This window comes from Stenotrophomonas sp. 05L413 (genome assembly GCF_056397945.1).
In genome coordinates, this window is the sequence record NZ_JBFTOL010000001.1 from 341,064 (window position 1) to 398,734 (window position 57,671).

Here is a 57,671-nt window from a genome sequence, read left to right on the forward strand (position 1 = left end):
AACAGGCGCGTCGCGGCCTTATCGCCGAGGTCGGCGATACTCACCTGCATCGTTGTCAACGATGGGTGAACGAAACGTGCCAGCGGAATGTCATCGAAACCCGCCAAGGCGACATCGGCCGGCACCCGGACACCTGCCTGCGCGAACGCATACAGACACCCCAGCGCCATCATGTCGTTGGCGGCGAACACCGCATCGGGCAGCGTGCCGGCTGCCAGCAACTCCTGTCCGGCGCGATGGCCGGAAGCTTCGTCAAAGTCACCGGGCAACTCGATCCCTTCGGCAGCATCGCCGAAGGCCGCCAGCGCATCGCGGAAACCGCGCAGGCGCTCACGGGCGTCGTAGTTGAGGTCCGGACCGGAAATGAAGGCGATGCGCCGATGCCCGACGTCCAGCAGGTGACGGGTCATGGCCATCGCGCCGGCATGGTCATCGATGCTCAGCACCGGATGATCCTGCTCGGGCAGATACGTGTTGATCAGCACCGTGGGCAACGACTGCGGCAGGTTGTCGGTCAGGAAGCCGGGGCTCTCGGCATACGGCGAAAGCACCAGCAACCCATCGACACGACCGCGCATGGCCCGCAGGGCCGCGCCCTGCTGCTCCTGGTCACCGTGGTAACTGGACACAAGCAGATGCTGGCGACGCTCGCGGGCCACCCCATCGATGCCACGCATCAGTTCGGAGAAGAATTCGCCATAGAGATCGGGCAACACCACGCCAATGGTGTTGGTCCGTCGGCTGCTCAGGCTCCGGGCCGCTGCATGCGGGGTGTAGCGCAGTCGCGCTGCCACCTCCAGCACCAGCTTGCGCACGGGCTCGGCAACATTTTCATGGCCATTGAGTGCGCGCGAGACCGTGGCAACAGAGACACGGGCTTCACGGGCGACATCTTTGATAGTGATCGCTGCCTTGTTCACTTCGCCGCCCTCCACGGCTTAGAGATCTGGGCTTGGCGCGGAATGTAAGCGTTTTCAAACCCGAATGTAAACACTACGTTAGCCTCATGTCGTACGGCGGTAACCAAAAGCTGTCCATGTCGGCCCCTTTCGGGACTGGCCAGGACAAGGCGGGACAAGGGTTTCAGCGGTTTTTGACCGGTGTCTCGGCACGGATGGACAACGCGTGGATATCGGTCTCCATCATCGTTCCCAGGGCCGCATAGACGGCCCGATGGCGCGCCAGCGGGAGCTTTCCTTCGAAGGCTGCGCTGACCACGTGCACCTTGAAGTGCCCCCGGCCGTCACGCGCGCCCTCATGGCCGGCGTGGCGGTGGCTGTCATCCTTGACCTCCAGCAGTTCCGGATCCAGTGCCTGCTGCAGCGCCTGCCGGATGCGCTCGACCCGGTTCATGGCAGGACCTTGCGGAACGGACGCACCTGGACGCGCACGTAGACGCCCGCCTCTACATACGGATCGGCGGCGGCCCAGTCCTGGGCGTGGGTCAGCGAATCGAACGCGGCGATCACCACGCTGCCACTGAAGCCGGCCGGGCCGGGATCTTCGCTGTCGATGGCCGGGCACGGGCCGGCCAGCAGCAGCCGTCCTTCGTCCTGCAGGGCCTGCAGCCGGGCCAGATGGGCCGGGCGCGACGCCAGACGGGCGGCCAGCACATCGGTGCCGTCATAGCCTTCAATCACATACCACACGGGCAACTCCGAGGTCTTGTTGAATCAATCCCGGGCATTCTAGCGGGGCTGGCTGGACACTGGCGCGGCAACCCCGTAGTCTTATGTCCATTGCACGTGGCTGGATGCAGCGCCCCGTCGGCAACCGGCTCCACCGCCAGCCGACGACCGATCCACTGCCCCACACCAGCACACGTAGACGACCTCCCCGTAGTTCTGTCGCTGCCCATCGCGGCGCGCCTTGCTGTTTGAAGTGTGGAATCGCGCCGACCCAGGCGTGTCATGGCTTGCCATCCTGCCGCCCGGGACCGTTCCGGACGCTGGCATGGTGCGGCGACCGGTCCGTTGCAATACTGACGTCTATTTGATGACTGCCGAACTCGCGCCCGACGCGAACCCGCCAATCCGAGTGCCCGCCCCACAGCAGCAGGAAATGCCGCTGGCCGTGGTGCATGGACAGCCGGTCCTGCAGATTCCGCAGGACCTGTACATCCCGCCGGACGCGCTGGAAGTCATCCTGGATGCGTTCGAGGGTCCGCTGGACCTGCTGCTGTACCTGATCCGCCGGCAGAACCTGGACATCCTGGATATCCCGGTCGCCGAGATCACCCGCCAGTACGTCGAGTACATCAACGTCATGCAGGAGCTGCGCTTCGAACTGGCGGCCGAGTACCTGGTGATGGCGGCGATCCTGGCCGAAGTGAAGTCGCGGATGCTGTTGCCGCGGCCGCCCAGCATCGAGGGCGAGGAAGCCGATCCGCGCGCCGAGCTGGTGCGCCGGCTGCAGGAGTACGAACGTTTCAAGCAGGCCGCCGAGGACATCGACAGCCTGCCCCGCCAGGACCGCGACACCACCGTGGTCCACGCCTTCGTCCCTGACCGCGCGGCCGTCAAGCTGCCGCCGCCGGTGGATCTGAAGGAAATGCTGATGGCGCTGCACGACGTGCTCAAGCGCGCCGAGCTGTTCACCGGCCACGCGATCAAACGCGAGGCACTGAGCGTGCGCCAGCGGATGGGCGACGTGCTGGGTCGTCTGGAAGACGGCAGGTTCTACCGGTTTGAAACGCTGTTCACCGCCGAAGAAGGCAAGCTGGGGGTGCTGGTCACCTTCCTGGCCCTGCTGGAACTGGCCAAGGAACAGCTGCTGGACATCGTCCAGGAAGCTCCGCTGGCGCCGATCTACGTCAAGTCCCTGGCCGCCGGCAACACCAACGAACCGCTGCAGTTCAACAGCGAGTTCGACGACAACGACGCCGCCGCCAACGAATCCGACTGAGCACCCGACCCACGCATGGATCAACCGCTGATCAACCGTATTGTCGAAGGCGCCCTGCTGGCGGCCAGTGAGCCGTTGACGCTGGCGCAGCTGCAGGGCCTGTTCCCGGAAGAGGAACCGGCACCGCCGGGCAGCATCGAACGCGCGCTGGAACTGCTGCGCGAAGGCTGCCAGGACCGCGGCGTGGAGCTGGTCGAAGTGGCCTCCGGCTTCCGCTTCCAGGTCACCAGCGAAGTGCATGGCTACATCACCCGGCTGTGGACGGAGCGCAAGACCCGCTACACCCGTGCCACGCTGGAAACGCTGGCATTGATCGCCTACCGCCAGCCGATCACCCGCGGCGAGATCGAACAGGTCCGCGGTGTGGCGGTCAGCAGCAACATCATCCAGGCCCTGGAAGAGCGCGAATGGATCCGCGTGATCGGCCACCGCGACGTGCCCGGCAAACCGGCGCTGTTCGGGACCACCAAGGGCTTCCTGGATTATTTCGGGCTCAAGCGCCTGGACGAACTGCCGCCGCTGTCCGAGTTGCGCGACCTGGGCGAGCTGGAACCGCAGCTGCCGCTGGACAGCGAAGGCCAGCCGGCCGGTCGCCTGCCCGCCGGCGCGGCGACCCCGGAGGCCGAGCTGGAGACGGACGCGGCCAATGATGACGCCACTCCGGCACCGGCGGACCCGGCGGACCCAGTGGACCCTGCAGCGGCCCGGTTGGCAGCCCGCGTGGCGCTGGCCTCGGCGCGACTGGCGGAGCAACTGGCAGAACCGGACAATAGCGAGGCGCCCGATGCTGCAGACGCCACCGACACCCCATCCCATGCGCCGTTGTCGCTTGCCGACGACGACGCGGATACGACCGCCAGCGATGGCGAACCCGATACCGCGCCGGGAGAGCGCGCGGCGCCCCAGAACGAAACCGGAAACAACGCCGTCGCGAAGACGACCGTGGCTGTTGACGAAGCCGATCCCGAACCAGAGGCCGACGCATCCGTTGCCGGCCGGAGCCAAGTAAATGAGTGACACCCCCCGCAAGCCATCGTTGAACAAGCTTTCGCTCAAGCGCGAATCCGCCTCCGAACAGCCCAAGCTCGAAGAGCGCCTGCACAAAGTGCTGGCGCAGGCCGGCCTGGGTTCGCGCCGCGCGCTGGAACAGCGCATCGCCGATGGCCTGGTCAAGGTCAATGGCGAGGTCGCGCAGACCGGCCAGTCGATCAAGAGCGGCGACAAGGTCGAGCTGGACGGCCGTGGCTTCGTCGCCACCGCGCTGACTGAAACGTCCCGCGTGCTGGCCTACAACAAGCCGGAAGGCGAAGTGACCACGCGCGAAGACCCCGAAGGTCGCCCGACCGTGTTCGAAGCGCTGCCTGCCCTGAAGGGCGCGCGCTGGATTGCGATCGGCCGCCTGGACATCAACACCACCGGCCTGCTGCTGGCGACCACCGACGGTGAGCTGGCCAACGCGATGATGCACCCCTCCTACGAGGTCGAGCGCGAGTACGTGGTGCGCGTGCGCGCCCCGGAAGGCGAAGAGAAGGTGCCCGACAGCATCGTTGACCGCCTCGCCCGTGGCGTCGCGCTGGAAGACGGCCCGGCCAAGTTCGACGAGATCGAACGCATCGGCGGCACCGATTCGCACGACTGGTTCCGCGTGGTGGTCAAGGAAGGCCGCAACCGCGAAGTGCGCCGCCTGTGGGAATCCCAGGGCTGCCAGGTCAGCCGCCTCAAGCGCACGCGCTACGGCAAGGTCAGCCTGCCGCGCGAACTGCTGCGTGGCCAGTCGGTCGAACTGCCGGCCAAGCAGGTTGAAGCGCTGCGCGCCGAACTGAAGCTGGAAGAAGGTGCCCCGTCGGCACTGACCCTGCAGCCGGTGATCGGTCAGCGTCGTGCCGCCAAGACCACCGTGCGCGTTTCGCGCGACGGCGGCCGTGGCAACGCCTACGTCAACGGCCACAACTCGGCCGATGAAGGCCGCGAACTGCGTCGTTTCGACAACGTGCGCGAAGAGCGCGGCCGTGGCCGCGGCGGCAAGGGCGGCGGCTTCAAGGGTGGCCTGACGGTCAGCGGCGAAGCAGCGGCCAAGCAGTCGCAGCGCCCGTTCAAGGCTCGCCCGGACAAGGGCAACCGGGCACTTCCGGAAGGCAACCCGGCGGCGTTCCGCAGCTGGTACGTGCCGGACGGTGTCAGCACCGGGCCGAGCGGCCACCGCAATGCCGGCCCGGGCGCTGCCCGTGGTCCCGGCGCGCGTGGTCCGGGCGCCGGCGCAGGTGCCGGTGGCCAGGGCCGTCCGTATGGCAAGCCGAAGGGTCCGGGTGGCGCAGGCGGCCCGGGGCGCGGCAGCTACGGCGGCGGTGCTGAAGGTCGTGGCGGTTACGCCGGCGGTGGCGAAAGCCGTGGCGGCTACGGTGGCCAAGGCCGTCCGGCCGGTCCGGGTGGCGGTGGCAACCGCGGTGCCCAGGGTGGCCAGGGTCCTTCCCGCCATCCGTACGGTCATCCGGGCAATGCCCCGAGCTTCCCGTCCGATCACGCCAATCCGGGCGCCAGCCCGTACGGCAGCGCGCGTCCGGCGGGTAACCGCGGTCCGGGTGGTCCGGGTGGCAACCGTGGCCCGGGGGGTCCCGGCGCACGCGGCCCGGGTGGCGCCAGTGCGCGCGGCCCCGGCGGTCCCGGTGGCAACCGTGGCCCGGGTGGCCCCGGTGCTCGTGGTCCCGGCGGCCCGGGCGGTCGCCCCGGCGGCAACCGCGGCCCGGGTGGCGGCGGTCACCGTGGTGGCGGCCCGCGCGGCGGCTGATCAGTGACACAAAAAAACCCCGGCTTCGGCCGGGGTTTTTTGTTGGGTCGGCGCGGGCGGCGATCAACCCGGTTCGGCAGAGCCACCCCATGGGTGGCTGCGCTTCATGCCGGATAGGCCTTTCAGCCACGCATGGCGTGGCCCTACCCCCTCAACGGCGTTCGATGGTGAAGCGCCCCACCCCAATGCCCAGATCCCAGCCCTTGCCGGTCCCGGCCAGGGCCAGCGATACATCGCCCTTGGTCATCACCTGCGCATTGCTGGATTTGTCCGCGCCGGCGTGCGCTTCAACGGCCGCATAGGAACCGATCAGGTCGTTGACCGAGTAGGCACCGGAGAACTTGCCCTTGCCGTCGACGATCTTCGACTTGCCCACGGTGAGGCCGCCGCCCTTGGCGGTGATCTTGACCGGGATGCGGGTGCCGTTGTCGCACTGGATGGTGCCGGTGCCCGAGGCGGTCTTGTACAGCACCGACCAGCCGGCCAGGGTGTAGTGCAGCTCGCAATCAATGTTGCCGGCGGCCTGTGCGGCCGGGACGGCCGAGATGCCAGCCAGTGCGATCAATGCCAGGGAGAACTTCTTCATGCAGGTCCGCTCGTACTGAAGGGGTAACGAGCCGAATCTAGCAGCGCGCGCGTGTGGCGCGGATGATGCGTATCGCGCGCCTCCGGCATCCGTTCAGCCATCAACTGCGTTCCTGCAGGCTGAAGCTGTCCGCATCGAGCATCGCCGGGAAGCGCGCCCGGTGCGCGGCCAGTGCCGCCGCCGAGATCGTGGTGGTGACCACCTGCTCGCGCTCGCGTACTTCCACCTGCGGCTGGCCGAGGAAATCGATCACGGCACTGTCGCCGGCGTAATGCAGTTCGTTGCCGTCCACACCGATCCGGTTGACCGCCGCCACATAGCAGAGGTTCTCGATCGCGCGCGCGCGCAGCAGCGTCTTCCAGGCATAGGCGCGGGCCGACGGCCAGTTGGCCACGAAAATCTGCAGATCGAAATCCAGCTGGTCGGCACGCTCGACGTTGTAGCGGTTGCGGCAGAACACCGGGAAACGCAGGTCGTAGCAGACCTGCGGATTGATCCGCCAGCCTTTCCATTCCACGCACAGGCGCTCGCGGCCAGCGGCATAGCGTTCGTGCTCGCCGCCGTAACGGAACAGGTGGCGCTTGTCGTAGTACTCAAGCTCGCCCTCCGGCGTGGCCCACAGCAAGCGGTTGTAGACGCCCTCGCCCACCCGCAGCTGCACGCTGCCGGTGACCGCCGCGCCCAGCCGCACAGCCTGCTCGCGGATCCAGGCGACGGTGGGGCCGTCCATGCCCTCGGCCTTGTCGATGGCCTCGTTGGAGAAGCCACTGGTGAAGGTCTCCGGCAGGATCACCAGATCGGTCCGCCCGGCCAGCGGCGCCAGCAGCGCACCGTAATGCGCGCGATTGCCCGCCGGGTCGTGCCAGCGGGTGTCGCCCTGGATCAGGGAAATGCGCAGATCCTGCAGCCCGGTCACGGCACTCATCACAGGGCCCGCAGGCGTTCGATCGCCGCGTCCATCGTGGCGTCGTTCTTGGCAAAGCACAGGCGGACCAGGCGCTGGCCGGCCGGGGCGGTCTCATAGAACGGCGACAGCGGGATCGCCGCCACGCCCTTCTCGATGGTCAGCCATTTCACGAATTCGTGGTCTGGCAGATCGCTGACGGCCGAGTAATCCACCAGCTGGAAGTAGCCGCCCGGCACCGACAGGGGTGTCAGGCGCGTGGTCAGCAGCTGCTCGCGGAAGCGGTCGCGCTTGGCCTGGTAGAACGCGCCCAGCTCCAGATGGTGCTCGGGCTCGTCGCGGATCATCGCCGCGAAACCGTATTGGGCCGGGCCGAAGCTGGTGAAGGTGTTGTACTGGTGCACTTTGCGGAACTCGGCGGTCATCGCCGGCGGCGCGATGGCATAACCGATCTTCCAGCCGGTGCAGTGGTAGGTCTTGCCGAAGCTGGAAATGACGAACGCGCGCGCGCGCAGTTCCGGATGGCGCAGCGAGGATTCGTGGCGACGACCGTCGTAGATGATGTGCTCGTACACCTCATCGGAAATCAGATAGATATCGGTACCGCGCAGCACATCGGCCAGCGCCTGCATGTCCTCGGCGGTCAGCATCGCGCCGGACGGGTTGTGCGGCGTGTTGACCATCAGCAGGCGGGTGCGCGGGGTGATCGCGGCACGCACGCGGTCCCAGTCGACCGCGAAGGTCTGCGGGTCCAGCGGCACGTGCACGGCCCGCGCGCCGGCCAGGTCGATCGCCGGCTCGTAGCAGTCGTAGGCCGGATCAAGCACGATCACTTCCTCGCCGGGGCGGACCACGGCGTGGATGGCGTTGAAGATCGCCTCGGTGGCGCCACTGGTGACGGTGATCTCGGTATCCGGATCCACCTGGGCGCCGTACAGATCCAGCGACTTCTGCGCGATGGCCTGGCGCAGCGGCGCCACGCCGGTCATCGGCGGGTATTGATTCAGACCGCCCTGCATCGCGGCGATGGTTTCATCGATCAGCCGCTGCGGTGCGGAGAAATCCGGGAACCCCTGGCCAAGGTTGACCGCGCCGTGTTCGGCGGCGAGTTGGGACATCACGGTGAAGATGGTGGTGCCCACCTTGGGCAGCTTGGTTTGCGGTTGCATCGGCAGCAGGGAAAGAACCGGGGGAACTCCCAGTGTACGCAAATCATCCAGCCCGTTCCCCCGATACAATGGCCGCCCATTCCGGTGCAAAGATCCCGCCCCTTGAACGCCCCTCCGTTGCTGGCCGCGCATGGCCTTGGCTTCAGTCGCAACGACGAACCCGTCTTCGGCCCGCTGGATCTGCACGTGGATGCCGGCGAAGCCCTGCTGGTGCAGGGCGACAACGGCGCCGGCAAGACCACCCTGCTGCGGGTGCTGGCCGGCCTGCTGCGCGCCGGCAGCGGCCAGGTGGAGATCGATGGCAAGCGCGCCGGGCACAAGGAGCGCGCCAACTACGTGGCCTACCTGAGCCACCTGCCCGCGCTGAAGCCGGACCTGGACACGCTGGAGAACCTGCATTTCCTGTGCGGGCTGCACGGCCGCCGCGCCCGCCAGATGCCCGGCAACGCGCTGGCGATCGTCGGCCTGGCCGGCTATGAGGACACCTTGGTGCGGCAGCTGTCGGCCGGGCAGAAGCGCCGCCTGGCACTGGCCCGCATCTGGCTCTCGCCCGCGCCGCTATGGCTGCTTGACGAGCCGTACGCCAATCTCGATCTGGACGGCATCAACCTGGTGAACCGCATGATTTCCGCGCACCTGCGCAGCGGCGGTGCCGCCCTGGTCACCACCCACGGCGCGTATGCCGCGCCACCGGTGCGTACGCGCCTGCTGACCCTGGGAGCGGCGGCATGATCGCCCCGGGTACCGAACCGGGTCTGTGGCAGACCGCACGGGCGCTGGTCGGCCGCGACATGCGCCTGCTCTGGCGCCGCCGCGGCGATGCGTTGCAGCCGTTGCTGTTCGCGTTGCTGGTGGTGGTGCTGTTCGCATTGGCACTGGGCCGCGACCCCGAGGCGATGGCACGCGTCGCCGCCGCCGTGATGTGGCTGGCGGTGCTGCTGGCCGGCCAACTGGCCCTGGATTCACTGTTCCGCAGCGACGCCGAAGATGGCTCGCTGGAGCAATGGCTGCTGGCCCCGGTGCCGCTGGCCTGGCTGGTGCTGGTGCGGGTGCTGGTGCACTGGCTCACCACCGCCCTGCCGCTGATCGTGATGTCGCCGCTGCTGGCGGAAATGCTGCATCTGCCGCATGACCAGCTGCCGATGTTGCTGGCATCGTTGCTGCTGGGAACGCCCTTGCTGAGCCTGATCGGCGGGGTGGTCGCCGCGCTGACGGTCGGCATCCGGCGCTCTGGTATTCTCGTGGCGCTGCTGGCCCTGCCGCTGTATGTGCCGGTGCTGGTGTTCGGCGCGGGCAGTGTGGCGGCGGTCGCCCGCGGCCAGGACCCGATCGGCGCGCTGCTGATGCTGGGCGCCGGGCTGGTGGTGGCGCTCGTGCTGGCCCCGCTGGCGACGGCCGCGGCGATCCGCATCTCGCTGAGTTGAGCGGTATGGCGTACTGTCGGTGGCGTGCGCTGCGTTGTGAGCGTCACCTGCCTCCGCGTCATCCGTTACCGAGCCACTCCACGTCCGTTCCATCGTCGCCCTTCGTTGGATAGCCACTGCCGCATGCACCCGATCGTCCGCTGGTTCCACCAACTCGGTTCGCCGCCCACCTTCGACCGCTTTGCCGCGCGCTGGTCGCGGGTGTTCTACCTGGCGGCGGTGCCGGTGCTGCTGGTCGGCATCTGGCAGGCGCTGGCCGTGGTGCCGGCCGATTCCAAGCAGCTGGACAGCTTCCGCATTCTCTACATCCACGTGCCGAGCGCGTGGATGAGCCTGTTCGTGTTCGCGCTGATGGCGCTGTACGCGGCGATCGCGCTGATCTGGCGGATCAAGACCTGCGAAATCCTGGCAATGGCCTGTGCCCCGCTCGGCGCTGGCTTCACCCTGATCACCCTGCTCACCGGCAGCATCTGGGGCAAGCCGACCTGGGGCACCTGGTGGGACTGGGACCCGCGCATGACCACCGAGCTGATCCTGCTGTTCCTGTACCTGGGCGTGATCGGCCTGTACCACGCCATCGAGGACCGCCGCAGCGCCGCGCGCGCAGCGGGCCTGCTGGCCATCGTCGGGGTGAGCCTGCTGCCGGTGATCCGCTATTCCGTGGAATGGTGGGGCAGCCTGCACCAGGGCCAGACCATCCGCCTGTTCGGCGCGTCCACGCTGGATGCCAGCATGGCGCTGCCACTGTGGCTGATGGTGATCGGCACCAAGCTGTGGTTCGCCGGCTCGCTGCTGGCCAAGGCCCGCGCCGACAACCTGCTGCGCGAGGCCGGCAAGGCCTGGGTCGCCGCTGGCACCCGTGCCCCGCTGGAGGACAGCCGCCCGTGACCCATCTGCCTTATGTGATCGCCGCCTACGCGGTGTTCGTGCTGGTACTCGGCAGCGATGCCATCGGCTCCTGGCTGCGCCTGCGCTGGGCGCGCCGCCTGGCCGCGCGCCGCCAGCAGCGCCAGCAGGCCCGCACTGCAGCAGGCAGCGCACCGCCGCTGGCGCCGGAGCTGACCCGATGAATCCGGTCCGGCGTCGTCGCCTGCTCTGGGTGATGCTGCTGGTGCTCGCCTCCGGCCTGGCGACCGCGCTGGTCGCGATGGCCCTGCAGCGCAATATCGCCTACCTCTATACCCCCTCCGAAGTGCTGCGCGGCGATGCCGGCGATCACGCCCGGTTCCGCCTGGGCGGCATGGTGGTCAAAGGGTCGCTGCAGCGCGCGCCCGGTTCGCTGGATGCGCACTTCGTGGTCACCGATGGTGACGCGACGCTGCCGGTGATCACCTCGCGGATCCTCCCGGACCTGTTCGCCGAAGGCACTGCCGTGGTCGCCACCGGGCGCCTGCAGGACGGCCGTTTCGTTGCCGAAGAAGTGCTGGCCAAGCACGACGAGACCTACATGCCCAAGGAAGTGGCCGACAAGATGGGGCAGGCGCATATCAAACACGATGTGCCCGTGCCGGCGCCGGAGACGTACTGAGTGCTGCCGGAACTGGGGCAGATCCTGCTGGTCACCGCACTGTTGATGGCCGTGCTGCAGACCGTACTGCCGCTGTGGGGCGCCCATCGCGGCCGCGCCGCGTGGATGGCGGTGGCGCGACCGGCGGCCTACGCGCAGCTCGCGCTGCTGCTGGGGGCGTTCGGCGTGCTGACAGCGGCGTTCGTCACCCAGGATTTCTCGGTGCGCTATGTGGCGGAGAATTCCAACTCGCTGCTGCCACTGGCCTACCGCTACTCGGCGGTGTGGGGCGCGCATGAAGGCTCCCTGCTGCTGTGGGCGCTGGTGCTGGCGCTGTGGTGCGGCGCCGTCGCGCTGTGGTCCAAACGCCTGCCGGCCGAGGTGTCCGCCCGCGTACTGGGCGTGCTTGGCATCATCAGCATTGGCTTTCTCGCCTTCCTGATCTTCACCTCCAACCCGTTCGCGCGGCTGCTCCCGGCGCCGCTGGAAGGACGCGACCTCAATCCGCTGCTGCAGGATCCCGGGCTGATCATCCACCCGCCGATGCTGTACATCGGGTACGTGGGCTTCGCGGTGCCGTTCGCGTTCGCGATCGCCGCGCTGCTGGAAGGGCGCGTGGATGCGCGCTGGCTGCGCTGGACCCGGCCGTGGACCAATGTGGCCTGGGGCTTTCTGACCATCGGCATCGCACTGGGCAGCTGGTGGGCGTATTACGAACTGGGCTGGGGCGGCTGGTGGTTCTGGGATCCGGTCGAGAACGCCAGCTTCATGCCGTGGCTGGCCGGTGCGGCACTGATTCATTCGCAGGCGGTTACCGAGAAACGCGGCAGCTTCGCCAGCTGGACGCTGCTGCTGGCCATCGCCGCGTTCGCACTGTCGCTGCTCGGCACCTTCCTGGTGCGCTCGGGCGTGCTGACCAGCGTGCACTCGTTCGCGGCCGATCCCTCGCGCGGCACCTTCATCCTGATCTTCCTGGCGCTGGTGATCGGCGGCGCGCTGCTGCTGTACGCGCTGCGGGCTGGCGCGTTGACCAGCGAGGATCCGCGCCGCGGCTTCCTGCCGACCTCGCGCGAGACCCTGCTGCTGGCCAACAACCTGCTGCTGGCCGCCGCCTGCGGCATGGTCCTGCTCGGCACGCTGTATCCGCTGCTGGCCGATGCGTTGGGCCTGGGCAAGGTCTCGGTCGGGCCGCCCTACTTCGGCACGCTGTTCGTGGTGTTGATGGCGCCGCTGGTGGCGCTGCTGCCGTTCGGGCCGCTGGTCAACTGGCAGCGCGACCAGGCCTCGCGGCGGTTGGCGATGCTGGCACCGTGGGCCGGGCTGGCGCTGCTGCTGGGCGTGATCGCGTACTTCATGGCACCGCAGGGCGCGTTGAAGACCGCTGCCGGCGTGACCGGTGCGGCCTGGGTCGCGTTCGGTACCGGGCGCTTCGTGTGGACCCGCCTGCGCGGCAACGGCAGGTTCACTGCCGAGATGATCGGCATGCTGCTGGCCCATGGCGGCGTGGCCGTGTTCCTGGCCGGCGCACTGCTGGTGGAAGCGTTGAACGTGCAGCGCGAAGTCGCGCTCGCCCCCGGGCAGTCGCTGGTGGTCGGCACCTACGAAGTGCGCTTCGAAGGCGTGGACCATCAGCAAGGCCCGAACTACGTCGCCGATCGCGGCCACCTGCGCGTGTTCCAGCACGACCGCCAGCTGGCGCTGCTGCATCCGGAAAAACGCCTGTACGCCAGTGGCGGGCAGGTGATGACCGAGGCCGGCATCCACGCCCGCCTCAACGGCGATGTTTACGTGGCACTCGGCGAATCGCTGGGCAACAATGCATGGGCCGTGCGCGTGCACATCAAACCGTTCGTCCGCTGGGTCTGGCTGGGCGCGCTGCTGATGGCACTGGGTGGCTTCGTCACCGCCGCCGATCGTCGTTTCCGTCGTCCCTAGGAGTTTCCCGTGTCCGATCCCCGCCCCGCCTCCCGTCCGCTGCCGCCCGTGGCCATCGTCATCGGGGTGCTGTTCTTCTTCGGGCTGCTGGGGCTGATGATCTACGGGGTGATGAAATCCGGCGCGCCGGACCGCGATGTCCTGCCCTCGGCACTGATCGGCAAGCCCGCACCGGCCTTCGAGCTGCCGGTGCTGCACGACCCGCACATCAAGGTCAGCAGCACCGAACTGCGCGGCGCCCCCTACGTGCTCAACGTGTGGGGCAGCTGGTGCGCGGCCTGCCGCGATGAACACCCGATCCTGACCAGGTTCGCCGAAACCAAGCGCGTGCGCGTGATCGGCTACAACTGGAAGGACGAGCCGGCCGATGCCCTGCGTTGGCTGGAACAGCTGGGCAATCCGTTCGTGCTGGTGCTGAGCGACATCGAAGGCCGCACCGCGATCGACTGGGGCGTCACCGCCGCGCCGGAGACCTTCCTGGTCGATGCCAGTGGCGTGGTGCGCTGGAAGTACAGTGGCGCGCTCAGCCAGCGCGTGATCGATACCCAGCTGATCCCGGAACTGGAAAAGGTGGAGCGTGCCAATGCCCAGCCGCAGCTGCCCGCCTCGCCGTAAGCGCAGGATCCACGGGCCCGGCGCGGCGCTGCTCGCGCTGTCGCTCGCCATGGCCTCGCCGGTGATGGCGCAGGCCGTCTCCGACCCGACTCCGTTGCAGTACCGCGACGCCGCCGAGGAAGCCCGCTTCCACGCGCTGGCCGCCGAGCTGCGCTGCGTGCAGTGCCAGAACCAGTCGCTGGCCGATTCCAATGCGCAGATCGCGCACGACCTGCGCCGCGAAGTGCTGGTGCTGATGCAGCAGGGCAACAGCGATGCGCAGATCAAGCAGTTCCTGGTCGATCGCTATGGCGAGTTCGTGCTGTACCGGCCGCCGATGGAAGCACGCAATGCGCTGCTCTGGTTCGGGCCGCCGGTGGCGCTGCTGCTCGGCGCGGGCGTGCTGGTCTGGGTGGTGCGCCGTCGCAGCCGCGGGATCGAACCGATGGACAAGAGCGAGGAGCGCTGGTGAGCCTTTGGATGGCCCTGAGTGCCGCGGTCGTCGCCGCTGCCGTGGCGGCACGCGTGCTGTGGCCGCTGCGTGCAGGCGGCCAACGCCGCCCCTTCGTGATCGCGATGCTGGCCCTTGGGTTGGCCGGTGGCGCGCTGTACCTGCTGGTCGGCACGCCGGATGCCGCCGAGCGGACGGCGGCCAGCGACGAGCCTGCCACGCTGGAGGATGGCGTGCAGGCGCTGCAACAGGCGCTGGCGAAAGACCCGCAGCGCGCCGATGGCTGGGCTCTGCTTGGCCGCTCGCAGCTGGCCCTGGGCAAGCTGGCCGAGGCCACGGCCGCGTTTGACCGCGCGGTGCAACTCGCCCCGGACGACCCCGGCGTGCTGGTCGAAGCGGCGCAGGCGCGCGCACAGGCCGCGCCGGGCAAACAATTCGATGACCAGGCCCTGCAATGGCTGCGTCACGCCAACGCACTCGCGCCGGAGAGCGAACGCGCCGGCTGGCTGATCGGCATTGCCCTGCGCCAGCGCGGGCAGGACGCCGAAGCGGCGGCCGCCTGGGAAGCGCTTCTGCCACGCCTGGAGCCGGGCGCGGCGCGCGCGTTGCGCGAGCAGATCGCCATCGCCCGCGGCACTGCCGGGCTGCCGCCCATGACCGGAACCTCCGTCCCTGCGGCGGCGGGCAACCACGCCCTCACGGTGCAGGTCCGGTTCGCACCCGGAACCACGTTGGATCCCGCGTTGGCCAACGCGAGCGTGTTCGTGATCGCGCGCGCACCCGATGGCCCGCCGATGCCGATCGCGGTGCAGAAGCATCCGGCCAGCCAGGTGCCGCTGCTGGTCACCCTTGGCGATGGCGACAGCCCGATGCCGACCAGCACGCTCTCGCAGGTGCAGGAGGTTGAGGTCATTGCGCGGCTGTCGCGTTCGGGCCAGGCCAACCGCCAGCCGGACGATCTGGAAACCACGCCGGTACGGGTGCGTCTGCCGCATGCCGGGCCGGTGCCCCTGGTGTTTGATCGCCCATGACCGATGCGCGGCCGCGACGCAGCGTGCCGCTCACCACTACGGCGCCATCGCGGCGCCCGGCTAAACTGCGCGCATGACTGAATTCATTCCCCCCGGCACCCGTTATCACGCCCTGCCCTCGCCGTTCGCGTTCAAGCGCGGCGGTGAACTACGCGGTGCGCACGTTGCCTATGAGACCTGGGGCACGCTCGCGGCCGATGCCGGCAATGCAGTATTGATCCTCACCGGGCTCTCCCCCGATGCGCATGCCGCGGCCAACGCCGACAACCCGGCCGCCGGCTGGTGGGAGGCGATGGTTGGCCCAGGCAAGCCGATCGATACCGACCGCTGGTTCGTGATCTGCGTGAACTCGCTGGGCAGCTGCAAAGGCTCCACCGGGCCGGCCAGTCTCGATCCGGCGACGGGCGAACTGTATGGCCTGCGCTTCCCCGAACTGTCCATCGAAGATGGCGCGCGGGCGGCGGTGGAGGTGGTGCGCGCCTTGGGCGTGACCGAGCTGGCCTGCGTGATCGGCAACTCGATGGGCGGGATGACCGCGTTGGCCCTGCTGATGCTGCACCCGGGCCTCGCGCGCAGCCATATCAATATTTCCGGCAGTGCCCAGGCGCTGCCGTTCTCCATCGCGATCCGCTCGCTGCAACGCGAGGCGATCCGGCTTGATCCGCAGTGGAATGGCGGGCGCTATACCGACCAGGCCTACCCGGAATCGGGCATGCGCATGGCGCGCAAGCTCGGCGTGATCACCTATCGCTCCGCGCTGGAATGGGATGGCCGCTTCGGCCGCGTACGGTTGGATTCGGACCAGGCCGATGACGATCCGTTCGGCCTGGAGTTCCAGGTCGAAAGCTATCTGGAAGGCCATGCCCGCCGCTTCGTGCGCTTCTTCGATCCCAACTGCTATCTGTACCTGAGCCGCTCGATGGACTGGTTCGACCTGGCCGAATATGCCGACGGCGACGTCATGGCCGGGCTGGCGAAGATCCAGGTGGGCAAGGCGCTGGCGATCGGCGCCAACACCGACATCCTGTTCCCGGTGCAGCAGCAACAGCAGATCGCCGAGGGCCTGCGCGCCGGCGGTGCCGATGCGCAGTTCATCGGGCTGGATTCGCCGCAGGGCCACGATGCCTTCCTGGTCGACTTCGCCCGGTTTGGCCCGGCGGTCAGCGGCTTCCTGCAGGCGCTGTGAGGCACGCGCGCTGGTACCTGGCGCTGGCGGCGGCAGGCGCGTTGGTCGCGATGGCGATTACCGGGTTGTTACCGCAGTGGCTGGGCGCATGGTACGCACTCACCAGTGCTGTCGCCTTTGCGCTCTACGGGCATGACAAACGCGCCGCACGCCTGGGCAACTGGCGCACACCCGAGCGCACCCTGCAGCTGCTGGCCTTCGCGGGTGGTTGGCCTGGCGCGTTGCTGGGCCAATCCGTGTTCCGCCACAAACACCGCAAGAGCGCATTCCAGTGGGTGTTCGCCCTGTGCGTGCTGGCCAACGTCTCGGCGCTTGCGGTGCTGCTGCGGGCATAACGCGATGAAGGCAATCGCCAAGTTCCGATGCCCCAAGAGGGCAATTCTCATGGCCATGTTTCGCGCAGCCAGGCCAAACTCACAAACTACGTTGTGTTGAAATCGGCCCACCGGCCCTGCCACCGGCACCGACACCGACACCGACACACCGACACACCGACATCATCACTCAACAGCGCAGCTCTGTCTCTATTGGGAACAGCATTGGGGTAGCCATTCCAACTAAGCCCGCGCAATGGTGAAAGACCAACGCAGGAGTGCGCGCAGCGGGAAACCGCGACGTAAGTGCGTAACCCGGCGACCGGCAATTTCGTTACCCACAGCGCAGCTGACCACTGCTACGTATGTAATTCCATATAAAAGCGCGTCTTTGCATTGATAGGAATCCACGCACCCTATGCGGGATAACGGCAAGACTGACACCAATAGGTGATCCTGAGCGTGTCGCATCCTGCCGATTGAAACCAAAACAAGTATAGAAGGTGCGTGCCGACATCCTATGGCTACGGATAGGATGCAACATCAGCTCCATGCCTCAAGTAAGATCAATCCACGCGCCACTTACGAGGTCAGATTTTCCCGCGATCCGGATTGCGATGAGTCTCTAGATTTTTTGTCTTGCCTTCAATTAAAATCACAAATAAGCTCAAGAAAATCCTCTGCGCGCAGAGACATTGATAACATCATCTTGAATTGCAAGCACAGGATGGCAACCAAATGAAGCTCCCCACCTTTACCCGACTCACCATTAAAAATTGGCGCCAATTTGCCAATTTGGACATAGAATTCCACCCTACGCTAACAATAATCACCGGGTCAAACGGTGCGGGCAAGAGCACCATACTTAAATTACTTGCCCAACATTTTGGCTGGCATGTTCCGCTTTTGGCCACGCCAAAACACGGAAAGTCGGGCACCTTAACTTACTCATCTGGGGTATGGGAAGAATTATTGCGCGGCATACAGCCCTACGGCCCTTCAGTTGGAGAATTAACCTACTCAAATGAGCACACCACCGCTCTGAGAGTGCCGGAGACAGGTGGGATTGAGTTCAATGTAAGCTTTGATAATATGCAAAGCGTCACCGGAATGAACATCGGATCTCATCGACCAATCGGCAACTACCAACAAGTTGCCAATATACCTACGAATGCACTTGGGCCGAGCCAAGCCTATCAGATGTACTTCAATGAAGTAAATAGTCGGCATCACAATTCATATACTCAGTACTCGCCAACGTATCGCATGAAGGAGGCCATAATCTCGATGGCCATGTTTGGTGCAGGCAATCAGTACGTAGAGAGAAATGATGAGGTTGCGAGGGCATTCGAGGGATTCAAGCAAGTTCTTTCGAAAATCCTTCCCGACAGCATTGGATTCAGTGACATCAGCGTTCGAGTGCCAGACGTTGTCTTAGAGACGAGCTCAGGAGATTTCGTAATAGATTCCGCATCAGGCGGCATCATGGCATTGATAGATTTGGCGTGGCAAATCTTCCTCTTTGCACAAGGAAAGGAAAGCTTTGTCGTTTTAATTGACGAGCCAGAGAATCACCTACATCCATCCATGCAAAGAAGCCTGTTAGCCAGCCTGATTAGTGCATTTCCCAATGCACAATTCGTTGTAGCTACACACAGCCCCTTTATGGTCTCATCCGTAAAAAGCTCACTTGTCTATGCCCTAAAGTACGAGAAAACTGACGATTCAATTGGCACCCAGGCGCGCAACACAGTCTCCTCTATCCGTCTGGACAGTGCTAATCGCGCAGGAACCGCAAGCGAGATTCTTCGAGACGTGTTGGGAGTTCCAGTAACCCTCCCTGAATGGGCCGAACAGGATATTCGCGATATAGCCGCCAATTACACTCTTCCAGATATAACGCCAGATGCACTCAACAGACTGCGAGCAGACTTGAACGCAGCCGGCTTAGGCGAATACTATCCAGATGCGCTGAGGCACATGGTGAGCCCACAATGATTAAACTAGAAAAGTCAAATGAGCCGCAGATACTGATAGATAACTCCACTCTTTGGACACGAGCCATCCTGGACAAGATTGCCGCCGGAAGCTCACCTACAGAAACGGAAAAAACTCGATACCGACATGCGGATATAAAGTCAGCATTGATTTTGGAGACCCATGGAAAATGCGCCTATTGCGAAAGCAAGCTTTTGCACATCCACCACGGAGATGTTGAGCACATTTACCCTAAATCCCTTGATCCCGCGCTAACTGTTCAGTGGACAAATCTGACACTTGCGTGCGAAATTTGTAACCAGAATAAATCCAATAAAGATCCTTACGTCGAATTTATTATCGACCCCTATGCCACTGACCCTAAAGATCACTTAACTTTCGCGGGCGCACTAGCCCTATCCAAGGGAACGATGTACGGGACGAATTCTCGCGCAATCCTTGACTTAAATAGGGGAAATCTTGTCGAAAGGAGACAGGAAAAGCTAGGCGGGCTGATCGCGATTGCCGAGAACATTCTCAGGGTAGATTTACCACAGGCAACGCGCCAAGCCATATACGACAACTTTATTCAAAATGACGCCAGCGATGATGCTCCATTCTCGGCTATGGCAGCATCCTTTTTAGAACAAATAAGGCAAAATCTCCCACCAGATATAATTGCCTAGTCGGCTGTGGCGACTGATGGTGATTGGCACGATCAGGGCAGCAACAGCTTTAATCGACTACACCAGACTCCCGGCGCGCTGATCTGCGAGGGAAAGCGGCCGCTATACCAGCTACTCCAGCGCTCCACCCCTTAAACGATAGCTCCGATGCACGATGCCCTCCGGCAATTCGTCGTGGGTGATCATCAACAGACTGCGGTTGCCCAGCGCATCCACCATGTCATGCAACAACGCATGCGCGGTATCCACATCCAGGCCTTCGGTCGGCTCGTCCAGCACCAGGATCGGTGCGTCGCGCAGCAGCGCGCGTGCCAGCGCCAGGCGCCGCGCCTGCCCGGCCGACATGGTCGCGCCGTTCTCGCCGACCCACGCCGACAATCCGCCGATCTGCTCGGCCCAGGCGTGCAGCCGGACCTCCGTCAGTACCTGCCACAAGCGCGCGTCGCTGGCCGCTACATCGCCGAGCCGCAGGTTGTCCGCCACGGTGCCGGCGAACACCGGCGCGTTCTGCGGCAGCCAGGCGATCTGACGGTGCCAGTCGGCCTGCGCGAAACTGCGGATATCGGCATCGCCGTAACGCACGCTGCCGGCCTCCGGATCCCATAGTCGCAGCAGCAGCGAGGACAGCGTGGTCTTGCCACTGCCGCTGTCACCGCGTATTGCGATTCGTTCGCCCGGCGCGAGTTCAAGTTGCACATGGGCCAGCAACACGCGCGCCTGGCCGGGCCAACGGAACGCCACCTGATCGAACCGCAGCGTTGCAGGCACGGATGGCACGGCCAGCGGCGCGTCGGGCTCGACCACGCCCGGCGCCTGATCCACGATCGCCTCCAGCCGCACCGCGGCGACGCGACCGGACAACCACGATTGCCAGGCCAACCCGATCCCGGCCCACAGCTCCAGCAGTGCGACCGTCAGGAACACCAGTGCGGCCGCCAGCGCGGCATCCACGCTGCCACTCTCGAAGGCATGCAGGGCCAGCCACAGCATCGCCACCAAGCCACCCGCGCCGCACAATCCGTGCAGCGCGTTGCCACTGATCAAGCGCCAGCGGCGACGCTTGTCACGCGACTTCAGCTGTTTGGCTGCCACCAGCACGCGCTGGTTCCAATGCTCGCGCGCCTGCAGCGCGGCAAGATCGGCGGCGCCTTCCAGCCCTTCGAAGGATTGGGTACGCAGCTGCGCCCGGTGCAGCGCGCGGTCGCGCTCCTGGTCGGCCGCGCCGCGCACGGTCAGCCACGGCACGCCCACCCCGATCAGCAAGGCGAGCACCGCCAGCAGACCGGCCGCCGGCAGATAGATGATGCCGGCCGATACCACCGCGACCAGCGAGATGCCGCCCAGCGCCAACAGCGGGCCGATCGCGCGCACCAGCAGGCCATCGACCTCGCCGATGTCCGACATCAGCCGCGCCAGCAGTTCACCGGTGCGTACACCGGCCAGGCGCGCCGGTGCCAGTGGCAGCGCGCGCCGGAAGAACCACACGCGCAGATCGCGTGCGATGCGCAGGGTGACATCGTGGCCGACCAGTTTTTCGAAGTAGCGCGACACGATGCGCGCCATGGTCAGCCCGCGGATGCCTGCCGAGGGCGAGAAGAAGTTGAAGCCGTTGCCGAGCCCGGCCGCACCGGCCAAGGCGGCGGCAGTGAGGAAACCACCGGACAACCCGAGCAGCGCGGTGCCGGCCAGCATCGTCGTCCACAGCAGCAGCACGGTCAGCAGCAGGCGGCCACGATGCCGGGCGAACACACCCTTCAGCGAATCGATGTGCGCGGCCTTCATGGCGTTAGCTCCGAGGCCAGGCGCGCGCCGCCGGCGGTCAAGGTCAGGCGGGTGTCTGCCCAGCGCATCGCGGTCTCGCTGTGCGTGGCGATCACCACGCTGCGCCCACGAGCGAAGGCGGCCAGGGTACGCAGGAGATCGGCTTCGGTATCGGGATCGAGGAAGGCGGTCGGCTCGTCGAGCAGCAGCAGCTGTGGATCGCGCAGCAGCAGCCGGGCCAGGCCGATGCGACGCGCTTCGCCACCGGACAATCCGAAGCCGCGCTCACCGATCACCGTGTCCAGCCCCTGTGGCAGTGCGGCGGCGAAGCGCATCACCTGGGCGGCCTCCGCCACGGCGCGCAGGTGCGCATCGGTCGCGCCCGGTGCGGCCAGCCGCAGGTTGTCGGCGATCGTGCCGTGGAACAGATAGGGACGCTGCCCCGCGTAGCCCACGTCCAACCCGGGGCGCAGCACGATGCTGCCCTCGCGCGGGGGCAACCAGCCGGCCAGCGCTTCCAGCAACGTGCTCTTGCCACTGCCGCTGGGGCCGACCAGCGCCACGCGCTGCCCGGGCTCGATCTGGAACGAGAGCTGCTGCACCACATCGTGATGTGCACCCAGTGGTCGCAGGCTCACCCCGCGTACGACCACCGGGGGGGCGCGCTGTTCGAGCAGTTCCGGAGCGCGTGCGGTGGCAGGCGGCGCGTCCCCGGCCACGGGTGCCTCCGGCAAGTCGCCCAGCAGGCGCTCCACTTCGGCGGCCGCGGCAAGTGCGTTGGCGCGATCGTGGTAGTGCGCGGCCAAGCGCCGCAGCGGTGCATAGAACTCCGGTGCCAGCAGCAAGCAGAACATACCCACGCCCAGCGTCGGCACCTGTGCATGCAGCGACATCAAGCCGAGATAGCTCAGGCCCAGATACAGCGCGACCATCGCCACGCTGACCGACGCGAAGAACTCCAGCACCGTGGAGGAGAGGAAGGCGATCCGCAGCACTTTCAAAGTGCGCTCGCGCACGCCTTCTGCCGCTGTGGCCACACCGTCCAGTTCGGCCTCGCCTCGCCCGTACAGGCGCAGCAGGCCGAGCCCCTTGATGCGATCGGCGAAGTGGCCGCTCATCCGCGCCAGTTCGCCCAGCTGCGCACGGCCGGCGGCTTCTGCGCCCCAACCGACCAGCATCATGAAGAACGGCACCAGCGGCGCGGTGAACAAGAGAATCAGCGCGATCACCCAATCGGTCCAGGCCACGGCGATGGCGATCAGCAGCGGGACCACCACTACTTCGATGCGGACCGGCTGATAGCCGGAGTAATAATTCTCAATCGCATCGGCGTGAGCGAGCATCAGTTCGCCGAGCTCGCCGGTGCGTTGCTGGCGCAGCCACAGGGGCCCGCGCCCGAGCAGCCGCTGATAAACCCGTTCACGCAGCGCCAGCCGCGCCGCATCGGCGACATCACCGGCTGTTGCCTGGGTCGCACTGCCCAACAGGGTGCGGATCCCCAGCACCGCCAGCAACCCCAGCAGCACGGGCGTAGCGTCGGCCAGTGGGCGGTGATCGACCAGCACCGCCTGGATCAACCAGGCGATGGCGGCCGCCTGCCCGATCAGCAGGGCGCCGGACACGCAGATGCAGATCGCCGCCAGCCGCTGCTTGCCGCGGGCGGCCGCCGCCAGCCCACCCAGCCAGTGCAGGCGAAGGCGGCGCAGGGCGGTTGTCTCAACAATGGTCGCGTCGGGGGGTATGCTCAAAACAAGTCACTGGCGGCCACAGGGAGGTTCCGTCGATTGTAGTAGGTGCTGGCCCCGCCCCTGTGCGGCCAGCGGTCGCAGGGGCGGGATGGCCTACGATCCCCGTGCGAGTGCGTTTGTACATTGATCTGAATCAAGGCTGTTTGAAGTTGCTGGTCACAGAATTCACCCCGTAGACCCCCCTTCCCGCCACCTGAAACGGCAAAACCCAACGAGGTAGCCAGGCCATGATTGATCAGACAGTCGTAGAACTGTCGCGGCTGCAATTCGCTCTGACCGCGATGTACCACTTCCTTTTCGTTCCCCTCACGCTTGGCCTGTCCTTCATGGTGGCCATCATGGAGAGCGTCTACGTCATGACCCGCAAGCAGGTCTGGCGCCAGATGACGCTGTTCTGGGGCACGTTGTTCGGCATCAACTTCGCCATCGGCGTCGCCACCGGCATCGTGATGGAATTCCAGTTCGGCATGAACTGGTCGTATTACAGCCATTACGTCGGCGACATCTTCGGCGCACCGCTGGCGATCGAAGGCCTGATGGCGTTCTTCCTGGAAGCGACCTTCATCGGTCTGTTCTTCTTCGGCTGGAAGCGCCTGACCCCGGTCAAGCACCTCACCGTGACCTGGCTGATGGCCCTGGGCACCAACCTCTCGGCGGTGTGGATCCTGATCGCCAACGGCTGGATGCAGAACCCGACCGGCGCGATCTTCAACCCGGAAACGATGCGCATGGAGGTGGTGGATTTCGCCGCCGTGCTGTTCAACCCGGTGGCCCAGGCCAAGTTCGTGCATACGGTCAGTGCCGGGTACGTGACCGGTGCGGTGTTCGTGATGTCGATCAGCGCCCTGTTCCTGCTGCGCAACAAGCACAAGGACATGGCACGCCGTTCCTTCGCGGTGGCGGCCGCCTTCGGCCTGCTGTCCTCGCTGTCGGTGGTGGTGCTGGGTGACGAAAGCGGCTATGCCGCCAGCGAACACCAGAAGATGAAGCTGGCCGCGATCGAAGCGATGTGGGAAACCGAGCGTGCGCCGGCCGACTTCACCGCCTTCGGCATTCCGAACCAGACCACCCACACCAACGATTACGCGATCAAGATCCCGTACCTGATGGGCCTGATCGCCACCCGTTCGCTGGACCAGCCGATTCCGGGCATCCTGGAACTGGTGGGGCGCGCTGAAAACCGCATCCGCGGCGGCCAGCTGGCCTACGGTGCGCTGGAACGCGTGCGCAAGGACAAGAACGACGTCGAAGCGCGCGAGATGTTCGACCGCCATTGGCAGGATCTGGGCCACGGCCTGCTGCTCAAGCGCTATCGCGAAGACATCCTCAACGCCACCCCGGAAGAAATCTCCAAGGCCGCGATGGATACCGTGCCGCGGGTCGCCCCGCTGTTCTGGACCTTCCGCATCATGGCCGGGCTGGGCTTCTACCTGATCGCCTTCTTCGCCCTGGCCTTCTACTACTCGTGCCGCCACAACTTCCAGGACAAGCGCTGGTTCCTCAAGCTTGCCCTGTGGTCGCTGCCGGCGCCGTGGATCGCGATCGAATGCGGTTGGTTCGTGGCCGAGTACGGTCGCCAGCCGTGGGCGGTGGACGGCGTGCTGCCGACCTTCTACGCCGCCTCGGGCCTGGCCCTGCATGAAATCCTGACCACGCTGGCCGTGTTCACCGCGCTGTACACGGTGCTGCTGATCATCGAAGTGAAGCTGATGCTCAAGGCGATCCGCAAGGGCCCGGACGACATCCTGCCGTCGCTGCAGGCTGCAGCCACGTCCCTTTCCCCCAATGCCGCTGCGCCGACCCACGGTCGGGCGTAAGGCAGGAGAACCCAGATGGAATTCATTGGACTCGATTACACCACGCTCCGCGTGATCTGGTGGCTGCTGCTCGGCATCCTGCTGATCGCCTGGGCGGTGATGGACGGTTTCGACCTCGGCGTCGGCACGTTGCTGCCGTTCGTGGCCAGGACCGATGACGAACGCCGGCTGGTGATCAACACCGTCGGCCCGGTGTGGGAAGGCAACCAGGTGTGGCTGGTGCTCGGTGGCGGTGCGATCTTCGCCGCCTGGCCGCCGCTGTACGCGGTCAGCTTCTCCGGCTTCTACCTGGCGGTGTTCCTGATGCTGTTCGGGCTGATCCTGCGCCCGGTCGCCTTCAAGTACCGCAGCAAGATGCCCGGCAAGCGCTGGCGCGAGAACTGGGACCGTGCGCTGTTCGTCGGCGGCCTGCTGCCGGCACTGATCGCCGGCGTGGCGGTGGGCAACGTGCTGGTCGGCGTGCCGTTCCACTTCGATGACAGCATGCGCATCTTCTACACCGGCACCCTGATCGGCCTGCTCAACCCGTTCGCGCTGGTGGCCGGTCTGGTCAGCGTGGCGATGGTGGTCTCGCACGGTGCCGCGATGCTGGTGCTCAAGACCGATGGCCCGGTGGCCGAGCGCTCGGCCCGCTACGGCAGCGTTGCCGCGGCGCTGACCTTCGTGCTGTTCGCCCTGGCCGGCGTCTGGGTGGCCTTCGGCCTGCCGGGCTACCAGATCACCTCGCAGGTGGTGACCGATGGCCCGACCAACCCGCTGCTGAAGACCGCGGCCGTCGGTGCGGTGGCCGGTGGCTGGCTGCGCAACTACCAGAGCATGCCGCTGACCCTGCTGGCCCCGATCCTCGGGCTGGTGGGTGCGCTGGCCAGCGCGGTGCTGCTGCGGGCCCGCCGTGGTGGCCTGGCCTTCCTGGCCTCGGGGGCCTCGATCGCCGGCATCATCCTGACCGTCGGCTTTGCGATCTTCCCGTTCCTGCTGCCCTCCTCCAGCCAGCCGGGCTCCAGCCTGACCGTCTGGGACAGCTCCTCCAGCCACCTGACCCTGGGGATCATGCTGATCGCCACGGCCATCTTCCTGCCGATCATCATCGCCTACACCTCCTGGGTCTACCGCGTGATGAAGGGCAAGACCACGGCCGAAGAGATGGGCGACAACCCCAACGCTTACTGACGCGCCCCACGGCGCCATAGGAGACTTACCATGTGGTACTTCGCTTGGATTCTGGGAGCAGGGCTGGCTTCGGTCGTGGCCATTCTCAACGGCATGTGGTTCGAAGCCCGCGAGCAGAGCCGCACGGATCACGAAGAAGGCTAAAAAAAGGTTGCCGATCGGGTCTTCACACCGTATCCTTGTCGGCTCCTTCGGGGTGTAGCTCAGTCTGGTAGAGCGCTACGTTCGGGACGTAGAGGTCGCAGGTTCGAATCCTGTCTCCCCGACCACTTCGGTGGTCGTATTGAAGCCTGGGAACACGTTTCCAGGCTTCTTTATCAAGGGCCGTGGCAACACGGCACCGAAGGCGAAAAACGCGATCCCCCCTTGCCGCCGACCGGCGGGATCGATACAATAGGCGGCTCCTTACGGGGTGTAGCTCAGTCTGGTAGAGCGCTACGTTCGGGACGTAGAGGTCGCAGGTTCGAATCCTGTCTCCCCGACCATCTGATGGTCACAATCAAGCCTGGAAGACATCACTGTCTCTCCGGGTTTTTTTGTGCCTGGCGATTGGCAGGCCGGGTAGCGGCTGCGGATTTCCCCTTCGCAGCGACCGGTGTAGCGGTAGCCCTTCCCCAGCATGCACCGTTGTGCCGCGTAGAGCTTGTCGCGTGAAAGATGGGCGGTTTCCTCACCCGTGGCACCTTGCCGGTCTGGGGAGATGTTCCCACTGCGTTGGCCGCCGCAGGCCTGCCAGTCCGTATCACGCACCAGGGCACCTGCGTCCGGCCTGCTCCAGTCGTGGCCCGGCGGCACCAGCTGCCGGGTTGCGGCAGGGTTTCCATTCATCCACATCCCACCTGCACCACAGGCGGTCAGCCCGAACAGCATGCCGAGCACCACCGTCGCACGACCGGTGTGCCGTTTGGCGGGATGCTTGCGACAGATGAACCCCCTACGGACGAACAGCAGTGCCATGCGCATCGTATTCACTCCACCGGAAACCCACGACGCACGAACTCGAACCCCTCGCCGGCCATGCATGCATCATGGAGCTGGCCCAGCCGAGCGGCGATCTCTTTGCGCCGCTTCTTCTGTGCCGAGGTACGTTCGGCATGCCAGATCTTCGTGATCACGGCGCTCTCCTTGAGAAGCCCAACGTACTCGTCGGTGTTTCGCAGGTGCTGGCTGCATTGCTGCCGGGCCAGGTCCGCGTCGGCCTTGCTCGCCCCCGCCTTTCGCCAGTACTGCCGCGTCGGCATGACGCGAACGGAACCCGCCGGAACAGGCCCCATGTCCGTCACCGCCACCTGCCCCGGTACAGCGGGAGTGCTGGCACATCCTGCAACCGCGAGAAGCACGGTCGCCATCAGCATCGATATGCGTCTGGCCTTCCGGCTCGCGCGAGGGTGCTCATGCACCGACCGTCGATCCCAGGGAGCAGGTGCAGCGGTGAACGCAACGCCACGAGGCCGCAGCACGTTCATCGCGACTGGCAGGCGGGGAATCGACTCGCAATATCCCCTGAGCATGACCCGGTGTAGCGGTATCCCTTTTGCATCATGCAGCGCTGGACGTCGTCATTCTTCCGGGTGAGGCGCTGCACGGTTTCGCGCCCGTTGCCACCCTGTTGATCGATGCCGACATTGCCGTTCGCCATGCCGCCGCATGCCACCCACGCCGCCCCCAGTTGCGAGGCATCTGCCGTGCCCGCGGCCCAGCTGTCGCGCTGCGAAGGGGGATTGGCCAAGGCGTCGTGGGTTTTCTTGTCACAGTAGGCGCGCGGCGTCTGCGGGCCGCATAAGCGCCCGTTGCCCGCGGTGCAGCCCGTCATGACCGCTACCGCCATCAGCAGACCGAACCCCGTACAGCTTCGCCTTCGAACTTGCTTCATGCGCTTCGTCCAGAATGTCCGCAGACGCCTTACTTCTGGCATGCGGGATATTGACTGCGTATATCGCCTTCGCAGGAGCCCGTGTATTGATACCCGCGGGACATCATGCAACGCTGCATGTCGTCGAACTTGCGGCTCATCGCCTGCTGGATCACCGCAGAGCTCGATCCATCCGACGTGGCGACGTTGTAACCGCCGCTGTCCGCCCCGCCACAACCGAGCCAGTCCGCACTGCGGGCCGCGGGGTCATTGCCTGCTTTCTGCCAATGATCGCGCGGTGGAACGATGTTCCTGCCCACGGACGGATCTCCATTCATCCACATACCGCCGATGCCACAACTGGCGAGCATCAACGTTACACAGGCAAGTAGGAGCCTGTTTCCTGCACGCGGGGAACTCATGCTGACGTACCTTTTCTTTGAGGGATGGAGGAGGGATGTCATCGACTGGCACCGGCAAGAATGGAGATCGCGGACCAGACCTGGGGCGGCAGCGCCTTCGCCATTGCGAAGGGAGCCGCCACGGGAATCGCGACGACGGTCCAGCCTTCGTGGAAGGTGGACAGCGCCCATGGACGGCCACGACGTGCATTCCCCTGCTCATCGTACAACCCTGCAAGTTGCCCGCCGATCATGTCATGCGGGCCGGCGAAGTACTCGATCAGCCTGTCCTGCCAGTCTCCTGGCTTGTAGGGGTCGCCTCGCAGCGTCCCTGTCCAGCCTTGGATACCCCCAGTTACGCCGCCCAGTTTCTTGCCTTCCTCCGACGCCAGGTACTGGGCGAGGGTCAATCCCCCCTGTTTATCGTCGAACTGCACGCGTCCCAGCGAATCCAGGGCAAGTGTGCCGTCTGGATTCGTTGCACAGCGGATGCTGCCAGGTCCGCACAGCTGATCCAGGTCCACGCGGGTTCCCCCGATCTTGAACTCATCGCCATCCACACCGGCACTCTTTCCGTGGATGTTGTCCAGTGTCGTCACGCCGTCGGTGACACCCGGGAACAACTGCGAGTTCTTGATCATCTCCTGCCGCATCCAGTCCGCCGCACTGGCCAGCGCCTCCTTGGAGACCGCGCTGGTCGCCGAACCGGTCACCGCGCCGATCAGGATGTTGAGCATCTTCTCCTGCGTGCGCAGTTCATCGGCTTCAGCCTGCAGCGCAGCCTTCTGCTCCGGCGTGTCGGCGTGTTCGTAACGCTCCTTGATGCTGGCGCCGCGGCTGGCCACATAGCTGCCCACGGCACTGTGCGCCTGCTGGGTGAACGCTGCGCTGATCTGCGCTTCGGCCTGCACCTTCTGCGCGAGCTCCACCGGATCCCAGTTACGGATCAGCCCGTTGGCATCGTCGCCACTGAGCACACCGCGATTGAGGCTGGCCAGGGTGTCGTCGATGCTCTTGCCGGTCCTGGCCAGCTGCGCGTTGCCATCGGTGATGGTCAGCGCGCCTGCGCTGATGCCGCTGCGGGTGGTGCTGGCATCGCTGCCCTTGTCGCTGGCATAGCCGGGTGCGGCGGCGCTGGCATCGTTGCCATAGTTCTGCCACGACCAGCTGCTGCCCTGCCCGGCTGCACCGGTGGACCCGGGCGTGCCGTCGTTGCCACGGCCGCTGTTGCCGCCATTGGACGGGCCGCCTGTGCCGCTCTTGCTGAAGCCGCCGGACAGGCTCAGGCTGCTGGCCTTGTAATCGCTGCGGTTGTCCAGATCGCGCACGCTCAATGTGCTGGTGATCAGCTGGTTGCGACCGTCGGCGATGGCCTGCTCGCTGGAGGCGATCACGCCACCGATCAGATCGGTATTGCCGCCTACGCGCACCTGGTAGCCACCGTCGCCCGCCTTGATCCCGCTCTGCTCGACAACACTGGCGTAGTCACCATCGACCTTGGTGTTGCCGTAGCTGGCGCTGCCGGAGAAGCCCAAGCCGACCGTGACACTGCCGCCGACACTGGTGTCCTTGCTGTGGAAGGTGGAGGTGTCCTGCAGGCTCTCGATGTTGAGGTCGCCGCCGATATCGGCGATCACCTCGCGGCCGCTGGCCACCGCGCCACGCAGGGTGGTGTCGCCACCGGATTCGAGCACCAGCGCGTTGCCGGCGTTGACGTGGCTGTTGGTCCACTGCACGTCGGTGCCCTCGCCCTTGCCCTTGGAGCCACTGGCGTTGGCGGTGATGCCCGCACTGGCACCACCGGAGCCGATGCTGATGGCCACGCCGACACCACCGCTGGCCGCGCTGCTCTTGCGATCGGTTTCCTGCGTGTTCTTCGCCGCCAGCAGGGCGATATCGCCATCGGCCCGCAGGTAGGCGTTGTTGCCGGCGTTGATGGTGCTGCCAATCACGGTCAGATCCGAGTCCTTGCCCGCGCCCGTGGCACTGATGCGCACGTCGCCGCCCGCGGTGATGCTGGAGCCGGCTGCGTTGTCATGCGTGGTGGTGGTCTTGCTGTCGCTGCGTGCGCCGCCCACGGTGATGGAGATGTTGATGCCGCCCGCCGCGCCCGGATCGGCCTGCACCGCACCCACCGCTGCCGCCGTATTGAGCACGGTGGTCGCCGCCGCCAGCGTCTTCATGCGGCTGTCGTCGGTCTGGCTGGCCGCCTTCTTCATCTGCTCGGCGCTCTGGATCGCCGAGATCACCGGCGCGGTCAACGCCACCGTCAGACCAGCCTGGCGGAATTTGTCCTCCTGGGTGGCGACGCCGGTCTCGCGGGCTTCCACGATATCGACCTTGCGCGCGTGGATGTCGACATCGCCCACCGGCGCGACAACGTGGCTGCCGACCTGGCGGTAGTTGTTGCCCGCCACCATCACCACGTTGCCCGCGGTGGAGCCGATGGTGGACGCCGCGGCACTGGTACTCACGTCCTTGGCATCGCGGCTCTGCATCTGCGTGCCGACCGTGAACGCGACGCCGCCGTTGTAGAGGAAGCCGCTTTCATCCTTGCGCTTGTAGTGGCTCTCGCCGCGCGTGTTGGTCGCCGCCTGCACGGTCAGATCATTGTCGGCCAGCAGCACCGTACCCGCATCGGAGACCACGTTGCTGCCGGTCACGGTGATGTTGTTGCCACGCACTGCCACCTGGTGCCCGCTCAGCGTGCTGGCGATGGCCTGGGTTTCTTCCAGGCTGTCGCGCGTGGTGTTGGTGGTGGACTTCAACAGCCCGCGATGGGTGTGCTTGCGGCCCTCGCTCCAGTTGTTGCTCTGCTCGCCGCTGGCGATGCTGACGTCGTTGTCGGCCATCACCGAGATCGCGCCATCGCTGCTGTAGACCTGCGCGGCGCGCAGGTTCACGTCATGCCCGGCCTGCAGTTGTACCGCCCCGGCGGTATCGAGGGTGGTGCCGACCTCCCGTTCGTAGCCTTGGCGCAGGTAGTTGTCGTTGTTGCGGACATTGTTTTCCTGGCGTGCCTCGGTGACCGTGCCCAGGGAGAGATCCCGGCCCGCCGCGAGCAGGGTCTGGCCCTGTGCACCGGTGTTGACCACCTGGGCGCCGTCCATGCGCAGATCGCGGCCGGCCTTGGCCAGCAACGTGGCGCCCTGGTCGCTCACGAACAACCCGGCCACGCGATCGATGTTGGTCCGGCTGAAGTCGCTCAACCCCGCGGTGTTCTGACCGCTGCGGGTGGTGGTGACCATGTTGAGATCACGGCCGGCGCTGGCGACCAGCACGCTGCGCGCATCGATCAGGCCGCCGAGGTTGTCCAGATCGGTACGCGCGTTGGCATTGACCGTGTCACCGCTGATGCGGCCGTCGAGGTTGCGCAGGTTCTGCGCGTCGATCTTCACCGCGGTGCGGCCAGCAATGGTGCCGCTGTTGACCAGGTCGCCGCGCAGGTTCAGCTCCACCGAGCGGCCGGCCAGCAGCGTACCGGTGCCGTCGATATCGCCGGGGCGCACGCGCACATACACCTGCGGAACCAGTGCGGTGGTGGTGCTGCCATCGGCCAGGCTGACGCGCTGTTCGACCAGCCAGACGATGTCGCTGGTGAGCTGGGCCATCTGTGCCGGGGTCAGCGCCACGCCGGGGCGCAGGCCCCATGCGTCGGCGATGGTGGCCGCGTTGTCGAGCAGCGCGCGGTACTGCGCTTCATCGTCGGCGTAGCCGTCCAGGAAGCGGCGGCCGGTGAGCTGGGCGACCTGATCGCGGACCAGCTTCTGTTCGTAGAAGCCATCGCCCAAGCGCTTCTGCACGTTGGCCGGGTCCACGCCCATCTTCTGCAGCAGGTACTCCGAGCCGAGCCAGCTGCGGTAATCGGCAAAACGCGGATCGGTTTCGACCAGGTACTGGCCGGCATCCGGGCCGCTCTGGAACAGGCTGCTCTGCGGCAGTTCGGCCTCCACGCCGATGGTGCGGATCACGGTCGGCTGGTTGCCCGCCGCACCCTGCGCACCGGTGCCGGCAGTGCTGCCGGGCCCGGCCAGCGAGGCCACGCTGGCGCTGACTTCGGTCACCTGGCGCTGCCCACCCACGGCACCGGCCTCGGCTGCGCCACCGACCTGCCCACCGACGGAACCGGTGCTGACGCCGCCCACCTGATAGCCGCTGCCACCGTCGCGGGTGTGCTCGGCCGTCCGGGTGACGCCCAGGTTGATGGTGCGCACTTCATCGGCCGGGCGATAGGCGATCTTCCGGTCCCACTTGCGTTCGTGATAGCGCTTGAAACCACCGCGCCAGCGACTGTAGGTGTACTGGCTGGTGCCTTCCTCGTGCACCCGGTACTCGCCGAATGCATCGATGTTGCGCAGGTTGCCCAGGTCGCCCAGCAACGCACCGCCGGCCAGGATCTGGCTCTTGTCGTTGATCAGCTCATCGCCGCGTAGCGTCATGTTGCCGCCGGAAATGACGCGACCCGGCGCGCTGGAGGCGACCTGGGTTTCGTACTCGGTATGGGTGACGTCGTACTGGGTCCAGTCCTTGACGTCGCCGTTGCCGTTCTTCCACCAGTACTTGCCGGCGCGGCTCCAGCTGGACCAGGTGAACTCGCTGGCATCGTGCATGCCCGGCGTGCCCTTAGGCTGGATGTACAGCTTCTTGGTCGGGCCCACCACCATCACTTCAGTGGTGGCGAAATGCTCGTTGCTGTTGAGCAGGCGCGTGGCATCGATGGTCAGGCCACCCAGCGATTCGATGGTCGCGCTGGCATTGTGCACCGAGCCGGCGCGACCGACTGCATGCCCCTGCGCATCCAGCGCACCGCCGATGTTGAGTGCATTGTCGCCACCGCCGGCGCTGAAGATCAGCGCCTGCTCGCGGTTGACCACGGTGCCGGCGCCGATGTCCAGGCGCTCACGCGCGGCAATGGTGGCCGCGCGGGTCACGCCCTCCAGCGTTTCGTCACTGTTGACCAGGGTGTTGGCACCGATCGACAGGCGGTCGCCATAGATGCGACCGGTGCCGACGTTGAGGATCACATCGGCATCGACGCGGGTATCCACGCCGTCGATCAGGCCTCGGTTGCCGAGCACGCCATCGGCGCGCACCTGGGTGCGGATGCCGCTGATCTCACCCGTGGCGAGGTTGTCGATCTGGCGTGCGTGCAGGTTCAGATCCCCGGCCTGCACCTTGCCTGCATTGGTCCACAGCCCCTGCGTGGAAACGGTGGCCTTGCCATTGGCGGTGATCTGGCCATCGTTGCGGTAGTCCTGCTGCAGCGCCAGCACCAGGTCGCCCTGCGACAACACCCGGCCCGTACCGTTGAGCGCGTTGGCATGCAGCGTCTGGTTGCCCGCCGACAGCAGCGTGCCGTCGGTGTTGCCGACCTGGCCGGCGTGCACGTCCAGGCTGCCCGCCGAGGACACCAGCCCCTGCTGGTTGAGCAGCACATCGGCCGCCTGCAGGGCGATCCGCTGGTCGGCGGCGATCATGCCCGCGCTGTTGTCGATCTGCGCAGCGGTGAGGGCCACGCTGCGGCCCTGCAGGCCGAGCGGGATACTGCCGCCGGTCGTGTTGCGGTTGTCGATGCGCGCGGCGTGGGCGACCAGATCGCCGCCGGCCACGGCCAAACCGGCCTGGTTGACCAGCTCACCGCTCAGATCCAGCGTCAGATTCTCGCTCGCCTGCAGGCGGCCGCCGCTGTTATCCACGCGCTGCGCCTGCAGCAGCAACGAGGCCCCGCTACCCACCTGCCCGCCGCTGCGGTTGTCCAGCGAGGCCAGCCGCGCATCCAGCGCCGCCTGCGCCTGGACAAGGCCGGCCCGGTTGTCCAGCTCACCCGCGCGGAGGGTCAGCCCGGCACCGCTGACGATACCGCCGCGCGCGCCCGCCTCGGTGTTGCCCAGGCGCTGGCCGTGGGTATCGATGCGCATCGCCGCACTGGACTGCAGCAGGCCAGCGCGGTTCTCCAGCGCACCACTGCGGATATCCAGCGTGCCGGCGGTGGCGGCGAGGATGCCCTCACTGTTGTCCACGCCCCCCAGGCCCGTATCGAGAGCAACGGACGCGCCCGCCAGGGTGCCACGCACGTTGGTCAGCCCCTGACTGGCGACCGAGAGCGCACGTTCGGCCTGGATCACACCGGCGGTGTTGTCGATAGCGCTCGCGCTATCGAGCGTGACATCGCCCTCGACCGAGGCCAGCGTGCCCGCCTCACGGTTGACGATGCGGCCGGCCTGCACCTGCAGCGTGCCGTTGGCAGCAACGGTGCCGGCGCTGTTGTCCAGCGCCTGCGTCACCGCCACGCCGAGCGTATGGCCCGCGTTGACGGTGCCGCTGTGATTGTCGAGGCTGCCGGCGCGCAGCTGCTGCGCACCACCGGAGGCGATCAGGCCACCCTGGCGGTTGTCGAGCAAGCCGTCCACGCTCAGCTGCAATGCACGGTCACCGGCCGCCTGGACCGTGCCAGCCTGGTTGTCCAGCTGGCCAGCCTGCAGGGTCAGATCGCCCGCGCTGGCCAGTGTGCCGCGCTGGTTGTCGATCACACCGGCCACCTGCAGCGCGGAGGCCGCATTGCCTGCCGCCAGCAGCTTGCCGTCGCGGTTGGAGAGGCTGCCCGCCTCCACGGCGAGCGCACCATTGCCGATGATCTGTCCGCTGTCGTTTTGCAGCGCGTGGGTCACGCGCAGGCCAAGCGTGTCGGTGCCGGTGGCGATCAGCTCACCCCGACGGTTGTCCAACTGCCCGGCGTCGATCGCCAGCCGCACCGCCGAGGTGATACCGCCGGAGACGTCGATACGCTGTCCCTGCAGGTGTAGCGCGCCATTGCTCAGCAGCTTGCCGCCTGCCCCGGCCAAGGTCGCCGCGGTGACGTCCAGGCGGCCGCTGCCGGCCTGCTGCACCTGCCCACCCGCGTTGCTCAACAGCGCGGTATCGATGGCCAGATCGCCGTTGCTGGCGAGCGTGCCACCGCTGTTGTCCAGCGCGGTTGCCGCCTTGATGCGGTTGGCCTGGCTGCCGGTCGCCAGCAGCTGGCCGCCACGGTTGTCGAGCGTATCGACCTGGAGATCGAGCGTGCCGGCCTGCAGTTCCGCCTGGCGATGGTCGACCTGCCCTGCGCGCAGGCTGAGCGTTCCAGCCGTGGCGATCTCGCCGCGCTGGCCGTCCAGCGTGCCGGTGGTGAGCTGCAGGCCGTCGCTGCCGGCGTGCAGCAGCGTGCCATCGGTGTTGACCAGCATTGCACTGGTCAGCGCCAGCGAAGCGGCGTTGCTGGCGAGACTGCCGTCGGTGTTATCGAGCGTGCCTGCCACCTGAAGCTGCGCGGGTGCAGTGCCGCTGTGGGCGATCTTGCCGCTGCGGTTGGACAGCTGCATGGTGCGCACATCGAGGGCGCCGCCCACATTCAATGCGCCCGCGTCGTTGTGCAGTGCCTGGCCCTGCACGCGCAGGTCGCGCTGGGTGGTCAGTTCGCCCTGCCGATTGGACAGCAAACCACCGTTCACGCTCAGGTCGCGCACGCCGATGCTGCCGGCGTCGTTGTCCAACCCACTGGCGCGCAGATCGATATCGCCACCGGCCAGCACCGCGCCGGCATTGTTGTCGAGCAGGCCGGCAATCACCACGCGGCCCTGCGCGAGCGGCGCGGTGGTCGGCGGAATCACGCCCGGCGCGCTGCCGTCGGTGCTGCCGTTGCCGGTGCCCGGTGTTCCTGGGTTGCCCGTGCCTTCCCCCGTGCCTGGCGTCGTCGGTGCGGTGCCATCCTGCTGGGCCAGCGCGCCGATGCTGCCCTTGTCGCGGTTGTTCAGCTGCCCACTCTCTACCGCCAACGCCTGCACACCCGCCTGCTCGATGCGCCCGTCGCGGTTGACCAGCGAGGCGGCTTCCACATCCAGACGGGTGCCATTGAGCTGGCCGCCGCGGTTGTCCAGATCCTGGCCGGTGCGCAGGTTCAACTCGCGACCCGCGCTGACCAGACCTTCATTGCGCACACCGCCGCTGGCCGCGATGCCGGTGTCGTCGCGCGCCTGCAGTTTGCCGGTGTTTTCCAGCCGGCCATCGACGGTGACCACCAGCTCACCGGTCTGCGCGCCGAGATTGCCGGCGTTGCGCACGCCTACCCCATGCTCGGTGCCCATCAGCAGAATCTTGTTGGCATACATGCCGCCGAGCTGGGCGACGTCGAGCGCGTACTGCGGCGTGCTGCCGTCGGCCGCTTGGGCCTGCACGCGGCTCAGATCGGCGCTCACCGTATTGGCGCCAGTGGTGACCTGCAGCTGCTGTGCCCAGAGGCCCGCATTGAGCTGCACCGAGCGCGCGATCAGATCGGTGTAGTCGACCCGGCTGGCATCCATGCCGGCGCCAAAGATATGGATTGCCCCGCCCTGCACGCGATAGCCCTCCAACGCGCCGCCGTTGAACGTCGGCGTGCCGGTGGTCAGGGTGATGCGGTTGGCGTTGATGAAGCCGCAGCCGTCGCAATCGATACCAGCGGGGTTGGCGATCACCACCTGCGCGCGGTCGCCGGCCACTTCCACGTAGCCGCGCAGCTGGCTCGGGTTGGCGCCGTTGATCTCGTTGAGGATCACCCGTGCGGTGCCACCGGCCAGCCACGGATTGCCCTGTACCCAGCCACCGAGCTGGGACTGCGTGTTGCCGCGCGAATTGTTGAGGATGGCGCCCTGCTGGTCGACATCGAAACGCTGGTAGGTATTGCGCGAGACACCCGCCGCACTGGGGGTCTGGATGTTGATCTGCGGCGTGCCGTTGGCGGTTTCCAGCACGGTCGGGCGCTGGTTGCCGGGCGCGTTCGGATCGGCCACCACCTGCGCCGCGGCCAGGCCGCTCACGCCGACCCAGCCCAGCATCACCCACAACGCGAAGGCCATCGGGCGCAGTGCCGCCGTGCGATCGCCATCCTGCCCGGTACCGGCGCCGCCGGGGCGCGGGGTGATTTCCGCGGCGACCTGCCAGAGCATGAGGGCGTGGTTGAACACGAGGCGGTACAGATGCTTGTTCATTACAATTCCTTTGTGTGCGTGCGGTCGGTGCGGCGCGAACGCGCCCGCACTGAAATCAGAACGACCAGCTCAGGGTGAATCCGGTGACCGTGTACGCGTTCTGGAAGCCAGACGGCTTGTTCAACGGGGCGCCGACGAAGCCGTCCCAATACAGGCCGCGATAGGACCCGCGCAGGCCGATCACCGTGCCTGCGAGGTCATTGCCCAGCTGCCATTGCGTGGCGCTGCCGCCGACATGGCCGTAATCGGCGCCGACGTAGAACTCCTGCCCACCGCCGAGTGCCAGGCCGATGTCGTTGCGGATGAGCCAACCGCGTTCGCCCATCAGCGACATCTCGCCATCGAAGCCGCGCACGGTGTAGCGGCCACCGATCGCGAAGCGGTCCTGCGGCACCAGCCCGCCACGGTTCCACTGCGCGCGCCAGCTGCCGGTGTAACGCAGGCGCTGCTGGCCAAGCTGGAACGGGACGCTCAGCTGGGCGTCGGCGAAGTAGATCTTCGGGTGCGAGGTGGCTTCACCGAACAGTTCCTCGGGCGCTGCGATCGAGCCGAATGCCCCGGTGCCGCGGCGGAAGCCGACGGTGCCATCCAGCGTGGCCTGGCCGATGAAATGCCGGTGGTTCAGGCCGAGTTCCCAGCCGCCCATGCGCCGGCGCTGCACCAGGATTTCGGTGTCGTCGATGAAGTTGCGCGAGTCGCGCTCCCACGCGCGCAGGTACATGCTGGTCTTGCTGCTCGCGTTGCGGAACAGCAGGCGCGTTGCCCGTACTTCGGCGTTGTAGCTTTCGCCGCTGTACAGATACGACTGCTGGTTGCCGGCCACGGTCTGCTCGTATTCGTAGCCGCTGCGCGTGGCGCCGAACAGCCAGTAGCCGACAGGCACGGAGTAGTGGAAGGTGAAGCCCTTGGTGCCGCGCTTGCCGCCGCTGAACACGTCATGGTTGAGGTTGACGTAGAACAGGTCGTTCTGGCGCAGCGCGTGGTCCAGCGACATCGTCGCACCGGCCTGGGTCTTGCCGGTGGCCTTGCTGCCGGAATCGTCCAGGCTCAGGTTGAAGCGCACCAGCCGCTGCTGCGACCACTGCACGACCAGGTCGCTCTGCCCGGGCGCGGCATCGGCGCCTTCGGCCGGGCTGATCTGGATGTCGGCCTCGGCGGTCGGCACGCGCTTGAAGTTCTCCAGTCCCTGTTCGATATCGCGCAGGTTGAGCAGGTCGCCACTGCGCGCGGGGATCGCATTCCACAAGGTGGCGTCGCGATGGGTGCCCTCGGCGAACCGGATCTGGCGCAGCGTGCCGGGTACGACGGTCAACTCCAGCGTGCCAGTGGTCAGGTCCTGCGGTTGGGCCAACACGCGTGTGGTGACAAAGCCGCGTTCCACGATGGCGTTCTGCACGCGCGACATCACCACGTTGATCCCGGTGGTGCCCAGGCAACGGCCAAGCGCCGGGTCGCCTTTGACGTTGGCCGCAGCCAGCGCCCACTGGAATCGCTCGGCCTGCTCACCGCCCAAGGTGATGCGTTCGATCACGAAACAGGGGGCCTCATCGGTGGGCAGCCGCTCCGGGGCCGCTACCGGTGCTTCCTGCAGGCGCGCATCGGGCCGGGTTTCAAGCTGCTCGCGCAGCGCGCGTTCGCGCTCCTGCTGGCGGAGCAGTTCCTGATCCGGGGCAGGCAGCTGCTGGGCGTGCACGGGCGAGCAGATCAGGGCGAGCGCGGCCGCCAGCGGGGCCAGCAGCCATGCGCGCGGAGAAGCGCCGTGAGTACCGGCGCGAGCCGGGGTGGGGAATACGTTGTTTGGCATGCAGGATCTCGAACGTGGGCTGGCACGAACCATCGTTCGCTATAGACCGCCCCTATGGAGGCCCGCCAATTTAAGAGCTATTTGCGACATGAAAACCGTCAAAAACCCCACTCACTCGGTAGGACAATCACCCGTCGGCGTGTAGGTATTTTCCTAAATAGTCATTTTTTTGACGTAGCTCACATGGAAGGAGATCGCGCGACCCTTGTTGTGAAGACGTTTTCACACGTAGCGCCTGCCGAGGGCCTCGATGAGGGACCTGTCGGGATCGAACCCGTACAATGACCGGTCCTGGCCCCGCCTTCGGCGGCGGCCCAGTCCCCTACCCCGCAGATGCCGGCCGCTGGCCGGTCTCTGCCGTTGCACCCGCGTGCCTGAGGCCGCGGTGCGCCACCTGTCAGGAAGCATGCTGATGACTCACCCCACTTCACCGTCCCAGTCCCTGCTGCACGGACGCCTGCTGGCCTTTGCCGCCATCCTGCTGGCGGCCTTGAACCTGCGCACCGCGGTCACCTCGCTGACCCCGCTGTTGGATGTGCTCGGCCAGACCTTCGGCTTCGGCACCACCATGACCGGCGTGCTCGGCATGCTGCCGACGGCCGCCTTCGCGCTGTTCGGCGTGACCACCCCGGCAGTGGCGCGCCGCCTGGGCCTGGAGCGCACCGCCCTGCTGGCGATGAGCCTGGCCACCGTGGGCCTGCTGCTGCGCTCGATGGCCGGCGGCGTGGGCAGCCTGCTGTTCGGCTCGGTGGTGGCGCTGGCCGGCATGGGGATCGGCAACGTGGTCGTACCGCCGCTGGTGAAGCGTTACTTCGCCAACCGCGTGGGCACCATGAGCACGCTCTACATCACCGTGCTGCAGATCGGCACGATGATGCCGGCCCTGCTGGCGGTACCCGTCGCGCAGCAGGTGGGCTGGCGCGTATCGCTGGGCATCTGGGCGCTGATGTCGCTGGCTGCGGCACTGCCGTGGCTGATGCTCTCCCGGGCCCGTCCGCACCCGGACACGATCAGCGCCGCCAGCGATCCCTCCAGCGCGCCGCACGGCAAGGTCTGGAAGACCCCGCTGGCGTGGGGCATGACCCTGATGTTCGGCATGACCTCGTTGATGACCTATTCGATGTTCACCTGGCTGCCGCGGATCGTGGTCGAGGCCGGTGCAACACCGGCATTCGGCGGCATCATGGTGGCGATCTTCGCGGCCTGCGGCCTGCTGCCATCGCTGACCATGCCGGCCCTGGCCGTGCGCCTGCGCAATCCTTTCGGGCTGGTGCTGATCGGCTTCAGCGCGTTTCTGATCGCCTTCGCCGGCCTGTTGTTCGCCCCGATGAAGGCCCCGTGGCTGTGGGCGGTGCTGCTCGGCATCGGGCCGTCCACGTTCCCGTTGGCGTTGACCCTGATCAACCTGCGCACGCGTACGCCGGCCGGCTCGGCGGCGTTGTCCGGCTTCATGCAGGGCGTGGGCTATGCCTTCAGCTGCCTGGGGCCGTTCCTGTTCGGCTGGCTGCACTCGGTCAGCGGTGGCTGGCACCTGCCGTTCGGATTCCTGGTGCTGTGCGCGGTGGTGCTGTTGTGCGCCTCGTGGGTCGCCTGCAAACCGCAGAAGCTCGAAGACCAGTGGTAAGCGCCCCGGCGCGTCCATCTACACGCGCTGTGCGCAACTGCTGACGTAGCGTGTCGCTAACTGACCCGGTGGGCTGCACCGGGCAGTGTTCGGAGCCTCTGGCGTCGCCAGCCGGCTGAACAGCTTCATGGCAATGGAGTGCGCTGTCCATGTTAGCGACATGGTCTGAATCCGTAGCAATTCAATGGCTTGCCTTCCCCTCCGGGTTCTACCCGGGGGCTGATCGGCCGTGCCCGGCCATTAACGATTTGGCAACAACTGCGCAGTCAGGCACGATTGGCATGTGATGTGCGTCACACTTTTGACGCAACACACCTTTGAAAGGATGCTCCAAGGGGGGTTCCATGTACGACCATCGGCCGCTGGCGCTCAGCGTCGGCCTGGCATGCGCCGCACTCGCTTTCTCCACTCCGGCCACCGCAGCCGCCGACCCGCAGGCTGACGCGTTGGCCGAGATCGGCCACTACCGCGACCAGGCCCATTGGCTGGATGCACTGGCCGCGATCGAGCGGGCACGGGTGCAATCGCCCGACGACGCACTGCTGTATCGCCTGCAGGTGCTGACCCTGGCGGACATCGGCAACGCGCACCGCGCCTGGCAGCTGTATCTGGCGCGCCCCACCCTGTTCGATGCGGCACAGAAAGAACGGCTGGAAGGCAATTACCTGGCCAAGCTGGTGGGCTGGAGCCTGGCCTATGGCCCCAGCGAGGACACCCGCCTGGATGAAGCCGATGCCGCGCTGGTGCAGATGCAGCAGTACCTCGAACGCGATGGCACCCCCGTGCAGCAGGCCCCGCTGCGGATCCGCTATGACCGGCTGATCCTGCTCAACCGGCTGGGGCGTCATGCACAGGTGCGCGAGGAGTACCGCACGCTGCTCGCCGAGGGCCACCCGGTGCCGAACTATCTGCTGGCCGCCGTCGGCGATTCGCTGATGGCCACGCAGCATCCGGCCGAGGCGATCCCGGTGCTGGACGCCGCGCTCAAAGCCGATCCGTCGCTGCCGCAGGCGCGCTCGGAACTGGCCTATGCGTATCTGGAGGACGAGCAGGCCGACACCGCGATCGCCCTGCTGAAGAAGTGGCAGGCCGATGAGCCCGCGTGGCGCTGGGCGAACGGTGCCAAGGCACCCTATGCGAACTGGCCGCGCTACGAGGCCGACCTCAACCTGGCCATGGTGCGTGCCTACAGTGGCGACCTGCCCACCGCCCAGCGCGATCTGGAGAAGATGGTCGAGATCGGCCCGGGCAACACCGGCACGCAGTCCTCGCTGGGCAACATCTACCTGATGCGTGGCTGGCCACGACGGGCGCTGGAGCGCTACAGCATGGCCAACACGCTGGACCCGCGCGACGTACCTGCGCGCCTGGGTCAGTACGACGCCTATGTACAGGTGCAGCGCGATGACCTGGCACGACCGGTCCACGACACGCTGCTTGCCGCCTACCCCAACCAGCCCTCCGTGCAACGCATGGACCGCAGCTGGCGTGCACACCGTGGCTGGCAATGGCATGCCTACGCCGAAGGTGGGCGCAGCTCGGGCGGTGGCGGTGCATCGCCGCTGGGCAACGATGACGGCCGCTACGGCGTGGAAGTGCAGTCCCCGGTGCTGGACGACCGCTGGCGCCTGGTCGCGTTCGCCGATCGGCGCAGCGTGGATTTCCAGGACCAGACCATCGACCCGTTGCGGATCGGGGCGGGCACGCGCTACCGCTACGGCCGCGCCGATGCCGAAGCCTTCGTCAACCGCGCCAACGACCACATCGGCGATACCGGCCTCAGCGCCGGGTTCGGCTGGCAGTTCAGCGATCAATGGCATGCCGGCATCACTGCCGCACGCAATGACCCGGATGCCTCGATGCAGGCACGCGTCTCCGGCATCACCGCCGACAGCATCGCACTGGCGGCCGACTATCGCCGCGACGAGCGCACCCACTGGAGCGTGGGGGCCAGCCAGTTCCGCTACGACGACGGCAACCGTCGCGATACCGTCAGCACCGCCATCGAGCAGCGCCTGATGACCCGGCCGACGGTGTTCCTGGACGGTCTGGGCAGCGTGTATGCCAGCCGCGGCAGCCGCGATGATGTGCCCTATTTCAATCCCTCCGAGGATCACTCGGTGGAGATCGGCCTGCGCGTGGACCAGCAGTTATGGCGCCACTACGAACGCCACTTCCGGCATCGCCTGACCGTCTCCGTGGGCCAGTACTGGCAGCAGGGTTATGGCAGCGCGATCGTGCCCTCGGCCGAGTACCGCCATGAGTGGCAGCTCGGCGAAGGCCGCATTTTCGAGTACGGCATCCGCTGGTCGCGACCGGTCTATGACGGACAGCGTGAACGACACATCGGCCTGGATGCCGGCCTGCGGTGGGGAGAATGACATGCGGCACATGGACTTGAAGCGCTGGACCCGCTGGCTGTTGCTGGCCCTGCTCACCGCGGTGCTGCCGGCCCAGGCACAGCAACCGCCGGCCGTACTTGATGCCGCCGACAACGGGCTGCTGGTGCTCAGCTACCACGACATCCGCGACGAGGTCGCCGCCCGCGGCGACCCGGACGCGTATGCCGTGAGCACGCAGAACTTCGCCGCACACCTGGACTGGCTGTCCGCGCATGGGTATCACCCGGTGTCGCTGTCGCAGCTGATCACCGCCTCGCAGGGCGGCACGCCGCTGCCCCCCAAGCCGGTACTGCTGACCTTCGATGACGGCCTGCGCAGCGTGTACAGCAAGGTCTTCCCGCTGCTGCGCGCCTACAACTATCCGGCGCTGGTCGCGGTGATCACCGACTACGTGGACATGCCGGCCGGGCGCCAGATCGACTACGGCTACCGCCCGTTCACCCGCGATGATTTCCTGACCTGGGCGCAGCTGCGCGAGATGCAGAAAAGCGGACTGATCGAACTGGCCAGCCACACCGACAACCTGCACCATGGCGTGCAGTCCAATCCGCAGGGCAACTCCACCCCGGCGGTGATCACCCGGACCTACGATCCGGCCCGCAGGACCTATGAAACCGCGGCCGACTACGAGACCCGCCTGCGCGCCGACCTGGGCCGCAGCGTGGAGCGCATCCAGCGCAATGTCGGCGTCAGCCCCAAGGCGATCGTGTGGCCGTACGCGGCCTACAACGCGCTGAGCAACGACATCGCCGAGCAGCTGGGCATGCCGGTCTCGTTCGATCTGGAAGGGCGCAGCACGCCGGTCAAGCGTGATCTGCACGGTCTGGCCCGGTTGCTGGTGACCAACAACCCGACCGTGGTGCAGCTGGCTTATGAACTGCGCCGCGATGTCGAACGCGATGGCATGCGGGCGCTGCAGATCGACCTGGATGCGGTCTACGATGCCGACCCGGTGCAACAGGGCAAGAACCTGGATGCGCTGATCGACCGGGTCAAGAAGATCGGCCCGACCCACGTGTTCCTGCAGGCCTTCGCCGATCCGGACGGCAACGGCTCGGCCGATGCGCTGTACTTCCCCAACCGCCATCTGCCGATGCGTGCGGACCTGTTCAACCGCGTGGCGTGGCAGCTCAAGACGCGCGCGGGGGTGAAGGTGTTCGCCTGGCTGCCGGTGCTGGGCTACGAGCTCAAGGATCCGGCCATCCGCAAGGCGCTGGCCATCGAGAGCCCGGAAAGCGATGGCATCTTCCGGCTGGACTTCACCCGGCCCCAGGTCCGCAAGATCATCGACGACATCTACGAAGACCTCGCGATCAACTCGTACTTCGAGGGCCTGCTCTTCCACGATGACGCCTACCTGCGCGACACCGAGCTGACCCAGCTTCCGCAGGAAGGCGATGACGGTGCACGTACCCAGGCCCTGATCGACTTCACGCTGGAGCTGCGCACCGCCGCGCAGCGCTGGCGGCCGAAGCTGGGCACCGTGCGCAACCTGTATGCCCAGCCCGTGCTGGAACCGCAGAGCGCGAGCTGGTTCGCCCAGCGTCTTGACCTCTTCAACAAGGCCTACGACCACACCGCCCTGATGGCGATGCCGTGGATGGAAGGCAGCCGCAGCCCGGAACGCTGGCTGGACCGGCTGGTGGTGGCGGTGAAGCAACACGATCCGCAGTTGTCGCAGACGATGTTCGAGCTGCAGACGCTGGACTGGCGCACCGGCAAGCCGATCCCCGGCGACCGCCTGCGCGCGCAGATCCGTCGTCTACAGGCGCAGGGCGTGCGTCATTTCGCCTGGTATCCGGATGACTTCATCGCCGGACGTCCCTCCACGTATGACGCGCGCGCGGCCATGTCGGCCCGCAGCTTCCCGTACGAGGAAAAGTGAGGTCGCCATGCATCCTCTTCTCTACACCTTGTTCCAGTTCGCCTTCTTCTACCCGATGGTGATGGCGTTCTTCTGGATGTCCGGCGGCCTGTATTACTTCTTCCGGCGCGAACGCAAGGCACGCGACCGTGATGATCCGCCGCCGATGGCCGAGTATCCGTTCGCGTCGATCCTGATCCCGTGCCACAACGAAGCGGAGAACCTGGACGACACCCTCGGTTCGGCGCTGAAGCAGAACTACCCGGACTTCGAAGTCATCGCCATCAACGATGGCAGCAGCGACGATACCGGGGCACGGCTGGATGCCCTGGCCGCCCTTCACCCACGCCTGCGCGTGGTGCATCTGGACCGCAATCTGGGCAAGGCCAATGCGCTGCGCATGGGCGCACTGGCGGCACGCTCGGAGTTCCTGGTGTGTATCGATGGCGATGCGATGCTGGAGGAGTACGCCACCCACTGGATGGTCTGGCACCTGACCTCCGGCCCGCGCGTGGGCGCGGTCACCGGCAACCCGCGCATCCGCAACCGTTCCACCCTGCTGGGCCGGCTGCAGGTGGCCGAGTTCTCCTCGATCATCGGCATGATCAAGCGCGCGCAGCGGGTGTATGGGCGCATCTTCACCATCTCCGGGGTGATCGCCGCGTTCCGCCGTACTGCCCTGCATCGGATCGGGTACTGGTCCGACGACATGGTCACCGAGGACATCGACATCAGCTGGCGCCTGCAGCTGGATCATTGGGACATCCGCTACGAGCCCAATGCGCTGTGCTTCATCCTGATGCCGGAAACGCTGAAGGGGCTGTGGCGGCAGCGCCTGCGCTGGGCCCAGGGCGGCGTGGAAGTGCTGCTGCGGCATGGCGGCTCGCTGTTCCACTGGCGCAAGCGCCGCATGTGGGGCGTGCTGCTGGAGTACATCCTCAGCGTGCTGTGGGCGTACACGATGCTGGCCATCATCGTGCTGTGGGCACTGGGCAAGTTCATGACGCTGCCGCCCGAGCTGTACATCGCCACGCTGCTGCCGCAGTGGCATGGCGTGATCCTGGCGCTGGTCTGCCTGCTGCAGTTCGCCAGCAGCCTGATCATCGACCGACGTTACGAAACGCATATTGGACGTAATTACTTCTGGGTGATCTGGTACCCGATGGCGTACTGGCTCATCAGTCTGTTCACGACCCTGGTGGCGTTCCCCAAGACGATCTTCAAGCGTCGTGGCAAGCGCGCGGTCTGGGTCAGTCCTGACCGGGGTATCCGATGAACACTGTCAAATCCACCCGCCGCTTCGACTCGCGGCTGATCCAGAAACCGCGCCAGCAGCCACGCCTGCAGCGTACTGCCTGGGGCTTTGTGACCATCGCCTTCTGGGCGTTCTACTTCTACCTGTGGGCACCGTTGGTGACGCTGATCTCCTGGCTGCTCGGCGGGCGGATGGCCTGGGCGCAGCTGTACGAACAGAAGCAGACGGTCGATCCGTTCGTGGTCATCGCGCTGCCGGTGATGCTGGTGTGCTGCGCAGCGCTGCTGATCGCCTGGGCCGAGTACAACCGCATGCGGTTTTCGGGCAAGGAGCGCCGGCTGCCGCATGACGATGTGACCCGTGAAGAGATGGCGCACGACCTGGGCGCGAGCGCTGCGGTGGCATCCCTGCTGGCCGATGGCAAGGCGGTGACCCTGCACATGGATGACCACGCGCGGCCGGTGCGGGTGACAGCGCAGGCGCTGGCCGGTTGAGGCTCGTGCCGGCCGCTGGCCGGCACGACCGATTACGTGCGTGTCTGGCCTTCGCCGCGGACGACGAAGCGCTCCACGGTGAGCGCTTCCAGTCCCATCGGGCCGTAGGCATGCAGGCGGGTGGTGGAGATGCCGATCTCCGCACCCAGGCCGAGCTCGCCACCATCGGAGAAGCGCGAGGAGGCGTTGACCATCACCACCGCTGAGCGCAACGCGTGCACGAAGCGCTCCGCCGCCGCGGCATCCTCGGTCGCGATCACTTCGGTGTGGTCCGAGCTGTACTGCTGGACATGCGCGAGGGCGTGGTCGAGGTCTTCCACCACGCGCACGGCGAGGATCAGATCCAGATACTCGGCGGCGTAATCGTCTTCGCTGGCTGCCTCTGCATCGGGCAGCCACTGGCGTGCCACCGCATCGGCGCGTAGCTGCACCCCACGTTCGGCCAGCGCTTTCGCCGCCAAGGGCAGGAAGGTCGGCGCGAGGTCGGCATGGACCAGCAGCGTCTCCAGCGAGTTGCAGGCCGACGGCCGGCTGCACTTGCCATCCACCAGCAGGCGCAGCGCCAGTGCAGGATCGGCGGCGCGGTCCACGTACAGATGGCAGACGCCCTTGTAATGCTTGATCACCGGTACGCGGGCATGCTCGGCCACGAAGCGGATCAACCCTTCCCCACCGCGTGGAATCGCCAGGTCGATCAGGTCGTTGAGCTGCAGCAGCGCCAGCATGGTCTCGCGGCGCAGATCCTCGACCAGCGTCAGTGCTGCATCGGCAATGCCGGCCTCGCGCAGCGCGCGCTTGAGCGAGGCGGCAATCGCGGTGTTGGAGTGGATCGCCTCCGAACCGCCGCGCAGGATCACGCCGTTGCCGGCCTTGATGCACAGCGCTGCCGCATCGGCGGTCACGTTGGGGCGCGCCTCGTAGATCATCGCGATGACGCCCAGCGGCACGCGCACCTTCTGCACGCGGATGCCATTGGGGCGCACATCATCGCGGGTCACCTGGCCGACCGGATCGGGCAATGCGGCGACCTCGCGCAGGGCGGCGGCGATACCGGCCAGACGCGGCGGGTTCAAGGCCAGGCGATCCAGCATCGCCGTGCCCACGCCCTTCTCCGTGGCCGCAGCAAGATCGCGGGCGTTGGCGGCGAGAATCGCATCGGTATCGGCGTCCAGCGCGGTGGCCATGGCCTCCAGCAGTTCGGCCTTGGCGGCGGAGGACAGCTGAGCGAGTTGCTGGGCAGCCTCGCGGCAGGCCAGCGCCTGGGCGCGGATGTCGGTAGTGGAGCTGGCGACCATCTCAATATCCTTGAAAAAACACGGTGGGGACGCAATCACAACAGCACCAGATCGTCACGGTGGATGACGTTGCCACCGTAGTTGTAGCCAAGCACGCTTTCGATGTCGCGCGAGTGGCGCCCGGCGACGCGGCGGATGTCGCTGGCCGAGTACTGGCTGACGCCACGGGCCAGGCAGACCTCGCCGGCCTCGGTGCGTTGCCGGATCTCGACCATGTCACCGCGGCGGAAGTCCCCCTCGGCACCGACCACGCCGCCGGGCAGCAGCGAGGCGCCCTTGCCACGCAGCGCATCGGCCGCACCGGTATCGACCAGGATCGCGCCCGGTTCCAGCGGTGCGTGCCGCAGCCAGTATTTGCGCGCGGCCACGCGGGTCTGCGCGGCATGGATGCGGGTGCCGAAGAGGCGGCCCTGGCTGAGCGCGCGCACCACCTCGGCGCTGCGCCCGTTGAACAGGCAGGTCTCGATGCCGACACGGCCGGCCTTGGCTGCGGCCTCCAGCTTGGTATGCATGCCGCCGGTGCCCGCGCCGCTGCCGGCCCCCCCGGCCATCGCCAGCACCTCGACGGTCAGCTCGGGCACATCGTGGATCGGCCGCGCCTGCGGATCACGCCGCGGGTCGGCGCTGTACAGGCCGTCGATATCGGTGGCGATGAACAGCACATCGGCGTCGATCAGCGCAGCGACGGTCGCGGCGAGATTGTCGTTGTCGCCGAGCTTGAGCTCATCCACCGAGACGGTGTCGTTCTCGTTGACCACCGGCAGCGCGCCCAGCCGCAGCAGTTCGTTGAGCGTGGCCCGGGCATTGAGGTAGCGGCGGCGGTTGCGCAGGTCGTCATGGGTCAGCAGCACCTGCGCCACTGGACGTTCGAAGAAGCGCTGCCACAGCCCGATCAGCTGTGCCTGGCCCAGCGCGGCCAGTGCCTGCCGTGCCGCCATCGCCGCCCCGGCTTCCAGCGCGCGCGGCACGATCGCCCGGCCCGCGGCGACCGCGCCGGAGGACACGATCACCACTTCACGCCCGGCCAGGACATTGGCCGAGACGAACTGGGCCAGCCCCAGTGCGTGGCGGGGCGAGAGACCGCCGCCGTCAGCGGCCAGCAGGCTGCTGCCCACTTTGAGGACGGCACGTTTCCACTGCGGAACGGCTTGTTCGGTAAACGGCGAAGGCACGGGCTGGTTCATAGGGTCGGCGCGCTCAGCGCGTGCTCCATTCGTGGATACGGGCGGTGGCACTGCCGTGCACCAGCAGCGGATCAGTGTCGACCAGCGCCTGCGCGGCGGCCAGGTCGGCGATGTCCTGCAGCACGTAGGCGCCACCGCTCTTGTCGGTGAAGCCCCCGGTCAGCAGCAGCTGCCCGCGGGCCCGCACCGCATCGAGAAAGCGCACGTGCGCGGCGCCCACGTCATCGCGGAAGTCCGGCGTGCGGGTGACCATCACCAGGTAACAGGTTTTCATGTGGGTCCTTTTCCCGGGCTCGCCCGGCAAGACGTTACAAAAACGGCGGCCTTGCGGCCGCCGTCGTGATTACACCAGTGCGGCCCAGCGGGCGCGCAGTTCATCCAGCCGCAGGTCGGCGGCCGCGCCGGGCGACACGCGCGCGGCCAGGCTGCCTTCGGGGGTCCGCCCCTGCCCGGCCGTATCCGCCGCCGCGGCGGCGGCCTTGTAGGCCTCGCGGAACGGCACACCGGCCACCGCCGCTTCCACGGCGACATCGGTGGCGTACATGCCCGAGTCGATCGCCGCACGCAGCTTGTCATCGCGCCATTCCAGGTTGGCCAGCAGCGCCGGCAGCAGTTCCAGCGCGGCCAGACCGCGGCCGAAGCCATGGAAGATCGCGCCCTTGCTGCTCTGCAGATCGCGGTGATAGCCCGACGGCAGCGACAGCAGCTGCTCGATCTCGGTGCGGGCCGCGGCCACGCTGGCGTGGGTGGCACGCATCAGTTCGATCACGTCCGGGTTGCGCTTGTTCGGCATGATCGAACTGCCGGTGGTGTACTGCGCGGGCAGCGCGACAAAGCCGAACTCGCCGCTGGTGAACAGCGACAGGTCCCATGCGATGCGGCGCAGATCCAGGGTGGCGCCGCCAAGCGCTTCCAGTGCGGCCAGCTCGAACTTGCCGCGCGAGAGCTGCGCGTAGATCGGCGAGATCTGCATCCGCGCGAAGCCGAGTGCCTCGGTGGTGTGCGCGCGGTCCAGCGGCAGGTTCACGCCATAACCGGCGGCCGTGCCGAGCGGATTGGCATCGACCAGGGTGAAGGTGTCGTGCGCGCGGATCGCGTTGTCGATGAAGGCTTCGGCCCAGCCGGCCCACCACATGCCCGCCGAGGACACCACGGCGCGCTGGATGTGGGTATAGCCCGGCACCGGCAGGTCTTTTTCGGCCTCGGCGCGATCCAGCGCGACCTTTGCGATCTCGCGGCTCAGCTCGGCCACGCGCAGCAGCTTGTCCTTCAGCCACAGCCGGGTCGCCACCAGGATCTGGTCGTTGCGGCTGCGCCCGGTGTGGATCTTGCGGCCGGCATCGCCGAGGCGCTCGGTCAGGCGCGCTTCGATCGCCGAGTGGCAATCCTCGAAGCGCTCATCCAGCACGAACGCGCCACTGCGGAAATCCTCGGCCAGCACGTCCAACTCGCGCTGCAGGCCGACGCGTTCGTCGTGGGCGAGGATGCCGATGTTCTCCAGGCCCTGCGCATGCGCCTTGCTGGCCGCCACGTCGTACAGGAAGAACGCGCGGTCCAGGATCACATCATCGCCGGCCAGGAAAGTCTGGATCTTGGCGTCTACCGCCACGCCGGGCTTCTGCCACAGAAGGTCTGCCATGTCTTGCTCCGTAGGCGGAATCGCTCCGCCGGGTTGTCAGGGCGCGTGCAGGGGGCCGCGCTGCGCCGTGGGAATTCAGTGCGGGATAGAGGCCAGTTCGTCCAGGCCCAGTGCCAGGTTGAGGTTCTGCATCGCCTGGGTGGCCGCGCCCTTGAGCAGGTTGTCCAGGGTCGCCACCACCACCACGCGCTTGCCGCCCGGGGCGACGTCGAAGCCGCCGATCTGCACGCCGTGCCGGCCCGCAATCTGGCTTACCCAGGGCGCTTCGTCGATCACGTCGACCAACGCTTCGTTGGCGTAGTACTTCTGGTAGAGCGCGATCACGTCCTCGCGCGTGACCACCGTGTTGAGCCACAGGTTCACGGTCATGGTGATGCCGCGGAAGTGCGGCGCCACATGCGGCATGAACTCCACCGGCACGCGCAGGTGCGCGGTGACTTCGCGCTCGTGCACATGGTTGGTCAGCGCATACGGCATCAGGTTGTCGCGCAGCAGTTCGGGATTGTTCTTGTCCGAGGGCGTGGTGCCCGCGCCGGAGTAGCCGGAAACACCAAAGCACTGCGGCGGGCCGGCCAGCTGCTGCAGCAGCGGGCTGATCGCCAGCTGCATCGCGGTGGCGTAGCAGCCCGGGTTGCTGATGTGCTTCTGGCCCAGGTAGTCGCCCCGGGTCAGCTCCGGCAGGCCGTAATACCAGCTCGGCTCGAAGCGGTGATCGGCCGACAGATCGACGATCACCGTGTCCGGCCTGGCCGCATCCAGCGCGGTGACGAACGGCGCGGACAGGCCATTGGGCAACGCCAGGATCACGGCATCCATGCCCTTGGCGGCGACAGCATCCGCATCCAGGTTCTCGAACTGCAGTTCACCGTGCCAATCGCTGTGGTGGTCGCTCACGCGCTGGCCGGCCAGTTCGCGCGAGGACACGAAGCCCAGCTGCAGGTGCGGGTGGGCGGCGATCAGTTTGATCAGCTCGGCGCCGGTGTGGCCGCGGGCGCCGACGATGCCGACAGTGAAGGTCTTGGTGCTCATGCGTGTGCGTCCAGGCGGTGCTGCAGGTGGCGTTTCACCCCCTGCCATTCCGCATCGATGATGGAGAAGATGACGGTATCGCGCGGGGTGCCATCCGGGTGGCGCTTGTGGTTGCGCAGCACGCCGTCCTGCTTGGCGCCCAACCGTGCGATCGCGGTGCGCGAGGTAAGGTTGAACCAGCTGGTCTCGAACACCACGCTCAGGCATTCCAGCCGCTCGAAGGCGTGGGTGAGCAGCATCAGCTTGGTCTCGGTGTTGATGCCGGTGCGCTGGGCGGCCTCGCCATACCAGGTGTAGCCGATGCTCAGGCGCGGCACCTCGGCGTCCAGATCGTAGTAGCGGGTGGTGCCGACCACTTCATCGGCCTCGTTGAGGACCGCGAACGGCAGCACCTTGCCCTCGGCCTGCGCCTGAAGCGCGGCCTGGACATAGGCGGTCATGGTCTTCGCACTCGGCACCTGGGTGTACCAGAGCTTGGACAAGGTGCCATCCCCCAGTGCACCGCGCAGGCCATCGATGTGCGCCATCTGCAGCGGCTCCAGCCGGGCGTGTGTGCCGGCCAGTGTGGGGACCTTGGTCCAATCGGCGAGATTCATGAGGTTCAGCCCTCCAGGCTGGGGGTGCGTGCGGCGCAATGCTCGACGTACGCTTTGATGCGGTCGAAGCCATCGGCGCCGAACCAGAACACTTTCCAGTGGCCCTGCTTGTAGCAGCCATCGGATTGCGCGTAATAGAAGTGATTGATCGGGTTGCCGTTGCGCGAGCGCCAGAACAGCTGTGGGGTTTCGTCCAGCATGACATTCCAGACCGCGCGGCCAAGGCCTTCGCCCTGCGCGTCATCGAGCACCGCGAACTTGTCCAGGTAGACGCCTTCGGGCTCGTCGGTAAGGATCACCGCGGTGCGGTAGTTCTCACTGACGTAGGCGCGCAGCAGCTTGGTTTTCTGGAAGTAGTCCGGCACCAGGGTACGGCCGAAGCTGGATTCGATCAGCTGCTTCAGGCGCGGCAGATCGAGCGCATCCCACGCGGTGGCGCGCAGCACCTTCTCGCCCTTGCGCACCAGCGTGCCCGAGCCCTTGTGGGTGAACAGCTCCTTGGCCAGGTCCGCCGGGCGGGTGATCGACACCGACGATTCCAGCGGCAGGCGATCGAGCAGGTCCTTGATCTGCTCGATCTTGACCCGCATGCCGCCATGGATCCACGGCTGCTGCATCAGCTGGTCGTACTCGGTGGACAGGTTGATCGAATCGATCACCTTGCCCTCTTCATCAAGCAGGCCGCCGGTGCCGGTCAGGAAGATGATCTTGTAGGGCTGCAGTTCCTGCACCAGCTCATTGGCGGCGAAATCGGCGTTGACGTTGAGGATCTGGCCGCAGCGGGTTTCGCCCAGGCTGGTGATCACCGGGATCGAGCCGGCACGCAGGCTGGCTTCGATCGGGGCCAGGTTGACCTTCTTGACCTCACCGACCAGGCCGTAGGTGTCCTGGTCCAGGTACTCGGCTTCGAACACGCCGCCGGTGATCGAGGTCGCGCGTGCGCCGTTCTGCTGCAGGGCTTCGACCAGCTGCAGATTGGAGGCCTGGAACACCCGGCGCACGATCGCCAGGCCTTCGGCCGAGGTCACGCGCAGGCCGTTGACGGTCTGCTTCTCGATGCCGGCCGCCGACAGTTCGGCATCCAGCTGCGGGCCGGCGCCATGCAGCACGATCGGGGTCAGGCCGACTTCCTGCAGGAACGACAGCGAAGAGGTCAGCGCCTCCAGGTCATCGCGCAGCACCGCGCCGCCGACTTTGACCACGGCGAAGCGTTTGGCATCCAGCTGCGAGAAACGCTTGAGGTACTGGCTGATTTCCTTCGCGCTGGCCATGCTCGAGAGCAGGCGCACGATGGTCTGACGGGTCTGGCGGTGGGGCTGGGAAGAAGGCATTTCGATATCGTCGCAGGCGGCCGGGGCCGCGATGGGAGTTCCGTCAGTGGGGGACCACGACGGCGTCATTCGATCAGGCGCCGTGCGCAATGATGCGGTGCACGGACGCGGCGTAACGCTGCAGCTGCTCCAGTGTCACGAACTCATCGGCGGTGTGGGCCTGGGCGATGTCGCCCGGGCCGTACACCAGCGTGGTGTAACCCCCGGCCGAGAACAGCGAAGCCTCGGTCCAGAAATCCACCGCGTTGCCGATCGGGATATCCAGCGCATCGGCCACGTCACGCGCGGCCAGCCGGCGGTTTTCTGCTTCGGCAATATCGCCGGCCGGGAAGCTGGGCCCACGGAAGGTCTCGGTGAACACCGCGGCCTCCGGTTCGGCGAAACCGGCAAAGGTGGCCAGCAGCGCATCGATATCCATCGACGGCAGCGGGCGGAAGCCGAAGCGCACCTCGGCGGCGGGCGCGATCATGTTGGCCTTGATGCCGCCTTCCACGCGCCCGATGTTGAAGCGCAGGCCGGTGAGCCCGCCGAAGCGCGCATGCGACAACGACTCGACATGGTCCAACGCGCGGTTGCCCCAGCGCATCGCCTGATGCAGTGCGCTGGCGGCCGCATCCTGCTTGCCCGAGGCATGCCCGGCGCGGCCCTTGAACTGCATCAGCACCGAGCTGATGCCACGGTGCGCGAGTACCGCTTCGCTCATGGTCGGCTCGGCCACCAGCACCGCTTCATACGCAATGCCACGGGCGAGGAACGCGGCGATGCAACGCGGGTCGTTGGCCTCCTCGTCGCTGGAGAACAGAAACGCGGCGTCGCCATCGCTGGCGTTCGCAGCCGCCACCAACGCCGCCGCGGCGCCCTTGATGTCGCACACGCCCAGTCCGATCACGCGGTCCTCGGCGCGCCGCATCACGTGCGGGTCGGCCGTCCAATGCGGCGAATCCGGCACGGTATCCAGGTGCACGTTGAACAGGTACTTCGGGGTGCCACGCACCGCATACAGGCTGACTGCACCGTCGCCATGGTCGATCACCTCCACATTGAACCCGGGCAGGTTCGCACGCAGGTAATCGAAGATGCCGCCGGTGGTGATCGCACGCGGCGGATTGCGCGTGTCGAAGGACACAAGCTGCTGCAGGTGATCGAGTGTCTGTTCAAGCATGAATCAACAATCCTGTGGAATTCCGCCGGGCATGGCCAGGCGCTACCGGAATGCGTCTGGTGGAGAGCCCCCTTGATGTTCAAGGGGGCGCGCCAACGGCGCGGGGTTGAGGAAGAATGCGCGGGAGACGCGCGCGCAATTCAATCGCTCAGCGATTGACTTGCGCGTAAAGCGTCGAGCTCATGCCGAACAGCTTGATGAAGCCTTCGGCTTCTTCCACGCCCCAGTCCGCCGACTGCGCATAGGTGGCGCCCTTGGCGTTGAGCAGGTGCGGCGACTTCACGGCCACGGCATCCACACGGCCACCGCGGGTCTCCAGCACCACTTCACCGTTGACCTTGGTCTGCGAGGACTTCAGGAAGGCCTCGATGTCGGTCTTGAGCGGGTCGTGGTAGAAGCCTTCGTACACCAGCTCCACCCACTTGCGTGCCACGTCCGGCTTGAAGCGGTTCTGCTGCTTGGTCAGCACCGCATCTTCCAGCGCACGGTGCGCGGCCAGCAGCGAGACCAGGCCCGGCGCTTCGAACACGATGCGGCCCTTCAGGCCGATCACGGTGTCACCGGTGTAGACGCCACGGCCGACGCCGTACGGGGCGAACAGCTTGTTGAGCCTGGCCAGGATCTGCTCACCCGGCAGCGCCTTGCCATCCAGCTCGACCGCTTCGCCTTCGACGAACGTCAGGGTCACGGTGAGCGGCTCGACCGGCCATTCGCTGCGCGGGGCGCACCAGCCGCGGGCACCCTCGCCCGGGGCTTCCCAACGGTCGATCTCGCCGCCGGACATGGTCAGGCCGAGCAGGTTCTCGTTGATGGTGTAGGCCTGCTGCTTGGCACGCACGCCGAAGCCACGCTCTTCCAGGTACTTCTGCTCATAGGCGCGGGTCTGGGTGTGTTCCTTCTGGATCTCACGGATCGGCGCGACGATCTGGTAATCGCCCAGTGCCTTCACGGCCAGATCGAAACGGACCTGGTCGTTGCCCATGCCGGTGCAGCCGTGGGCGATGATGTTGGTGCCCAGCTCGGCGGCGCGCTTGAGCGCGGCATCCACGATCAGGTAGCGATCGGAGACCAGCAGCGGGTACTGGCCCTGGTAGCCTTCGCCGGCCCACACGAACGGCTTGACGAAACCACTCCAGATCGCCGGGCCACCATCGACGGTGACGTGGCTGGTGACGCCCAGCTCGGCGGCACGCTGCTCGATGAAATCGCGCTCTTCGTCATCCACGCCGCCGGTATCGGCGAACACGGTGTGCACGTTGTAGCCGCGCTCCTGCAGGTAAGGCACGCAGAAGCTGGTGTCGAGTCCGCCGGAGAAGGCCAGGACGATGTCTTTGTTGCTCATGGGGTCAGGTCCAATAGGGGGATGCGGTAAGAATCTGGGTTGGTGCGGGTAGAGCCACGCCATGCGTGGCTGCACCATTGGAGGCGTTCGATCAGCGGCCGATCAATGCCGACATGATCGCCTTCTGCACATGCAGGCGGTTTTCGGCTTCGTCGATCGCGATGCACTGCGCCGAATCCATCACGCCGTCGGTCGCTTTCACGTTGCGACGCAGCGGCAGGCAGTGGCTGAAGACACCGTTGTTGGTGAGCGCCATCTTGGCTTCGTCGACGATGAAGTGCTTGTACTGATCGCGGATCGGCTTTTCCGGTTCCCAGTTGCCGAAGAACGGCAGCGCGCCCCAGCTCTTGGCGTACACCACGTCCGCGCCGGCGTAGGCACTGGCGATGTCATGGCTGACCTGCAGCGAACCGCCGCTCTCGGCGACGTTCTGCTCGGCCCAGCCCATGTAGCGCTCATCCAGGATGTAATCCGGGGTCGGGCACAGCAGGGTCACGTCCATGCCCATGCGGGTGGCGATGGTCAGCGCCGAGTTGGCCACCGCGGTGTTGAGCGGCTTGGGGTGATAGGTCCAGGTCAGCACATACTTCTTGCCGCGCAGGTCCTGGGTGCCGAAGTGTTCCTGCAGGGCCATCACGTGGGCCAGTTCCTGGCACGGGTGGGTGATGGTTTCCATGTTGATCACCGGCACCGGCGAGTACTTGGCGAAGCTCTTGAGCACTTCGTCCTCGCGGTCCTTGGTCCAGTCGATGAACTTCGGGAAGGCACGCACGCCGATCAGGTCCACATAGCGGCCCAGCACTTTGGCCACTTCGGCGATGTGCTCCTCGGTGTCCCCGTCCATCACCGAGCCCAGGTTGAACTCGATCGGCCAGGCGTCTTTGCCCGGCTGCAGCACGATCGCGTGGCCGCCCAGCTGGAACGCGCCCAGCTCGAAGCTGGTGCGGGTGCGCATGGAGGGATTGAAGAACACCAGGGCAATCGACTTGCCCTTGAGCTCGTCGCCCAGTTTGTTGCGCTTGAACAACGCGGCCTGGGTCAACAGGGCATCCAGGTCGGTGCGGCTCCAATCCTGGGTGTTCAGGAAGTGCTTCAGGGACATCGATCGATCCTTTGCGGCTGGTTTTCCACCGTTTCCGGCAGGGGTTGGGGGCGCCGGGGCGCGTTCAGGGCTCAACAAAACGTATACAGATGAAACTTTTCAGATCGTAGAAACGAAAAAACCCAGCGCGGGGGCTGGGTTCTCCAAACAGGCAGCACGAAGCTCCGGTTACCCAGCGAAAATGTGGGGTTCCGGTCGGCGGGCACGCGACGTCATGCCCGTAGCCATACGGGCGGCGCTGGTGTCGTGCTGGAAGTCGGTGAGTTTCATGGCCGCCCATCTTTGCATGCACCCGGGGCGGGTGCAAGGCCTGAATGGAAATTCAGGTTGAAGGCGTCGCCCGT

The 57,671-nt window shown here is 66.4% G+C and carries 47 protein-coding genes and 2 tRNA genes (1 of these 49 only partly in view); 26 read left to right on the forward strand and 23 right to left on the reverse strand.

Translation table 11 applies throughout. The features are described from left to right. From AC1DIQ_RS01530 to AC1DIQ_RS01540, 3 genes are all read right to left on the reverse strand, one after another. A protein-coding gene (locus tag AC1DIQ_RS01530; RefSeq protein WP_121038099.1) for a LacI family DNA-binding transcriptional regulator crosses the window boundary here: on the reverse strand, positions 1 to 935 show its 5' portion. It extends 103 nt beyond the left edge of the window; the window shows 935 of its 1,038 coding nt (coding positions 1-935); its start codon is at positions 933 to 935; its stop codon lies beyond the left edge, outside the window. A gap of 148 nt (positions 936 to 1,083) precedes the next feature. Next, positions 1,084 to 1,353, reverse strand: coding sequence for a BolA family protein (locus AC1DIQ_RS01535; protein ID WP_121038102.1), 270 nt, complete (start codon positions 1,351 to 1,353; stop codon positions 1,084 to 1,086). After that, positions 1,350 to 1,649 (reverse strand): YciI family protein, encoded by a 300-nt coding sequence (locus tag AC1DIQ_RS01540; protein WP_019182875.1) that lies wholly within the window; start codon positions 1,647 to 1,649, stop codon positions 1,350 to 1,352. The genes AC1DIQ_RS01535 and AC1DIQ_RS01540 overlap by 4 nt, the downstream gene beginning before the upstream one ends. 346 nt (positions 1,650 to 1,995) lie before the next feature. Between AC1DIQ_RS01540 and AC1DIQ_RS01545 the strand changes: the two genes are divergently transcribed. The 3 genes from AC1DIQ_RS01545 to AC1DIQ_RS01555 are packed head-to-tail and all read left to right on the forward strand — an operon-like array spanning position 1,996 to position 5,689. Next, on the forward strand, positions 1,996 to 2,904 hold the full coding sequence (locus AC1DIQ_RS01545) for a segregation and condensation protein A (protein WP_121038105.1): 909 nt from the start codon (positions 1,996 to 1,998) through the stop codon (positions 2,902 to 2,904). A gap of 15 nt (positions 2,905 to 2,919) precedes the next feature. After that, complete coding sequence (gene scpB / locus AC1DIQ_RS01550) at positions 2,920 to 3,921, forward strand: SMC-Scp complex subunit ScpB (RefSeq protein WP_121038109.1); 1,002 nt, start codon at positions 2,920 to 2,922, stop codon at positions 3,919 to 3,921. Further along, complete coding sequence (locus AC1DIQ_RS01555) at positions 3,914 to 5,689, forward strand: pseudouridine synthase (RefSeq protein WP_478049332.1); 1,776 nt, start codon at positions 3,914 to 3,916, stop codon at positions 5,687 to 5,689. Before scpB ends, AC1DIQ_RS01555 begins: the two co-directional genes overlap by 8 nt. Before the next feature lie 151 nt (positions 5,690 to 5,840). Here AC1DIQ_RS01555 and AC1DIQ_RS01560 read toward each other — a convergent pair whose 3' ends face one another. The 3 genes from AC1DIQ_RS01560 to AC1DIQ_RS01570 form a co-directional block, all read right to left on the reverse strand. Continuing rightward, a complete protein-coding gene (locus AC1DIQ_RS01560; RefSeq protein WP_478049333.1) occupies positions 5,841 to 6,275 on the reverse strand; it encodes a hypothetical protein in 435 nt (144 codons plus the stop codon). Between the two features lie 100 nt (positions 6,276 to 6,375). After that, on the reverse strand, positions 6,376 to 7,182 hold the full coding sequence (locus tag AC1DIQ_RS01565) for an amidohydrolase (RefSeq protein ID WP_461770329.1): 807 nt from the start codon (positions 7,180 to 7,182) through the stop codon (positions 6,376 to 6,378). 17 nt (positions 7,183 to 7,199) lie between these two features. After that, positions 7,200 to 8,348, reverse strand: coding sequence for a pyridoxal phosphate-dependent aminotransferase (locus AC1DIQ_RS01570; RefSeq protein ID WP_461770078.1), 1,149 nt, complete (start codon positions 8,346 to 8,348; stop codon positions 7,200 to 7,202). 102 nt (positions 8,349 to 8,450) lie between these two features. Between AC1DIQ_RS01570 and ccmA the strand changes: the two genes are divergently transcribed. The 13 genes from ccmA to AC1DIQ_RS01635 all read left to right on the forward strand — a co-directional run bounded on the left by ccmA (position 8,451) and on the right by AC1DIQ_RS01635 (position 19,453). Continuing rightward, a complete protein-coding gene (gene ccmA / locus AC1DIQ_RS01575) occupies positions 8,451 to 9,080 on the forward strand; it encodes a heme ABC exporter ATP-binding protein CcmA (RefSeq protein WP_088434712.1) in 630 nt (209 codons plus the stop codon). Next, positions 9,077 to 9,772, forward strand: a complete 696-nt coding sequence (ccmB, locus tag AC1DIQ_RS01580; RefSeq protein ID WP_121038121.1) for a heme exporter protein CcmB — start codon at positions 9,077 to 9,079, stop codon at positions 9,770 to 9,772. The genes ccmA and ccmB overlap by 4 nt, the downstream gene beginning before the upstream one ends. Before the next feature lie 123 nt (positions 9,773 to 9,895). Further along, entirely contained in the window at positions 9,896 to 10,660 is a 765-nt protein-coding gene (ccmC, locus tag AC1DIQ_RS01585) for a heme ABC transporter permease CcmC (RefSeq protein WP_121038124.1), read from the forward strand. Further along, positions 10,657 to 10,842, forward strand: a complete 186-nt coding sequence (gene ccmD / locus AC1DIQ_RS01590; RefSeq protein WP_019182865.1) for a heme exporter protein CcmD — start codon at positions 10,657 to 10,659, stop codon at positions 10,840 to 10,842. Before ccmC ends, ccmD begins: the two co-directional genes overlap by 4 nt. Further along, entirely contained in the window at positions 10,839 to 11,300 is a 462-nt protein-coding gene (gene ccmE, locus AC1DIQ_RS01595; protein ID WP_121038127.1) for a cytochrome c maturation protein CcmE, read from the forward strand. Before ccmD ends, ccmE begins: the two co-directional genes overlap by 4 nt. Continuing rightward, on the forward strand, positions 11,301 to 13,214 hold the full coding sequence (locus AC1DIQ_RS01600; protein ID WP_121038130.1) for a heme lyase CcmF/NrfE family subunit: 1,914 nt from the start codon (positions 11,301 to 11,303) through the stop codon (positions 13,212 to 13,214). It begins immediately after the preceding gene. Positions 13,215 to 13,223: 9 nt separating this feature from the next. Further along, on the forward strand, positions 13,224 to 13,829 hold the full coding sequence (locus tag AC1DIQ_RS01605; RefSeq protein ID WP_313212257.1) for a DsbE family thiol:disulfide interchange protein: 606 nt from the start codon (positions 13,224 to 13,226) through the stop codon (positions 13,827 to 13,829). 49 nt (positions 13,830 to 13,878) lie between these two features. Continuing rightward, entirely contained in the window at positions 13,879 to 14,280 is a 402-nt protein-coding gene (locus AC1DIQ_RS01610; RefSeq protein WP_121041136.1) for a cytochrome c-type biogenesis protein, read from the forward strand. Then, the gene (locus AC1DIQ_RS01615) at positions 14,274 to 15,290 is read left to right on the forward strand and encodes a tetratricopeptide repeat protein (protein ID WP_121041138.1); all 1,017 of its coding nucleotides are present in this window, start codon (positions 14,274 to 14,276) and stop codon (positions 15,288 to 15,290) included. Before AC1DIQ_RS01610 ends, AC1DIQ_RS01615 begins: the two co-directional genes overlap by 7 nt. Before the next feature lie 73 nt (positions 15,291 to 15,363). Continuing rightward, positions 15,364 to 16,476 carry a homoserine O-acetyltransferase MetX gene (gene metX, locus AC1DIQ_RS01620; RefSeq protein WP_478049334.1) on the forward strand — a complete coding sequence of 371 codons (1,113 nt, stop codon included), beginning with the start codon at positions 15,364 to 15,366 and terminating at the stop codon, positions 16,474 to 16,476. 50 nt (positions 16,477 to 16,526) lie between these two features. Beyond that, on the forward strand, positions 16,527 to 16,811 hold the full coding sequence (locus AC1DIQ_RS01625; RefSeq protein WP_346489956.1) for a DUF1294 domain-containing protein: 285 nt from the start codon (positions 16,527 to 16,529) through the stop codon (positions 16,809 to 16,811). A gap of 717 nt (positions 16,812 to 17,528) precedes the next feature. Then, the gene (locus AC1DIQ_RS01630; RefSeq protein WP_478049335.1) at positions 17,529 to 18,788 is read left to right on the forward strand and encodes an AAA family ATPase; all 1,260 of its coding nucleotides are present in this window, start codon (positions 17,529 to 17,531) and stop codon (positions 18,786 to 18,788) included. Next, complete coding sequence (locus AC1DIQ_RS01635) at positions 18,785 to 19,453, forward strand: HNH endonuclease (RefSeq protein ID WP_478049336.1); 669 nt, start codon at positions 18,785 to 18,787, stop codon at positions 19,451 to 19,453. The genes AC1DIQ_RS01630 and AC1DIQ_RS01635 overlap by 4 nt, the downstream gene beginning before the upstream one ends. A gap of 111 nt (positions 19,454 to 19,564) precedes the next feature. On the opposite strand, the gene cydC is transcribed toward AC1DIQ_RS01635, so the two are convergent. Together cydC and cydD are read right to left on the reverse strand one after the other, a co-directional pair. Next, positions 19,565 to 21,235 carry a thiol reductant ABC exporter subunit CydC gene (gene cydC, locus AC1DIQ_RS01640; protein WP_478049337.1) on the reverse strand — a complete coding sequence of 557 codons (1,671 nt, stop codon included), beginning with the start codon at positions 21,233 to 21,235 and terminating at the stop codon, positions 19,565 to 19,567. After that, positions 21,232 to 22,962 (reverse strand): thiol reductant ABC exporter subunit CydD, encoded by a 1,731-nt coding sequence (cydD, locus tag AC1DIQ_RS01645; RefSeq protein WP_478049338.1) that lies wholly within the window; start codon positions 22,960 to 22,962, stop codon positions 21,232 to 21,234. Before cydD ends, cydC begins: the two co-directional genes overlap by 4 nt. Before the next feature lie 227 nt (positions 22,963 to 23,189). Here cydD and AC1DIQ_RS01650 point away from each other — a divergent pair, with 227 nt between their 5' ends. The 5 genes from AC1DIQ_RS01650 to AC1DIQ_RS01670 all read left to right on the forward strand — a co-directional run bounded on the left by AC1DIQ_RS01650 (position 23,190) and on the right by AC1DIQ_RS01670 (position 26,434). After that, positions 23,190 to 24,779 (forward strand): cytochrome ubiquinol oxidase subunit I, encoded by a 1,590-nt coding sequence (locus AC1DIQ_RS01650; protein WP_478049339.1) that lies wholly within the window; start codon positions 23,190 to 23,192, stop codon positions 24,777 to 24,779. Positions 24,780 to 24,794: 15 nt separating this feature from the next. Continuing rightward, the gene (cydB, locus tag AC1DIQ_RS01655) at positions 24,795 to 25,949 is read left to right on the forward strand and encodes a cytochrome d ubiquinol oxidase subunit II (protein WP_478049340.1); all 1,155 of its coding nucleotides are present in this window, start codon (positions 24,795 to 24,797) and stop codon (positions 25,947 to 25,949) included. A gap of 30 nt (positions 25,950 to 25,979) precedes the next feature. Next, entirely contained in the window at positions 25,980 to 26,093 is a 114-nt protein-coding gene (cydX, locus tag AC1DIQ_RS01660) for a cytochrome bd-I oxidase subunit CydX (RefSeq protein ID WP_019182852.1), read from the forward strand. 48 nt (positions 26,094 to 26,141) lie between these two features. Next, positions 26,142 to 26,218 (forward strand) — tRNA-Pro (locus AC1DIQ_RS01665). A gap of 139 nt (positions 26,219 to 26,357) precedes the next feature. Next, positions 26,358 to 26,434 (forward strand) — tRNA-Pro (locus AC1DIQ_RS01670). A 483-nt stretch (positions 26,435 to 26,917) separates the two neighbouring features. Here the strand turns inward: AC1DIQ_RS01670 and AC1DIQ_RS01675 are convergent. From AC1DIQ_RS01675 to AC1DIQ_RS01695, 5 genes are all read right to left on the reverse strand, one after another. Beyond that, positions 26,918 to 27,304, reverse strand: coding sequence for a hypothetical protein (locus tag AC1DIQ_RS01675; RefSeq protein WP_478049341.1), 387 nt, complete (start codon positions 27,302 to 27,304; stop codon positions 26,918 to 26,920). A gap of 107 nt (positions 27,305 to 27,411) precedes the next feature. Continuing rightward, positions 27,412 to 27,822 (reverse strand): hypothetical protein, encoded by a 411-nt coding sequence (locus AC1DIQ_RS01680; protein ID WP_088434726.1) that lies wholly within the window; start codon positions 27,820 to 27,822, stop codon positions 27,412 to 27,414. A gap of 29 nt (positions 27,823 to 27,851) precedes the next feature. After that, on the reverse strand, positions 27,852 to 28,223 hold the full coding sequence (locus AC1DIQ_RS01685; protein ID WP_147433862.1) for a hypothetical protein: 372 nt from the start codon (positions 28,221 to 28,223) through the stop codon (positions 27,852 to 27,854). Positions 28,224 to 28,261: 38 nt separating this feature from the next. Then, positions 28,262 to 37,204 carry a two-partner secretion domain-containing protein gene (locus tag AC1DIQ_RS01690; protein ID WP_478049342.1) on the reverse strand — a complete coding sequence of 2,981 codons (8,943 nt, stop codon included), beginning with the start codon at positions 37,202 to 37,204 and terminating at the stop codon, positions 28,262 to 28,264. Between the two features lie 55 nt (positions 37,205 to 37,259). Continuing rightward, complete coding sequence (locus AC1DIQ_RS01695) at positions 37,260 to 39,008, reverse strand: ShlB/FhaC/HecB family hemolysin secretion/activation protein (protein WP_478049343.1); 1,749 nt, start codon at positions 39,006 to 39,008, stop codon at positions 37,260 to 37,262. Positions 39,009 to 39,420: 412 nt separating this feature from the next. Here AC1DIQ_RS01695 and AC1DIQ_RS01700 point away from each other — a divergent pair, with 412 nt between their 5' ends. From AC1DIQ_RS01700 to pgaD, 5 genes are all read left to right on the forward strand, one after another. Then, entirely contained in the window at positions 39,421 to 40,632 is a 1,212-nt protein-coding gene (locus AC1DIQ_RS01700) for a CynX/NimT family MFS transporter (RefSeq protein WP_478049344.1), read from the forward strand. Positions 40,633 to 40,976: 344 nt separating this feature from the next. Continuing rightward, positions 40,977 to 43,013, forward strand: coding sequence for a poly-beta-1,6 N-acetyl-D-glucosamine export porin PgaA (pgaA, locus tag AC1DIQ_RS01705; protein WP_121038163.1), 2,037 nt, complete (start codon positions 40,977 to 40,979; stop codon positions 43,011 to 43,013). A 10-nt stretch (positions 43,014 to 43,023) separates the two neighbouring features. Then, positions 43,024 to 44,919: a poly-beta-1,6-N-acetyl-D-glucosamine N-deacetylase PgaB gene (pgaB, locus tag AC1DIQ_RS01710; protein WP_183073743.1), complete on the forward strand. Its 1,896-nt coding sequence runs from the start codon at positions 43,024 to 43,026 to the stop codon at positions 44,917 to 44,919. Between the two features lie 7 nt (positions 44,920 to 44,926). Further along, positions 44,927 to 46,174 carry a poly-beta-1,6-N-acetyl-D-glucosamine synthase gene (pgaC, locus tag AC1DIQ_RS01715; protein WP_121038166.1) on the forward strand — a complete coding sequence of 416 codons (1,248 nt, stop codon included), beginning with the start codon at positions 44,927 to 44,929 and terminating at the stop codon, positions 46,172 to 46,174. After that, positions 46,171 to 46,647 (forward strand): poly-beta-1,6-N-acetyl-D-glucosamine biosynthesis protein PgaD, encoded by a 477-nt coding sequence (pgaD, locus tag AC1DIQ_RS01720; RefSeq protein WP_121038169.1) that lies wholly within the window; start codon positions 46,171 to 46,173, stop codon positions 46,645 to 46,647. Before pgaC ends, pgaD begins: the two co-directional genes overlap by 4 nt. 32 nt (positions 46,648 to 46,679) lie before the next feature. Here pgaD and AC1DIQ_RS01725 read toward each other — a convergent pair whose 3' ends face one another. The 10 genes from AC1DIQ_RS01725 to AC1DIQ_RS01770 all read right to left on the reverse strand — a co-directional run bounded on the left by AC1DIQ_RS01725 (position 46,680) and on the right by AC1DIQ_RS01770 (position 57,327). Beyond that, on the reverse strand, positions 46,680 to 47,942 hold the full coding sequence (locus AC1DIQ_RS01725) for a glutamate-5-semialdehyde dehydrogenase (RefSeq protein WP_478049345.1): 1,263 nt from the start codon (positions 47,940 to 47,942) through the stop codon (positions 46,680 to 46,682). A gap of 35 nt (positions 47,943 to 47,977) precedes the next feature. Further along, positions 47,978 to 49,126, reverse strand: a complete 1,149-nt coding sequence (gene proB, locus AC1DIQ_RS01730; RefSeq protein WP_152152726.1) for a glutamate 5-kinase — start codon at positions 49,124 to 49,126, stop codon at positions 47,978 to 47,980. A 13-nt stretch (positions 49,127 to 49,139) separates the two neighbouring features. Continuing rightward, entirely contained in the window at positions 49,140 to 49,400 is a 261-nt protein-coding gene (locus AC1DIQ_RS01735) for a YciI family protein (RefSeq protein ID WP_282263435.1), read from the reverse strand. Between the two features lie 69 nt (positions 49,401 to 49,469). Next, positions 49,470 to 50,765 carry an argininosuccinate lyase gene (gene argH / locus AC1DIQ_RS01740; RefSeq protein WP_152152728.1) on the reverse strand — a complete coding sequence of 432 codons (1,296 nt, stop codon included), beginning with the start codon at positions 50,763 to 50,765 and terminating at the stop codon, positions 49,470 to 49,472. Positions 50,766 to 50,840: 75 nt separating this feature from the next. Next, positions 50,841 to 51,794, reverse strand: a complete 954-nt coding sequence (argC, locus tag AC1DIQ_RS01745) for an N-acetyl-gamma-glutamyl-phosphate reductase (RefSeq protein WP_478049346.1) — start codon at positions 51,792 to 51,794, stop codon at positions 50,841 to 50,843. Then, positions 51,791 to 52,390 carry a GNAT family N-acetyltransferase gene (locus AC1DIQ_RS01750; RefSeq protein WP_259261505.1) on the reverse strand — a complete coding sequence of 200 codons (600 nt, stop codon included), beginning with the start codon at positions 52,388 to 52,390 and terminating at the stop codon, positions 51,791 to 51,793. Before AC1DIQ_RS01750 ends, argC begins: the two co-directional genes overlap by 4 nt. Before the next feature lie 5 nt (positions 52,391 to 52,395). Then, the gene (locus tag AC1DIQ_RS01755) at positions 52,396 to 53,721 is read right to left on the reverse strand and encodes an acetylglutamate kinase (protein WP_183073675.1); all 1,326 of its coding nucleotides are present in this window, start codon (positions 53,719 to 53,721) and stop codon (positions 52,396 to 52,398) included. 73 nt (positions 53,722 to 53,794) lie between these two features. Then, positions 53,795 to 54,883 (reverse strand): acetylornithine deacetylase, encoded by a 1,089-nt coding sequence (locus AC1DIQ_RS01760; protein WP_282263431.1) that lies wholly within the window; start codon positions 54,881 to 54,883, stop codon positions 53,795 to 53,797. 148 nt (positions 54,884 to 55,031) lie between these two features. Then, positions 55,032 to 56,225 carry an argininosuccinate synthase gene (locus AC1DIQ_RS01765; protein WP_478049347.1) on the reverse strand — a complete coding sequence of 398 codons (1,194 nt, stop codon included), beginning with the start codon at positions 56,223 to 56,225 and terminating at the stop codon, positions 55,032 to 55,034. A gap of 91 nt (positions 56,226 to 56,316) precedes the next feature. Beyond that, positions 56,317 to 57,327 (reverse strand): N-acetylornithine carbamoyltransferase, encoded by a 1,011-nt coding sequence (locus AC1DIQ_RS01770; RefSeq protein WP_123730719.1) that lies wholly within the window; start codon positions 57,325 to 57,327, stop codon positions 56,317 to 56,319. Positions 57,328 to 57,671: the final 344 nt, after the last annotated feature.

Bases quoted from the DNA above. Each gene is read 5' to 3' on its own strand.
- AC1DIQ_RS01535 (WP_121038102.1), bottom strand. From the start codon at position 1,353: ATGAACCGGGTCGAGCGCATCCGGCAGGCGCTGCAGCAGGCACTGGAT.
- AC1DIQ_RS01545 (WP_121038105.1), top strand. From the start codon at position 1,996: ATGACTGCCGAACTCGCGCCCGACGCGAACCCGCCAATCCGAGTGCCC.
- scpB (WP_121038109.1), top strand. From the start codon at position 2,920: ATGGATCAACCGCTGATCAACCGTATTGTCGAAGGCGCCCTGCTGGCG.
- AC1DIQ_RS01555 (WP_478049332.1), top strand. From the start codon at position 3,914: ATGAGTGACACCCCCCGCAAGCCATCGTTGAACAAGCTTTCGCTCAAG.
- AC1DIQ_RS01560 (WP_478049333.1), bottom strand. From the start codon at position 6,275: ATGAAGAAGTTCTCCCTGGCATTGATCGCACTGGCTGGCATCTCGGCC.
- AC1DIQ_RS01570 (WP_461770078.1), bottom strand. From the start codon at position 8,348: ATGCAACCGCAAACCAAGCTGCCCAAGGTGGGCACCACCATCTTCACC.
- ccmB (WP_121038121.1), top strand. From the start codon at position 9,077: ATGATCGCCCCGGGTACCGAACCGGGTCTGTGGCAGACCGCACGGGCG.
- ccmC (WP_121038124.1), top strand. From the start codon at position 9,896: ATGCACCCGATCGTCCGCTGGTTCCACCAACTCGGTTCGCCGCCCACC.
- ccmE (WP_121038127.1), top strand. From the start codon at position 10,839: ATGAATCCGGTCCGGCGTCGTCGCCTGCTCTGGGTGATGCTGCTGGTG.
- AC1DIQ_RS01610 (WP_121041136.1), top strand. From the start codon at position 13,879: ATGGCCTCGCCGGTGATGGCGCAGGCCGTCTCCGACCCGACTCCGTTG.
- metX (WP_478049334.1), top strand. From the start codon at position 15,364: ATGACTGAATTCATTCCCCCCGGCACCCGTTATCACGCCCTGCCCTCG.
- AC1DIQ_RS01625 (WP_346489956.1), top strand. From the start codon at position 16,527: ATGGCGATTACCGGGTTGTTACCGCAGTGGCTGGGCGCATGGTACGCA.
- AC1DIQ_RS01630 (WP_478049335.1), top strand. From the start codon at position 17,529: ATGAAGCTCCCCACCTTTACCCGACTCACCATTAAAAATTGGCGCCAA.
- AC1DIQ_RS01635 (WP_478049336.1), top strand. From the start codon at position 18,785: ATGATTAAACTAGAAAAGTCAAATGAGCCGCAGATACTGATAGATAAC.
- cydC (WP_478049337.1), bottom strand. From the start codon at position 21,235: ATGAAGGCCGCGCACATCGATTCGCTGAAGGGTGTGTTCGCCCGGCAT.
- AC1DIQ_RS01650 (WP_478049339.1), top strand. From the start codon at position 23,190: ATGATTGATCAGACAGTCGTAGAACTGTCGCGGCTGCAATTCGCTCTG.
- cydB (WP_478049340.1), top strand. From the start codon at position 24,795: ATGGAATTCATTGGACTCGATTACACCACGCTCCGCGTGATCTGGTGG.
- cydX (WP_019182852.1), top strand. From the start codon at position 25,980: ATGTGGTACTTCGCTTGGATTCTGGGAGCAGGGCTGGCTTCGGTCGTG.
- AC1DIQ_RS01675 (WP_478049341.1), bottom strand. From the start codon at position 27,304: ATGCTGATGGCGACCGTGCTTCTCGCGGTTGCAGGATGTGCCAGCACT.
- AC1DIQ_RS01680 (WP_088434726.1), bottom strand. From the start codon at position 27,822: ATGAAGCAAGTTCGAAGGCGAAGCTGTACGGGGTTCGGTCTGCTGATG.
- AC1DIQ_RS01685 (WP_147433862.1), bottom strand. From the start codon at position 28,223: ATGAGTTCCCCGCGTGCAGGAAACAGGCTCCTACTTGCCTGTGTAACG.
- AC1DIQ_RS01690 (WP_478049342.1), bottom strand. From the start codon at position 37,204: ATGAACAAGCATCTGTACCGCCTCGTGTTCAACCACGCCCTCATGCTC.
- AC1DIQ_RS01695 (WP_478049343.1), bottom strand. From the start codon at position 39,008: ATGCCAAACAACGTATTCCCCACCCCGGCTCGCGCCGGTACTCACGGC.
- AC1DIQ_RS01700 (WP_478049344.1), top strand. From the start codon at position 39,421: ATGACTCACCCCACTTCACCGTCCCAGTCCCTGCTGCACGGACGCCTG.
- pgaA (WP_121038163.1), top strand. From the start codon at position 40,977: ATGTACGACCATCGGCCGCTGGCGCTCAGCGTCGGCCTGGCATGCGCC.
- pgaB (WP_183073743.1), top strand. From the start codon at position 43,024: ATGGACTTGAAGCGCTGGACCCGCTGGCTGTTGCTGGCCCTGCTCACC.
- pgaC (WP_121038166.1), top strand. From the start codon at position 44,927: ATGCATCCTCTTCTCTACACCTTGTTCCAGTTCGCCTTCTTCTACCCG.
- pgaD (WP_121038169.1), top strand. From the start codon at position 46,171: ATGAACACTGTCAAATCCACCCGCCGCTTCGACTCGCGGCTGATCCAG.
- AC1DIQ_RS01725 (WP_478049345.1), bottom strand. From the start codon at position 47,942: ATGGTCGCCAGCTCCACTACCGACATCCGCGCCCAGGCGCTGGCCTGC.
- proB (WP_152152726.1), bottom strand. From the start codon at position 49,126: ATGAACCAGCCCGTGCCTTCGCCGTTTACCGAACAAGCCGTTCCGCAG.
- AC1DIQ_RS01735 (WP_282263435.1), bottom strand. From the start codon at position 49,400: ATGAAAACCTGTTACCTGGTGATGGTCACCCGCACGCCGGACTTCCGC.
- argH (WP_152152728.1), bottom strand. From the start codon at position 50,765: ATGGCAGACCTTCTGTGGCAGAAGCCCGGCGTGGCGGTAGACGCCAAG.
- argC (WP_478049346.1), bottom strand. From the start codon at position 51,794: ATGAGCACCAAGACCTTCACTGTCGGCATCGTCGGCGCCCGCGGCCAC.
- AC1DIQ_RS01750 (WP_259261505.1), bottom strand. From the start codon at position 52,390: ATGAATCTCGCCGATTGGACCAAGGTCCCCACACTGGCCGGCACACAC.
- AC1DIQ_RS01755 (WP_183073675.1), bottom strand. From the start codon at position 53,721: ATGCCTTCTTCCCAGCCCCACCGCCAGACCCGTCAGACCATCGTGCGC.
- AC1DIQ_RS01760 (WP_282263431.1), bottom strand. From the start codon at position 54,883: ATGCTTGAACAGACACTCGATCACCTGCAGCAGCTTGTGTCCTTCGAC.
- AC1DIQ_RS01765 (WP_478049347.1), bottom strand. From the start codon at position 56,225: ATGAGCAACAAAGACATCGTCCTGGCCTTCTCCGGCGGACTCGACACC.
- AC1DIQ_RS01770 (WP_123730719.1), bottom strand. From the start codon at position 57,327: ATGTCCCTGAAGCACTTCCTGAACACCCAGGATTGGAGCCGCACCGAC.